Origin of the sequence: Roseovarius amoyensis, from assembly GCF_003260265.1 — a bacterium.
Taxonomy (GTDB): domain Bacteria; phylum Pseudomonadota; class Alphaproteobacteria; order Rhodobacterales; family Rhodobacteraceae; genus Roseovarius; species Roseovarius amoyensis.
Genome location: NZ_QITQ01000003.1, coordinates 1 through 56506, shown reverse-complemented (window position 1 = coordinate 56506; position 56506 = coordinate 1). Strand labels below are relative to the sequence as shown.

52 protein-coding genes (1 of these 52 cut by a window edge) are annotated in these 56506 nt (G+C 65.3%); 15 read left to right on the top strand and 37 right to left on the bottom strand.

Annotated elements, in window-relative coordinates:
- The 16 genes from nuoF to DL899_RS04035 all read right to left on the bottom strand — a co-directional run.
- A protein-coding gene (gene nuoF, locus DL899_RS04110) for an NADH-quinone oxidoreductase subunit NuoF (protein WP_111732714.1) crosses the window boundary here: on the bottom strand, window positions 1-460 show its beginning. Its footprint begins 836 nt before the window's first position; only the first 460 of its 1296 coding nucleotides appear in the window; it begins with the start codon at window positions 458-460; the stop codon falls past the left edge of the window.
- Window positions 461-464: 4 nt separating this feature from the next.
- Complete coding sequence (locus DL899_RS04105; RefSeq protein WP_111732713.1) at window positions 465-683, bottom strand: DUF5337 domain-containing protein; 219 nt, start codon at window positions 681-683, stop codon at window positions 465-467.
- A 12-nt stretch (window positions 684-695) separates the two neighbouring features.
- Entirely contained in the window at window positions 696-1373 is a 678-nt protein-coding gene (locus tag DL899_RS04100; RefSeq protein ID WP_239494596.1) for an endonuclease, read from the bottom strand.
- Window positions 1374-1481: 108 nt separating this feature from the next.
- On the bottom strand, window positions 1482-2615 hold the full coding sequence (locus DL899_RS04095; RefSeq protein ID WP_111732711.1) for an NADH-quinone oxidoreductase subunit E: 1134 nt from the start codon (window positions 2613-2615) through the stop codon (window positions 1482-1484).
- Window positions 2616-2618: 3 nt separating this feature from the next.
- Complete coding sequence (locus DL899_RS04090) at window positions 2619-2900, bottom strand: hypothetical protein (protein WP_111732710.1); 282 nt, start codon at window positions 2898-2900, stop codon at window positions 2619-2621.
- Window positions 2900-4120 carry an NADH-quinone oxidoreductase subunit D gene (locus DL899_RS04085; protein WP_111732709.1) on the bottom strand — a complete coding sequence of 407 codons (1221 nt, stop codon included), beginning with the start codon at window positions 4118-4120 and terminating at the stop codon, window positions 2900-2902. Before DL899_RS04085 ends, DL899_RS04090 begins: the two co-directional genes overlap by 1 nt.
- Window positions 4120-4326 (bottom strand): hypothetical protein, encoded by a 207-nt coding sequence (locus DL899_RS04080; RefSeq protein WP_239494595.1) that lies wholly within the window; start codon window positions 4324-4326, stop codon window positions 4120-4122. Before DL899_RS04080 ends, DL899_RS04085 begins: the two co-directional genes overlap by 1 nt.
- Window positions 4327-4533: 207 nt before the next feature.
- Window positions 4534-5142 (bottom strand): NADH-quinone oxidoreductase subunit C, encoded by a 609-nt coding sequence (locus DL899_RS04075; RefSeq protein ID WP_111732708.1) that lies wholly within the window; start codon window positions 5140-5142, stop codon window positions 4534-4536.
- On the bottom strand, window positions 5139-5672 hold the full coding sequence (locus tag DL899_RS04070; protein WP_111732707.1) for a NuoB/complex I 20 kDa subunit family protein: 534 nt from the start codon (window positions 5670-5672) through the stop codon (window positions 5139-5141). Before DL899_RS04070 ends, DL899_RS04075 begins: the two co-directional genes overlap by 4 nt.
- Window positions 5663-6028 carry an NADH-quinone oxidoreductase subunit A gene (locus DL899_RS04065; RefSeq protein ID WP_111732706.1) on the bottom strand — a complete coding sequence of 122 codons (366 nt, stop codon included), beginning with the start codon at window positions 6026-6028 and terminating at the stop codon, window positions 5663-5665. Before DL899_RS04065 ends, DL899_RS04070 begins: the two co-directional genes overlap by 10 nt.
- A gap of 63 nt (window positions 6029-6091) precedes the next feature.
- Window positions 6092-6388 (bottom strand): hypothetical protein, encoded by a 297-nt coding sequence (locus DL899_RS04060; protein ID WP_111732705.1) that lies wholly within the window; start codon window positions 6386-6388, stop codon window positions 6092-6094.
- Window positions 6389-6440: 52 nt separating this feature from the next.
- Entirely contained in the window at window positions 6441-7307 is an 867-nt protein-coding gene (locus tag DL899_RS04055; protein ID WP_111732704.1) for a hydroxymethylglutaryl-CoA lyase, read from the bottom strand.
- The gene (locus DL899_RS04050) at window positions 7300-7968 is read right to left on the bottom strand and encodes a glutathione S-transferase family protein (protein WP_111732703.1); all 669 of its coding nucleotides are present in this window, start codon (window positions 7966-7968) and stop codon (window positions 7300-7302) included. Before DL899_RS04050 ends, DL899_RS04055 begins: the two co-directional genes overlap by 8 nt.
- A 4-nt stretch (window positions 7969-7972) precedes the next feature.
- A complete protein-coding gene (locus DL899_RS04045) occupies window positions 7973-9925 on the bottom strand; it encodes an acetyl/propionyl/methylcrotonyl-CoA carboxylase subunit alpha (protein WP_111732702.1) in 1953 nt (650 codons plus the stop codon).
- A 63-nt stretch (window positions 9926-9988) separates the two neighbouring features.
- Window positions 9989-10546, bottom strand: a complete 558-nt coding sequence (locus DL899_RS19320) for a thermonuclease family protein (protein WP_162685496.1) — start codon at window positions 10544-10546, stop codon at window positions 9989-9991.
- 27 nt (window positions 10547-10573) lie between these two features.
- Window positions 10574-12178, bottom strand: a complete 1605-nt coding sequence (locus tag DL899_RS04035; RefSeq protein ID WP_111732699.1) for a carboxyl transferase domain-containing protein — start codon at window positions 12176-12178, stop codon at window positions 10574-10576.
- A 158-nt stretch (window positions 12179-12336) separates the two neighbouring features.
- Here DL899_RS04035 and DL899_RS04030 point away from each other — a divergent pair, with 158 nt between their 5' ends.
- Window positions 12337-12951 (top strand): OmpW/AlkL family protein, encoded by a 615-nt coding sequence (locus DL899_RS04030; RefSeq protein ID WP_111732697.1) that lies wholly within the window; start codon window positions 12337-12339, stop codon window positions 12949-12951.
- Window positions 12952-13019: 68 nt separating this feature from the next.
- Here the strand turns inward: DL899_RS04030 and DL899_RS04025 are convergent, their stop codons facing one another.
- The 5 genes from DL899_RS04025 to DL899_RS04005 form a co-directional block, all read right to left on the bottom strand.
- Entirely contained in the window at window positions 13020-14570 is a 1551-nt protein-coding gene (locus tag DL899_RS04025; protein WP_111732695.1) for an AMP-binding protein, read from the bottom strand.
- A 9-nt stretch (window positions 14571-14579) separates the two neighbouring features.
- Entirely contained in the window at window positions 14580-15089 is a 510-nt protein-coding gene (locus tag DL899_RS04020) for a hypothetical protein (protein WP_111732693.1), read from the bottom strand.
- Window positions 15086-16249, bottom strand: a complete 1164-nt coding sequence (locus tag DL899_RS04015; RefSeq protein WP_111732691.1) for an acyl-CoA dehydrogenase family protein — start codon at window positions 16247-16249, stop codon at window positions 15086-15088. The genes DL899_RS04020 and DL899_RS04015 overlap by 4 nt, the downstream gene beginning before the upstream one ends.
- A gap of 173 nt (window positions 16250-16422) precedes the next feature.
- Window positions 16423-17622, bottom strand: a complete 1200-nt coding sequence (locus DL899_RS04010; protein WP_111732689.1) for a DegT/DnrJ/EryC1/StrS family aminotransferase — start codon at window positions 17620-17622, stop codon at window positions 16423-16425.
- A 97-nt stretch (window positions 17623-17719) separates the two neighbouring features.
- Complete coding sequence (locus DL899_RS04005) at window positions 17720-18391, bottom strand: HAD-IA family hydrolase (RefSeq protein WP_111732687.1); 672 nt, start codon at window positions 18389-18391, stop codon at window positions 17720-17722.
- 156 nt (window positions 18392-18547) lie between these two features.
- Between DL899_RS04005 and glmU the strand changes: the two genes are divergently transcribed.
- Window positions 18548-19885: a bifunctional UDP-N-acetylglucosamine diphosphorylase/glucosamine-1-phosphate N-acetyltransferase GlmU gene (gene glmU, locus DL899_RS04000; protein WP_111732685.1), complete on the top strand. Its 1338-nt coding sequence runs from the start codon at window positions 18548-18550 to the stop codon at window positions 19883-19885.
- A 17-nt stretch (window positions 19886-19902) separates the two neighbouring features.
- Window positions 19903-21726, top strand: coding sequence for a glutamine--fructose-6-phosphate transaminase (isomerizing) (glmS, locus tag DL899_RS03995; RefSeq protein WP_111732683.1), 1824 nt, complete (start codon window positions 19903-19905; stop codon window positions 21724-21726).
- Window positions 21727-21737: 11 nt separating this feature from the next.
- Here the strand turns inward: glmS and DL899_RS03990 are convergent, their stop codons facing one another.
- The gene (locus DL899_RS03990; RefSeq protein WP_111732681.1) at window positions 21738-22235 is read right to left on the bottom strand and encodes a hypothetical protein; all 498 of its coding nucleotides are present in this window, start codon (window positions 22233-22235) and stop codon (window positions 21738-21740) included.
- Between the two features lie 84 nt (window positions 22236-22319).
- Between DL899_RS03990 and moaA the strand changes: the two genes are divergently transcribed.
- The 3 genes from moaA to DL899_RS03975 are packed head-to-tail and all read left to right on the top strand — an operon-like array spanning window position 22320 to window position 25662.
- Window positions 22320-23327 carry a GTP 3',8-cyclase MoaA gene (moaA, locus tag DL899_RS03985; RefSeq protein ID WP_111732679.1) on the top strand — a complete coding sequence of 336 codons (1008 nt, stop codon included), beginning with the start codon at window positions 22320-22322 and terminating at the stop codon, window positions 23325-23327.
- An 8-nt stretch (window positions 23328-23335) separates the two neighbouring features.
- Window positions 23336-24640: a 3-deoxy-D-manno-octulosonic acid transferase gene (locus DL899_RS03980; RefSeq protein ID WP_239494594.1), complete on the top strand. Its 1305-nt coding sequence runs from the start codon at window positions 23336-23338 to the stop codon at window positions 24638-24640.
- Window positions 24628-25662: a glycosyltransferase family 4 protein gene (locus DL899_RS03975; RefSeq protein ID WP_111732675.1), complete on the top strand. Its 1035-nt coding sequence runs from the start codon at window positions 24628-24630 to the stop codon at window positions 25660-25662. Before DL899_RS03980 ends, DL899_RS03975 begins: the two co-directional genes overlap by 13 nt.
- Window positions 25663-25678: 16 nt before the next feature.
- Here DL899_RS03975 and DL899_RS03970 read toward each other — a convergent pair whose 3' ends face one another.
- Window positions 25679-26203 (bottom strand): hypothetical protein, encoded by a 525-nt coding sequence (locus DL899_RS03970; RefSeq protein ID WP_239494593.1) that lies wholly within the window; start codon window positions 26201-26203, stop codon window positions 25679-25681.
- Between the two features lie 115 nt (window positions 26204-26318).
- Here DL899_RS03970 and DL899_RS03965 point away from each other — a divergent pair, with 115 nt between their 5' ends.
- From DL899_RS03965 to DL899_RS03945, 5 genes are all read left to right on the top strand, one after another.
- Complete coding sequence (locus DL899_RS03965) at window positions 26319-27323, top strand: hypothetical protein (protein WP_111732672.1); 1005 nt, start codon at window positions 26319-26321, stop codon at window positions 27321-27323.
- Window positions 27324-27361: 38 nt separating this feature from the next.
- Complete coding sequence (locus DL899_RS03960) at window positions 27362-27907, top strand: DUF421 domain-containing protein (protein WP_111732911.1); 546 nt, start codon at window positions 27362-27364, stop codon at window positions 27905-27907.
- Window positions 27908-28029: 122 nt separating this feature from the next.
- Entirely contained in the window at window positions 28030-29325 is a 1296-nt protein-coding gene (locus DL899_RS03955; protein WP_111732670.1) for an O-acetylhomoserine aminocarboxypropyltransferase/cysteine synthase family protein, read from the top strand.
- 134 nt (window positions 29326-29459) lie between these two features.
- The gene (locus DL899_RS03950; protein WP_111732668.1) at window positions 29460-31958 is read left to right on the top strand and encodes a hypothetical protein; all 2499 of its coding nucleotides are present in this window, start codon (window positions 29460-29462) and stop codon (window positions 31956-31958) included.
- A 120-nt stretch (window positions 31959-32078) separates the two neighbouring features.
- On the top strand, window positions 32079-34019 hold the full coding sequence (locus DL899_RS03945) for a monovalent cation:proton antiporter-2 (CPA2) family protein (RefSeq protein WP_111732666.1): 1941 nt from the start codon (window positions 32079-32081) through the stop codon (window positions 34017-34019).
- Between the two features lie 6 nt (window positions 34020-34025).
- Here DL899_RS03945 and cobT read toward each other — a convergent pair whose 3' ends face one another.
- The gene (gene cobT, locus DL899_RS03940; protein WP_111732664.1) at window positions 34026-35042 is read right to left on the bottom strand and encodes a nicotinate-nucleotide--dimethylbenzimidazole phosphoribosyltransferase; all 1017 of its coding nucleotides are present in this window, start codon (window positions 35040-35042) and stop codon (window positions 34026-34028) included.
- Window positions 35043-35117: 75 nt separating this feature from the next.
- Between cobT and DL899_RS03935 the strand changes: the two genes are divergently transcribed.
- Window positions 35118-35879 carry an adenosylcobinamide-GDP ribazoletransferase gene (locus tag DL899_RS03935; RefSeq protein ID WP_111732662.1) on the top strand — a complete coding sequence of 254 codons (762 nt, stop codon included), beginning with the start codon at window positions 35118-35120 and terminating at the stop codon, window positions 35877-35879.
- A gap of 135 nt (window positions 35880-36014) precedes the next feature.
- Here the strand turns inward: DL899_RS03935 and DL899_RS03930 are convergent, their stop codons facing one another.
- The 5 genes from DL899_RS03930 to DL899_RS03910 form a co-directional block, all read right to left on the bottom strand.
- Window positions 36015-36524 carry a CarD family transcriptional regulator gene (locus DL899_RS03930; protein WP_111732660.1) on the bottom strand — a complete coding sequence of 170 codons (510 nt, stop codon included), beginning with the start codon at window positions 36522-36524 and terminating at the stop codon, window positions 36015-36017.
- 300 nt (window positions 36525-36824) lie between these two features.
- A complete protein-coding gene (gene fdxA, locus DL899_RS03925; protein WP_111732658.1) occupies window positions 36825-37163 on the bottom strand; it encodes a ferredoxin FdxA in 339 nt (112 codons plus the stop codon).
- Window positions 37164-37215: 52 nt separating this feature from the next.
- Window positions 37216-37596 (bottom strand): RNA-binding S4 domain-containing protein, encoded by a 381-nt coding sequence (locus DL899_RS03920; protein ID WP_111732656.1) that lies wholly within the window; start codon window positions 37594-37596, stop codon window positions 37216-37218.
- A gap of 5 nt (window positions 37597-37601) precedes the next feature.
- Window positions 37602-40478: a helicase-related protein gene (locus tag DL899_RS03915; RefSeq protein WP_111732654.1), complete on the bottom strand. Its 2877-nt coding sequence runs from the start codon at window positions 40476-40478 to the stop codon at window positions 37602-37604.
- Window positions 40479-40498: 20 nt separating this feature from the next.
- Window positions 40499-41062 carry a tetratricopeptide repeat protein gene (locus DL899_RS03910; protein ID WP_239494592.1) on the bottom strand — a complete coding sequence of 188 codons (564 nt, stop codon included), beginning with the start codon at window positions 41060-41062 and terminating at the stop codon, window positions 40499-40501.
- Window positions 41063-41132: 70 nt separating this feature from the next.
- Between DL899_RS03910 and DL899_RS03905 the strand changes: the two genes are divergently transcribed.
- The 3 genes from DL899_RS03905 (at window position 41133) to DL899_RS03895 (ending at window position 44302) form a co-directional block, all read left to right on the top strand.
- Complete coding sequence (locus tag DL899_RS03905) at window positions 41133-41423, top strand: SCP2 sterol-binding domain-containing protein (protein ID WP_111732652.1); 291 nt, start codon at window positions 41133-41135, stop codon at window positions 41421-41423.
- Window positions 41424-41449: 26 nt separating this feature from the next.
- On the top strand, window positions 41450-42388 hold the full coding sequence (locus DL899_RS03900; protein ID WP_111732650.1) for an alpha/beta fold hydrolase: 939 nt from the start codon (window positions 41450-41452) through the stop codon (window positions 42386-42388).
- An 84-nt stretch (window positions 42389-42472) separates the two neighbouring features.
- Window positions 42473-44302, top strand: coding sequence for a M3 family oligoendopeptidase (locus tag DL899_RS03895; protein WP_111732648.1), 1830 nt, complete (start codon window positions 42473-42475; stop codon window positions 44300-44302).
- A gap of 240 nt (window positions 44303-44542) precedes the next feature.
- On the opposite strand, the gene DL899_RS03890 is transcribed toward DL899_RS03895, so the two are convergent.
- From DL899_RS03890 to DL899_RS03855, 8 genes are all read right to left on the bottom strand, one after another.
- On the bottom strand, window positions 44543-47143 hold the full coding sequence (locus DL899_RS03890; protein WP_111732646.1) for a nitrate reductase: 2601 nt from the start codon (window positions 47141-47143) through the stop codon (window positions 44543-44545).
- On the bottom strand, window positions 47140-47472 hold the full coding sequence (gene nirD / locus DL899_RS03885) for a nitrite reductase small subunit NirD (RefSeq protein ID WP_111732644.1): 333 nt from the start codon (window positions 47470-47472) through the stop codon (window positions 47140-47142). Before nirD ends, DL899_RS03890 begins: the two co-directional genes overlap by 4 nt.
- Window positions 47469-49910, bottom strand: a complete 2442-nt coding sequence (gene nirB, locus DL899_RS03880) for a nitrite reductase large subunit NirB (protein WP_111732642.1) — start codon at window positions 49908-49910, stop codon at window positions 47469-47471. The genes nirD and nirB overlap by 4 nt, the downstream gene beginning before the upstream one ends.
- Complete coding sequence (locus tag DL899_RS03875) at window positions 49910-51568, bottom strand: ABC transporter ATP-binding protein (RefSeq protein WP_204355243.1); 1659 nt, start codon at window positions 51566-51568, stop codon at window positions 49910-49912. The genes nirB and DL899_RS03875 overlap by 1 nt, the downstream gene beginning before the upstream one ends.
- A 5-nt stretch (window positions 51569-51573) precedes the next feature.
- The gene (locus tag DL899_RS03870; protein WP_111732638.1) at window positions 51574-52644 is read right to left on the bottom strand and encodes an ABC transporter permease; all 1071 of its coding nucleotides are present in this window, start codon (window positions 52642-52644) and stop codon (window positions 51574-51576) included.
- 26 nt (window positions 52645-52670) lie between these two features.
- Window positions 52671-54032, bottom strand: a complete 1362-nt coding sequence (locus DL899_RS03865; protein ID WP_420820949.1) for a CmpA/NrtA family ABC transporter substrate-binding protein — start codon at window positions 54030-54032, stop codon at window positions 52671-52673.
- A 254-nt stretch (window positions 54033-54286) separates the two neighbouring features.
- Window positions 54287-55456, bottom strand: a complete 1170-nt coding sequence (locus DL899_RS03860; protein ID WP_111732636.1) for a CmpA/NrtA family ABC transporter substrate-binding protein — start codon at window positions 55454-55456, stop codon at window positions 54287-54289.
- Window positions 55453-56028, bottom strand: coding sequence for an ANTAR domain-containing response regulator (locus DL899_RS03855; RefSeq protein ID WP_111732908.1), 576 nt, complete (start codon window positions 56026-56028; stop codon window positions 55453-55455). The genes DL899_RS03860 and DL899_RS03855 overlap by 4 nt, the downstream gene beginning before the upstream one ends.
- Window positions 56029-56506: the final 478 nt, after the last annotated feature.

Sequence of the window (56506 nt, the reverse complement as noted above, 5' to 3'; positions counted from 1 at the left end):
AGGCATTACGCCCGATCAGCCCGGCGTCATAGGCCTCGTCTATGGCGGCCTGCAGCGCCTCGCGTTCGCGGATATATTCGCCGCGGATATAGATATAGGCGGCATGCGCACCCATGGCGAAGGACGCGATCAGGCACCCTTCGACCAGCGTGTGCGGGTCGTGGCGCATGATCTCGCGGTCCTTGCAGGTGCCCGGCTCTGATTCGTCGGCATTGACCACCAGGTAGGCCGGCCGCCCGTCGCTTTCCTTGGGCATGAAGGACCATTTCAGCCCGGTCGGAAAACCCGCACCGCCGCGCCCGCGCAGCCCTGACGCCTTGACCTGCTCGACGATCCAGTCGCGCCCGTTCTGCAGCAGCTTGCCGGTGCCGTCCCAGTGCCCGCGCGCCTGCGCGCCCTTTAGCGTGCGGTCGTGCATCCCGTAGAGATTGGTAAAGATACGGTCCTGATCCGTCAGCATGCCGCTACCCCTGATTGTCCTGGCGTGCCCGCCAGTATTGAAAGATGAGCCGGAAGGCAAAGACGAAGCCCGCCAGCGCCATGAGATCGAAGAAAAGCCTCAGCCCTTGGCTGAAACCCTCCTTTTGGCCGATGAGCGTGACCAGAATCCACAGCGCCCCGGTTCCGGCAATGACCAGCCCCGCCTGGCGCCCCTTGCGGGCGGCCTTGTCCCGCGTGCTCATGATTCATGCTCATCAGTAAACGTCACCGTCCTCGACCCGTTTGGAAAACTCGGTCTGCCCGCCCGCGGCCAGCGTTTTCGCCTGCTCGACCCAGCCATCGCGGCTGACCCGGCCCTTGAACCCCTTGAGGTTCTGATCGACCCAGGCCACCTCTTCACCGGTCCAGGCGGCGATCTGGTCGAAATGGAAATAGCCCATCGAGTTGAGCAGATGCTCCAGCTTGGGGCCGACGCCCTTGATCTGTTTCAGGTCGTCCGGCTTGCCGTCGCGCGCCTGGGTCAGCCCCTGGGGCCGCTGCCCCTCGCCGCCTGCGGCAACAGGCGTGGCGGGCGCTGGCGTCGGTGTCGGTGTCGGTGTCGCCGCAGCCGCGCCGCCCTGGTATTTCCATTCGCCCTTGCGCGATGCCAGTTCCTCTTGCCCCGGCAGTTGCGTGCCTGACTTGACCGCCGGCGCGGCGGCGGCCTTGGCCCCGGTTGTCGCCTTGGGCTCAGCTGTCGCCTTGGGCGCTGCTGCGGGTTCGGGCTTGGCGGCCGGCGCCGGGGTTTCGGCCCTTGCTGGCGCTGCTGCCGGCTGGCTGGCCGCCTCGTCCGAGCAAAAGAGCCGCGTCAGAACGAAATACAGGATGACACCCAACGCCACCCCGACCAGAATCGCAGCCACGGCACTGAGCGTGCCGAGGGTTACAAGCATGACAATCAGTCCGACCACTGCGGCAGCAGAGCAGCAGACGATCCTGCAAAGGGTCCAGTTCGAAGAGTTCTGCATCAGGTGACCTCTCGGTTGTCCGGCGTACCGGCGTTAATAGACGTCCCCCTTCTTAACACGTTTGGAGAATTCGGTCGTGCCGCCTTCGGCCAGCGTCTTGGCCTGCTTGACCCATTCGTCGCGGCTGACCCGGCCCTTGAAACCCACCAGGTTCTGATCGGCCCAGGCCACCTCGGCCTCGGTCCAGGCGGCGATCTGGTCGAAGTGGAAGAACCCCATCGAGTGCAGCAGTTTTTCCAGCTTGGGGCCCACACCCTTGATCTGTTTCAGATCGTCGGGCTTGCCGTCGCGCGCCGCCTCCAGCGTCTTGGGCGGGGTGCCTGGCCCCTCAGCGGTGGCTGCCTGCTTGGCCTTCGCGGGTTTGGCAGCGGGCTTTGCCGCCGGTTTCGGCGCGGGCGCGGGTTTTTCGGCGGGCTTTTCGGCGGCAGGCTTGGGCGTGCCGGGGGCGTGGTTGGCCCCCTTTTCGCGCCACGGCGCGATCAGCGGCACCTCGGTGCCGTCGATACGCTGAATGGTGTCGCCGATATCGGTGGCGCGCTGCACGCTGGCATTGTAGCGCGTGCGCCCGCTTTCGAATTCCTTGAGCGCGGTCAGCCCGCCCGCCGGTTCCGATGCATAGCGGCCGTTCTGCGGCCCCGGCACCGGCACCTTGCCGGCGGTCAGCTCGTCGATGATCTCGGCAAAGCGTTCGGCGGTCAGGTCCTCGTAGTAATCCTTGCCGATCTGGGCCATCGGCGCATTGGCGCAGGCACCCAGGCATTCGACCTCTTCCCAGCTGAGCTTGCCGTCGGCGCTCAGCTCATGCGGGTTGGGGGCGATCTTTTCACGGCAGACGCCGATCAGGTCCTCAGCCCCGCAGATCATGCAGGACGTGGTGCCGCAAATCTGGATATTCGCAACAGACCCAACGGGCTGCAGCTGAAACATGAAGTAGAACGAGGCCACTTCGAGCACACGGATGCGGGCCATGTCCAGCATGTCGGCGACGTATTCGATCGCCGGGCGGGTCAGCCAGCCCTCTTGTTCCTGCGCACGCCACAGCAGCGCGATGACCGCGCTGGCCTGCCGCCCCGGCGGGTACTTGGTGATCTGCGCCTCGGCCCAGGCCTGGTTGGCCGGCGTAAAGGCAAAGCTGTCGGGCTGGTCTTGGTGAAGGCGTCTCAGCATGGCTCAGGCACAAGCTCCCGTCGTCAGTTTCACGCCGCCATCGGGCTGGTTCACGGCCCGGTCGGTGGCGAGAAGATATGTGGTGATGTCGAGCGTTTGCTGCCGCGTCAGCCCGGCCTGCAGCTCGACCGGCAGATAGTCGGAATCGTATTTCATCTCGCAGCCGATGGTGGCGGCGGCGGTCACGTAATCGGCGATCATTTCCTCGCTCACCCCTTCGGGCGCACCGGCGCAGGCGGCCAGCAACAGCGCCGCCCCGGCCATGACAGACGCCGCCCGCACCATCAGCGGTCGATCTCCCCGAACACCACGTCCATGGTGCCGATGATCGCCGCGATATCGGCCAGCTGGTGGCCGCTTGCGACATAATCCATCGCCTGCAGGTGCAGGAACCCGGGCGCGCGCAGCTTGGCGCGGTAGGGTTTGTTGGTGCCGTCTGCAACGAGGTAGACGCCGAATTCGCCCTTGGGCGCCTCGACCGCGGCGTAAACCTCGCCCTCGGGGACGTGGAAGCCCTCGGTGTAAAGCTTGAAGTGATGGATCAGCGCCTCCATCGAGGTCTTCATCTCGCCGCGCTTGGGCGGGGTCACCTTGCCCCGCGCCAGGATGTCGCCCTGCCCCTCGGGCGCACGCAGCTTGTCGATGCACTGGTGCATGATCTTCAGCGACTGGAGCATTTCCTCCATTCGCACAAGGTAACGGTCGAAACAGTCGCCGTTCTTGCCCACGGGAATCTGGAAATCCATCTCGTTATAGCATTCATAGGGCTGGGCGCGGCGCAGATCCCAGGCCAGGCCCGAGCCGCGCACCATCACCCCCGAAAAGCCCCAGTCCTGGATATCCTGCTCGGTCACGACCCCGATATCGCAGTTGCGCTGCTTGAAAACGCGGTTTTCGGTCAGCAGCGTCTCGATGTCGTCAAGCACCCTGGGAAAGGCATGCGCCCAGGTCTCGATATCGTCGATCAGGTCGGGCGGCAGGTCCTGGTGCACCCCGCCGGGGCGGAAATAGGCGGCGTGCAGCCGCGCCCCGCAGGCGCGTTCATAGAACACCATCAGCTTTTCACGCTCTTCGAACCCCCACAGCGGCGGCGTCAGCGCGCCCACGTCCATCGCCTGCGTGGTGACGTTCAGCAGGTGGTTCAGGATGCGCCCGATCTCGGAATACAGCACCCGGATCAGGCTGGCGCGGCGCGGCACCTCGATCCCGCACAGCCGTTCGATCGCCAGGCACCAGGCATGTTCCTGGTTCATCGGCGCGACGTAATCCAGCCGGTCGAAATAGGGCAGGTTCTGCAGGTAGGTGCGGCTTTCCATCAGCTTTTCGGTGCCGCGGTGCAACAGCCCGATATGCGGGTCCGCGCGTTCGACGATTTCCCCGTCAAGTTCAAGCACCAGCCGCAAAACGCCGTGTGCCGCAGGGTGTTGCGGGCCAAAGTTGATGTTGAAATTGCGAATGCGCTGTTCGCCCGTCAGCGCGTTCTCGAAACCCTTGGAGCCGTCCATCATCGCTGGCCTTTCTCCATCATGCCCTTGACCGCCATCAGCCACAGCAGGATCACCGCGCCCAGCGGAATGATCGCCGCCACCGCCGCCCAGCTCGGCAAGTTGAAGCGGGGCAGGATAATCCAGAAGGGGATCACCAGAACCACCCCCAAAAGCAGGAACATCGGAAAGCTGATGCCCCCCATTCCGTACTGAAAGATGCTCATCACCGGCGGTCTCCTTGTCGCCCTGGCCCGAAGGCCATCAAGTAAAGCAGTATCAGCGCACAGAGTGGAAAGATGGCCGTCAGCCCCCACCAAGCGTTGATCCCGTAATCCGGCAGAAGCCTCCAGAAGGGCACCACGAACGCCACCGAGAGGAGAACCAGCCAGATCATGCCACTGCCCCCGTCGCAAGCGCGCCCCTCAAGCCAGCTACTTTGCCGGGTCCTTTTTTTCGTCCCCCGGCAGGATGTATTCCGCACCCTCCCACGGGGACATGAAATCGAACTGCCGGTATTCCTGCACCAGGTTTACCGGCTCGTAGACCACGCGCTTTTGCACCTCGTCATAGCGCACCTCGGTATAGCCCGTGGTCGGGAAATCCTTGCGCAGCGGATGACCGCGAAACCCGTAATCGGTCAGGATGCGCCGCAGGTCGGGATGCCCGGAAAACAGGATGCCGAACATGTCGAACACTTCACGCTCGAACCAGTTGGCGCTGGGATGCACGCTGGTGATCGAGGGCACGATATCCTCTTCGCGCACGGCCATCTTCAGGCGGATACGCTGGTTCTGGTACATGCTGAGAAAGTGATAGACCACGTCGAAACGGCGCGGCCGCTCGGGGTGGTCGACAGCGGTGATATCGACAAGCGTGCTGAAACGGCAGCTCGGGTCGGTTTTCAGGAATTCAACCAGCCCGACAATGTTGTTCAGCGCCACGTCGACGGTCAGTTCATCCAGGGCGACGTGCCAGTCAAGCACGCAGTCGGTGCGCCTGGCGGCGATGTGTTCGCCCAGTTCCTGCAAGGCTTGCGTCATCTCACGATCGTCCCCGTGCGGCGGATTTTGCGCTGCAGCGCCATGATGCCGTATACCAGCGCCTCTGCGGTCGGCGGGCAACCGGGCACGTAGACGTCGACCGGCACGATGCGGTCGCAGCCGCGCACCACCGAATAGCTGTAGTGATAATAGCCCCCGCCATTGGCGCAGGACCCCATCGAGATCACATAGCGCGGCTCGGGCATCTGGTCGTAGACCTTGCGCAGTGCCGGCGCCATCTTGTTGGTCAGCGTGCCCGCCACGATCATCAGGTCCGACTGGCGCGGGCTGGCGCGGGGCGCGGTGCCGAAACGTTCAAGGTCATAGCGCGGCATCGAGGAATGCATCATCTCGATCGCGCAGCAGGCCAGACCAAAGGTCATCCAGTGCAGCGACCCGGTGCGCGCCCAGTTGACGACATCCTCGACCGAGGTGACGAGAAACCCCTTGTCCTGCAACTCGCGGTTCAGCTCCTGGGTGGCGACCTCGCGGTCGGGCCCGGCGGTGTTGGCGCCGACACTTACTCCCATGTCATCGCCCCCTTCTTCCATTCATAGGCGAACCCGATGGTCAGCACCCCCAGGAACACCATCATCGACCAGAAGGCCGTCATCGACAGATCCTTGAACGCCACCGCCCAGGGAAACAGCATCGCGATTTCCAGGTCGAAGATGATGAACAGGATCGACACCAGGTAGAAACGCACGTCGAATTTCATCCGCGCGTCGTCAAAAGCGTTGAAGCCGCATTCATAGGCGCTCAGCTTTTCGGGGTCGGGGTGACGCACGGCCACGACGACTGCGGCGAGGATCAGGACAAGCCCCAGTCCGATGGCAACGGCCAGCAGGACGAGGATGGGAAGATATTCCCTCAGCATCTCTTCCACGTGGTGGCTCCTTTCATGCGCGCGTGGGCGCGCATCAAGATGGCTGCTTTGATTGCTCCGGGTTTACCCGCGCCCCATGACGGGGTCAACCGAGGCTGCACAATTTCGCATCCCCCCGGACAGGCGGCGGCGAAGCGGCCCGCGCGCCCCGAAATGCTGCGAAAATCCCGTGAAAATCGGGCCAATCCGCCCCCCGCCACTGTCGCGCCAAGGCGCGGGGGCAACAACACCCGGCCCGGCAATATTGCCGCAGGGTGGGTTCAGCCCGCTGTCCATGCCGGTTTGGGCCTGCGGCATGTGCGCCAGCTCGGCCGCCTCGGCGGCGGGGGCTTTTGGTTCGGCGTCGAACGGGTCGCGCATCCTGTTCCCTCGGTTCGCGGATTTCCTGAATAGAAACCCAACCGATATCATTTCAGGATTTCGGGCTCTCGCCCCGCATCGCCCGCGCCATGGCGGCGGCCTTTTCCAGCACGCCGCGGTCAAGGCCGGTCTCATACCCCAGCGCCAACAGCCGGTCATGCACTGCCTCGGTGGCGACATTGCCCGCCGCCCCCGGCGCATAGGGGCATCCGCCCAGGCCACCAACGGCGGCGTCGAAAACCCGCACCCCGCGGGCCAGCGACACCTCGATATTGTCCAGCGCCCGCCCGGCGGTGTCATGATAATGCCCGGCCAGTTGCGCCGCCGGCACCTGCGCGCAGACCGCCGCCAGCATGGCGTCGATGCGTTCGGGCGTGCCCTGGCCGATGGTGTCGCCAAGGCTGATTTCATAGCACCCCATGTCAAAAAGGCTTTTTGCCACCTTCGCCGCCTGCTCAGGCGCGACAGGCCCGTCATAGGGGCAATCCGTCACGCAGGAGACATATCCGCGCACCGGCAGGCCCGCGGCGCGCGCGGCCTCGGCCACCGGGGCGAATCGTTCCAGGCTTTCGGCGATGGTGGCGTTGATGTTGGCACGCGAGAACCCCTCCGACGCCGAGCCAAAGATCGCCACCTCGTCGGCCCTCGCGGCCATCGCCCCCTCAAGCCCGCGCATGTTGGGGGTAAGCGCCGCATAGCGCACCCCCGGCGCGCGCGTGATGCCCGCCAGAACCTCGGCCGAATCGGCCATCTGCGGCACCCATTTCGGGCTGACAAAGCTCGCCACCTCGATACGCCGGAATCCCGCGCCGCTCAGCACATCCACCAGTGCGACCTTTTCGGCGGTCGGGATCGGCCGCTTTTCGTTCTGCAGCCCGTCGCGGGGGCCGACCTCGAATATCTCGATCTGCTCAGCCATCTATTGCCTCGTAGAAATCCTGTTGAAAGATGCGCCCGCCCCCCGGTTGCGGCAGCGAAGCCTGAAACGCCGGGCGGGCGGTGATACGCGCATACCATGCGGAAAGTTCGGTGAAGTCTTCGATTCTGGCGAAATGGCGCGCCATGTAGACCGCCTGACCCACGCAGATATCGCAGGCGGAAAACCCGCTGGTCAGCAGGTAGTCGCGGTTTTCCACCGGGGTCGACAGCCGCGCCTCGATCGCCTCGTAGCATTTGCGCAGCCGCGCCGCCTCCAGCCGCATGATCACGGGGCTGCGCATCGAATCCTCATATAGCGCGACATGCTGCTGGGTCAGGCTGGCGGAATGCTGGCTGACGGTTTCGGCGAAATGGACCCAGACCAGCCAGGCCATGCGGTCCATGTCGCCGGGCAGCCGCCCCAGACCGGCCTCAGGGTAGCGTTCACAGAGGTATTCCACCATGGCGCCGGATTCGAACATCCGCTCGCCCTCGATCTCCAGCGCGGGGATGCGGCCCGCGGGCGACAGCGACAGGAATTCCGGCCGCCGCAACGATCTGTCGAACGGGTGTTCATTGACGTGAAAGTCCACACCCAGCTCGTTCAGAAGCCACAGCACCCGCATCGAGCGCGATTGCGGCACATGGTGCAGAACGATCATTCGCTTACCCTTCCCCGGTCTCTTCTTCGTCTTCCAGCCGGATCAGCGCGGCGCCGGCCTCGACCTGGGCGCCGGCCTCGGCCAGCACCTCGGCTACCACCCCGTCGCGCGGAGCCAGCAGGCTGTGTTCCATCTTCATCGCCTCCAGCACCGCCAGCCGGTCGCCCTTGGTCACCGCCTGCCCCGGCCTAGCGTCCAGCGCCTTGACCAGCCCGGGCATCGGCGCCTCGATCAGGTCGGCATCCCCTGCCCCCAGCCCGTCGCGCGCCAGCGGGTCGATGATGCGGAACGCCAGCCCGTATTGCGCAAAGACCGTCACCAGATCGCCCGTCAGCACCACGCGCGGCGCGCTTTGCCCGTCAAGCTGCCAGCGCCCGGCGTCGCGGCGGGCCTGCACCGTCTGCCCCTCGACCACCAGGTCATAGGCGTCCGGCCCCAGCGTCGTCAGCCGCACGGCAATGTCGGTGTCGCCATGGCGCAACTGCACGGTGCGCGTCAGCGGCGCCCACATGCTGAATCCGTCCACGAACCCCGTCCCGTCAAGCAGCCCCTCGGCCGCCAGCGCCGCCAGTGCGATGTCGCGCGGTCCCGGCGCGGGGGCCACCACCAGCGCGTCGATGTCGCGGTCGATCAGCCCGGTATCCACCTCGCCGCGCGCGAACCCCTCATGTGTCGCCAGCGCACCGAGAAAGGCCAGGTTGGTCACGCAGCCGGCCACCTCGCAATGTTCCAGCGCCGAAGACAACCGCCTCAGCGCCCCGGCGCGGGTGGTGCCGTGGGTGATGATCTTGGCGATCATCGGGTCGTAATGGGGGGAAATATCGTCCCCTGTGCGCACCCCGCTGTCGGCGCGCGCGCCCGCCGGAAAGGCCAGGTGCCGCAGCCGCCCGGTGGCGGGCAAAAAGCCCTTTGGGACGTCCTCGGCATAAAGGCGCGCCTCGAAAGAGTGGCCGTTGATCGACAGTTCGTCCTGCTGGCAGGGCAGCCCTTCGCCGCTGGCCACGCGCAACTGCCATTCGACCAGGTCAACGCCGGTGATGGCCTCGGTCACGGGATGTTCCACCTGCAGCCTCGTGTTCATTTCCATGAACCAGAAGCCCTCGGGCGACAGCCCGTCGGAGCCATCGACAATGAACTCCACCGTGCCGGCACCGCTATAGCCGATGGTCTCGGCCGCGCGCACCGCCGCCTGCCCCATCGCCGCGCGCATCTCTTCGGTCATGCCGGGCGCGGGGGCCTCTTCGATCACCTTCTGGTGGCGACGCTGGAGCGAACAGTCGCGTTCATAAAGATGCACCGCCCGGGTGCCGTCACCAAAGACCTGCACCTCGATATGGCGGGGCTTTTCGATCCACTTCTCGATCAGCACCGCGTCGTTGCCAAAGGCGGTGCGCGCCTCGCTGCACGCGCTTTCCAGCGCGGCGGCAAAGTCGGCGGGCCGTTCGACGCGTCGCATGCCCTTGCCCCCGCCCCCGGCCACGGCCTTGATCAGCACCGGATAGCCGATCGCGTCGGCCGCGCCGGACAGGTGGTCGGGCGACAGGTTGTCGCCGTGATAGCCCGGCACCACCGGCACACCGGCCTTTTCCATCAGCTTCTTGGCCGCGTCCTTGAGCCCCATCGCCCGGATCGCATCGGCCGAGGGGCCGATGAAGGTCAGGCCGGCGGCCTCGACCGCCTCGACGAAATCGGGGTTCTCGCTGAGAAAGCCGTAGCCGGGGTGAATGGCCTGCGCGCCGGTCTCGAGCGCCGCCGCGACGATACGCTCGGCCCGCAGATAGCTGTCGGCCGGGGCCGGGCCGCCGATATGCACCGCCCGGTCGGCCAGCGCGACATGTTTCGCCCCACGGTCGGCGTCGGAAAACACCGCCACCGTGCGCACACCCAGCCGGCGCGCGGTTTCGATCACGCGGCAGGCGATCTCGCCCCGGTTGGCGATCAGGATGGTGTCAAACATGGGCAGTTCTTCCTTCTGGGGCGGGCCATCTTAAGGCCCTCCGTTACAGCGTTCTGGTCCAATTCAAGCATCACTGCCGCACCAACCTCGGCGGTGGCCGCCTTCGTACCAGCGCGCCAACCCGGCCTGAACCATCGGTCGCGCGACGCCCATGCCATCGACCAAAAGCAACGTGAGTTTTCGACCGTACCGGTCGGTGCCCTCCGTCCGTGCGCTGACTTCTGCGGCAGTCCATATCATCCAGCGAAGGTAAAATGTTGCCGCGACAGCCTTGCCGAGTTCCGATAAACAGCGAGCTTTGAATTCGGGCGTATCGTAGGCCAGTATGCGCCCGGTCTGAAAGCCGCTGACCGGGCAGTACATCCGGACCGTGTCGCCATCCACAACCATCCAGATTTTGCAGCCGTCGTTCTCGCGCCATGCAAGACTGGCCGCATCCAATGTCGGCGGCCCCAGCAATACCAGAGCGATTGCCGCGATGAAGACCTTGCCCCATCCGCCTCGGCGCGCGGCCGGTCGGTACGAAGATATGCCCCGAGGATTTGGTGGTGCCTCCAAATCCCATTTGGAATGCCGGCGCGCACCACGCCAGAATCGGATAACGTTTCTCTTTCGCGACATGATCACCTCCCATGCCCTGACGCCCCCTCACATCCGGAAGACGCCAAAACGTGTCTCCTCGATGGGTGCGCAAAGCGCCGCGCGCAGGCTGAGCGCCAGCACTTCGCGGCTTTTGCGCGGGTCGATGATACCATCATCCCAAAGCCGCGCCGAGGCATAGAGCGGGTGGCTTTGCCGCTCGAACATCTCAATGGTGGGGCGTTTGAATTCTTCCTCTTCCTTGACCGGCCAGGTGCCGCCCTTGCGTTCGATCGCGTCGCGTCGCACCGTGGCCAGCACGGTGGCAGCCTGCTCGCCCCCCATCACAGAGATGCGCGAGTTCGGCCAGCTCCACATGAAGCGCGGGCTGTAGGCCCTGCCCGACATGCCGTAATTGCCCGCCCCGAACGAGCCCCCCACCAGCATGGTGACCTTAGGCACGTTGGTGGTGGCGACCGCCGTCACCATCTTGGCGCCGTGACGCGCGATGCCTTCGTTTTCGTATTTGCGCCCGACCATGAAGCCGGTGATGTTCTGGACAAAGACCAGCGGCACCTTGCGCTGGCTGCACAGTTCGACGAAATGCGCCCCCTTCTGGGCCGATTCCGAGAACAGCACGCCGTTGTTGGCGATGATTCCCACCGGGCAGCCCATAACATGGGCAAAGCCGCAGACCAGCGTCTCGCCAAAGCGTTCCTTGAATTCGTCAAAGCGCGAACCATCGACGACGCGGGCGATCACCTCGCGGATATCATAGGGCGTGCGCAGATCGGGCGGCACCACACCAAGAATTTCCTCGGGGTCATAGGCGGGCGGTTCGGGACTGGCCCAGACCACGCTGTTGGGCGGGCGGCGGTTCAGCCCCGCCACCGCGCGCCGCGCCAGCGCCAGCGCGTGTGCGTCATCCTCGGCCAGATAGTCGGCCACACCGGAAAGCCGGGTGTGCACGTCACCGCCGCCCAGATCCTCGGCGGTGACCACCTCGCCGGTGGCGGCCTTGACCAGCGGCGGACCACCCAGAAAAATCGTACCCTGTTCGCGCACGATGATCGACACGTCGGCCATAGCCGGCACATAGGCGCCCCCGGCGGTGCACGACCCCATCACCACGGCGATCTGGGGGATGCCGGCCGCGCTCATCCGCGCCTCGTTGTAAAAGATGCGCCCGAAATGGTCGCGGTCGGGAAAGACCTCGTCCTGGGCGGGCAGGTTGGCACCGCCCGAGTCGACCAGATAAATGCAGGGCAGATGGCATTCTGCGGCAATTTCCTGCGCGCGCAGGTGCTTTTTCACCGTCAGCGGGAAATAGCTGCCGCCCTTTACCGTGGCGTCGTTGCACACAACCATGCAGTCGAGCCCTTCGACCCGCCCGATCCCGGCGACAATGCCGGCGGCGGGGGCGGCACCGTCATACATGCCATGGGCGGCGGTGGCGCCGATTTCCAGGAACGGGCTGCCGGGGTCAAGCAGGTTCGCCACCCGTTCGCGCGGTGGCATCTTGCCGCGTTCGCGCTGGCGGTCGCGGGCAGCCTTGCCGCCGCCCTGGGCCGCGGCCTGCGCCGCCTCGGCAACCACGGCCAGCGCATCCAGGTGGCCCTGGCGATTTGCCTTGAACATCTCCGAACCTGGCGAGAGTTTCGATTGCAGTTTCATTGCATTCCCTTGCCTTGAGCTGTCACTGCCGGCGCACCGGCCGGGCATGTGACAAATTTGCTGCGTCGCAGCGTTATATGCATAGTTTGATATACATCAAATCCAGAATCGCCCCTGCGAAACCAAGGTGCGGCCATTGATTCACAATGGAGAGAAAGATGAAAACCATCTCCGCACTCATTTTCACGACAGCTCTCACCGCCGCCGCAGGGCCGGCCCTTGCCCAGTCCAAGGGTGACATGCTGTTGGGGTTCGGTGTGCATTCGGTCATGCCGACCGACAGCTACAGCGCCACGACCGCCGGCCCGATCCGCGTCGATGACAACATTCGCCCGACCGTAACCTTTGAATATTTCGTCGCCGACAATATCGGCCTCGAGGTTCTGGGCGCATGGCCCTTCGAGCACGATGCCCAGATTGCGGGCGTCGGCGACGTGATCAAGACCAAGCACCTGCCGCCGACCGTGTCGCTGCAGTACTACTTCCCCAACCAGTCCAAGGTCACGCCCTTCGTCGGCATCGGTGTGAACTACACCCATTTCTTTGACGAAAAGGGGCAAGGCGTTCTGGCCGGCGTGCCCGTCAGCCTTGACGACAGCTGGGGCGTGGCGCTGCATGCGGGGATCGACTTCGCGCTCAGCGACAGCTCGGCCCTGCGCGCCGATGTCCGCTGGATCGACATCGACACCAAGGCCAAGGTGGGTGGCGCCCCGATCGGCACCGTCAAGATCGACCCGATCATCATTGGCGCGGCCTATGTGATGAAGTTCTGATACGCCAGAGACGACAGACAGGTGCGGGCCGACCAATGCGCCGGCCCGTTTTTCCTTGCAAGCGCCCCTCATCCGGTGTTCTCCGCCGCCGCGCGGGCCTTAAGCTCCTTGCGGATCACCTTTCCGGTCACCGTCATCGGCAGCTTATCCAGAAACGCGATTTCCCTCGGATATGAATAGCTTGCGAGCCGTTTCTTGACGTAGTTCTGCAACTCTTCAGCCAGTGGGTCGGCGGGTTCCACGTCGGGTTTGAGCACGACATAGGCCTTGACCACCTCAGTGCGCAGCGGGTCGGGTTTGCCGACCACACCCACCGTGGCCACCGCCGGATGGGTAAGCAGGCAATCCTCGATCTCGGCCGGGCCGATACGAAAGCCGGCCGAGGTGATGACGTCGTCCTCACGCCCCATGAACCGGATGAAACCGGCCTCGATCACCCCGCGATCGCCGGTCAGAAGCCAGTCGCCAAGGAGCTTTTCCGCCGTCTGTTCGGGCCGGTTCCAGTATTCCAGCATCATCGAGGCCGATCCGCGGCGAATGGCGATATCGCCCTCACCCTCGACCGGACGGCCCTCGGTGTCGATCACCGCCACCTCGTGCCCTGGCACCGCACGGCCTATGGCGCCCGGACGGGGCTCGAACAAAGCGGCGCAGGAACTGGCGACCATGTTGCATTCGGTCTGGCCGTAGAATTCGTTGATGGTCAGGCCAAAGGCCCGCCGCCCCCAGTCAAGCATCTCGGCTCCCAGCGGCTCTCCCCCGCTGGCCACGGTCCGGAGCCCGGGCAGCGCCATATCGGCCGCCTTCAGCATCCGCAGGGCCGTGGGCGGAAAAAATATATTCCTGACAGAGGCTTCGGTGACGATTCTCTTGCATTCCTCGGGCGTGAACTTGGGCAACCGCGCGGCCACCACCGGCACCCCCAGCGCCAGCCCCGGCATCGCCACATCGAACAGACCGCCGATCCAGGCCCAGTCCGCCGGCGTCCACAGGCGGTCGCCCGGCTGGCCGAGAAAATCATGGCTCATCTCCACCCCGGGAAGATGCCCGGTCAGCACCCGGTGGGCGTGCAGTGCACCCTTGGGGCTGCCGGTGGTGCCGGACGTATAGATCAGCACCGCCGGGTCTTCGGCGCCGGTATCGGCGGTCTCGAACGTGCCGCCCGGCAGGGTTTCCTGCTCGGGCACCATCGCGGTGACGGCGTCGAGCGCGGCCACCATTTCGGCCCCCTCGGTATCGGCAATGATGATCCGCGCGCCTGCATCACCCACGCGCGACGCCAGCGCATCATGCTTGAAGAGCTTGAACAAGGGGATTGAAATCGCGCCGATTTTCCAGATCGCGATATGGGCCGCCGCACACCACGCGCCCTGCGACCTGAGCACGCCAACGCGGTCGCCCCGCGTCACGCCACGCGCCACCAGCGCATGGGCAAGGCTGTCGGCCATCTGCCGCAGGCGGGCATAGCTGATTTCGCCCGCCTCCATGTCGACAATGGCCACCCGGTCAGGCTCTGCCCCCGCCCAGGCGTCGCAGACCTGCACGGCCATGTTCAACCGGTCGGGCAGGTTCCAGCGAAAGCCATCGTACAGCTCATCGTATGGTAAAGGGTTCAGCATAGCCAAAGATCACGCAGAAACGCCGAGAGCGGAATACAGTTTACAAAAACCGTAGGCGACAGACAGCAGGAAAAGAATGGCCATGACGTGTGGCAGAATAAAGGTCATCCAAACGCTGCCGGAGAAGTACTGTTTCTGTTCAATCTGAAGATCCTCCTCAGGAACATCTTCAAGATACCATTTTCGCAGAAACTCGGCCTGAATCCCCCAATGTTTTCTCCAAGCTTCAGCGTGAAGCATCCAGTTTATGTGTACAATATACGCGCCAAGTATTGACAGAATTAGTGCGAACGAAAATGCAATGCCGGCCGCAATTGCATCAACCATATTTACTGGAACCTCTGAAGCAAGGCCAACAATTGTTGGAATTGCCAGCAGACCGCCACCTGAAATCAGAACCGCATTTCTGACGACTATGACACCATACTCAAATGCCTTGTTTTCGTAATTGGCAATCTGGCTCTGAAAGAATGCCTGAGACTTCTCGTACTCTTCTGCAAATGTTTTGTAATCCTTCATCCCATCGCCCCCATCAGCTCGCGCCCCACCAGCATCCGCCGGATTTCCGAGGTGCCGGCGCCGATTTCCATCAGCTTGGCGTCACGGAAGAGCCGCGCCACCGGCGCATCCGCCAGGAACCCGGCACCGCCCATCGCCTGCACCGCCTGGTGGGCCTGTTTCATCGCCTCTTCCGACGAATACAGGCAGCACGCGGCGGCGTCGGCGCGGGTCACCTCGCCCCGGTCGCAGACACCGGCGACGGCATAGACATAGGCACGGGCCGAATTCATCGCCGTATACATGTCGGCGATCTTGCCCTGCATCAACTGGAAATTCCCGATCCGCTGGCCGAACTGGCGGCGCTCAACCATGTAGGGCATGATCTCGTCCAGGCAGGCGGCCATGATGCCCAGCCCGATACCGGCCAGCACCACGCGCTCGTAATCCAGCCCCGACATCAGCACCCGCACACCGCGGCCTTCCTCGCCCAGAACGTTTTCGAACGGCACTTCGACGTCCTCGAATATCAGCTCGGCGGTGTTCGACCCGCGCATCCCCAGCTTGTCGAAATGCGGGCTGGTCGAAAACCCCTTCATGCTCTTTTCGATCAGGAAGGCGGTGATGCCCTTGGCGCCCGCCTCAGGGTCGGTCTTGGCGTAGACCACCAGCGTATCGGCGTCGGGGCCGTTGGTGATCCAGTACTTGTTGCCGTTCAGGCGATAGTGGTCGTTGCGCCGCTCGGCGCGCAGCTTCATCGACACCACGTCGCTGCCGGCGCCCGTCTCGGACATGGCCAGCGCGCCGACATGGGTGCCCGACACCAGCCCGGGCAGGTATTTCTGCCGCTGCTCGGGCGTGCCGTTCAGCCGGATCTGGTTGACGCAGAGGTTGGAATGCGCCCCATAGCTGAGCGACACGCTGGCCGAGGCGCGCGCCACCTCCTCGACCGCAACGACATGGGCCAGGTATCCCATCCCGGCGCCGCCATATTCCTCTTCCACGGTGATGCCCAGCAGGCCCAGCTCGCCCATCTCGGGCCACAGCTCGGGTGGAAAGACGTTGTCGCGGTCGACATCGGCCGCCATCGGTTTCAGCCGCTCCTGCGCCCAGCGATGCGCCATGTCGCGCAGCGCGTTCACGTCCTCACCAAGATCGAATCGCAGTCCCTTGTCGAACATTTCCCGGCTCCGGCATTTATTGAACACTTGTTCATTTATATGCCCGCACACCCCGACCGGTCAATGGGCGATACTCGCCCGTCCCTGCGCCACGCCCGGCAATTCATCTGGCCACAAATACCTGGTTGGCGCATCGGGGTCGCGCCATCGCCCGTGCCGGCAGGTGCGCCGAATCAGGCCGCGTGTTCCTGCCAGACTGCCCCCACCTCGGCCCGGATGATCCGGGCGATGAGCGCGCAATCCTCCAGATCAAAGGTCAGCGGCAGCCGCATGTCGACGATCCCGCGCAGCACACGGTCGCTGGCCGGCATCGGCTCGCTGGGCGCATAGCGCCAGCTGTCATAGCGGCTGGTAAAGCCCGCGGGCTCGGCCGCGCCGAACCATTTCAGCTCCACCCCCCGGGTCAGGCAACGCGCAAGCACCTCCTCGATGGCCTCACCGGGCCAGTCGAGCAGCAGGAACTGGATGGACGATCCGACATAGCGTTCCTTTTTTGCGCGTTCGATCACCTGCAGCCCCGGCGTGCCGCGCAGCCCCGCCTCGACGACGCGATAGCGTTCATTCCAGCGTTCACACTGTTCGTCCAGCCGCGCCAGTTGCGGGCGCAGGATGGCCGCGCGCAGGTTGTCCATCCGCCCCGATATGTTGGGCGTGTCGTATTTCACCGCTGCGAACACCTCTTCGGGCGGCACGGTGCCATGGCGACCATAGAGCATGTAGGAACCCGACAGCAGCACCGCGCGGGCCATCACCTCGTCATCATCCGTGACCAGCAACCCGCCCTCGCCGGAATTCATGTGCTTGTAGGTCTGGGTGGAGTAGCACCCCACCAACCCATGCCGCCCCGAGGGTATGCCGTTCCACGCTGCGCCCATGGTGTGGGCGCAATCCTCGATCACGGTGATGCCGGAGCCGGTGCAGATATCCATCAGCCGGTCCATGTCGCAGATATGTCCGCGCATGTGGCTGAGCATCAGCACATCCGCCTCGTCCACTTTGGCCGCCAGATCGTCCAGGTCGATGACAAGGCCCTCGGTCACGCCCACGAACACCGGCTGCGCGCCGACACTGGCGATGGCGCCCGGCACCGGCGCCAGGGTAAAGGCGTTGGTCAGCACCCTGTCGCCCGGCCCCACCCCGACCGCGCGCAGCGCCGTTGCCATCGCATACCCGCCAGAGGCCACTGCCAGCGCGTGCCGCGCGCCGGTGAGGGCGGCGAATTCGCGCTCCAGCGCCGCTGCCTCGCCCTCTTCGCCGAGGGCCAGGTTGTAGCGGTGCAGCCGCCCGCTGCGCATGACCTCAAGCGCCGCGGCGATCCCGTCGTCGGGGATCGGTTCCTGCTGGGTGAAGGACCCTTTGAATATCTCGTTCATGGGCCATTTGTGCGGGGCATTCCCGCCCGGGTCAATGGCGCGGCGGCCACCGCGCGCCCGTGTTTCACGAAATCCGAAATCGCCCTGCAGGCAGCCTTCAGGCCGGGCCCAGCAGCCGCTCGACCACGCCGGGCAGTTCGCCGTAATCGCCGATCAACGCCTCTGGCGCCAGCTCTGCCACGCCCATGCCATCGGGGCCGAATGTCACCAGTACCGAGGGCACGCCGGCGGCGCGGCTGGTTTCGCGGTCGGTGACGGTGTCGCCCACCAGCAGCGCGCGTTCCGGCGCGCCACCTGCGCGGCGCACGGCCTCGCGCAGGGGTTCGGGGTCGGGCTTGCGCACCGGCAGGGTATCCGCCCCCACCACCGCGCCAAAGGCGTCGAGCACCCCCAGCCGCTCCAGCAGGATCAGCGCCAGGCGTTCGGGCTTGTTGGTGCAGATCGCCACGCGATAGCCCGTCGCCGCCAGCACGCCCACCGCGTCCATCGCCCCGGGGTAAAGCACCGTATGGGTGTCAATGGCGGCTTCGTAGGCATCAAGCAGCACGGGATAGTGGTCATCGACCCAGTCGGTGTCGCCGGGGCGTTTCATCCGCTCCAACCCCAGCGCCAGCATCGCGCGCCCGCCGCGAAAGGCGGTCGAGGCATCGCGCACCGGGTCCAGCAGGTCGCCCGCGCCCATGGCCCGGAAACAGGCATTCGCCGCCGCGATCAGGTCGCCGCTCGTATCCGCCAGCGTGCCGTCCAGATCGAACACAACCGTGCGCATGAATGTTCCCCTTCGCCCTGTTTCAGCCATATCTGGCAGCACTGGCGGCAATCCGCCAATGGCTGTTACATGGCGCAATCATCTTTGAAGCGTCCGGCCTTGCACCAGCTTGCCAACCGGATAAAACGGGCGCAACCGAAAGGAAAGGGTCATCTCATGGCGACGGCGCTAGTCATCCTCGCGGCCGGCAAGGGCACGCGGATGAAATCGGATTTGCCCAAGGTGCTGCATCCGCTGGCCGGTGTGCCGATCCTGGCCCATGCGATGCAGGCCGGCGCGGCGCTGGCGCCCGAACGCACGGTCATCATTGCCGGCCACGGCGCCGAACAGGTGGAAAAGGCCGCGCACGCCATTGATCCGGACCTGTCCGTTGCGCTGCAAACCGAACAGCTGGGCACCGCCCATGCCGTCGCGCAGGCGGCGCCGGCGCTGGGGGGATTTTCGGGTGATGTCTTTGTTCTTTATGGCGACACGCCTTTTATCGGGGCCGACACGCTGCGACGGATGGCCGAGGCGCGGGCGCGCCATGACGTCGTGGTGCTGGGGTTCGAGGCCGCCGATCCGGGCCGTTACGGCCGGCTGGTCATGGCTGGCGAGCAGCTGGAACGGATCCTCGAATTCAAGGACGCGACGGATGCAGAAAAGGCTATAACCCTTTGCAATTCCGGCGTGGTTTGCGCCGATGCCGAAACGCTGTTCAGCCTGATCGACGCCGTGGATTGCGACAATGCCGCCGGCGAATACTACCTGACCGATATCGTCGGGCTGGCTCAGGCGCGGGGGCTGTCGGCTACCGCCGTATCCTGCGACGAGGCCGAAACGCTGGGCATCAATTCCCGCGCCGACCTGGCCGCGGCCGAGGCCGCCTTTCAGGCCCGCGCCCGCACGGCAGCGCTGGATGGCGGTGTCACGCTCAGCGCGCCCGAAACAGTGCATTTCGCGCTCGATACCGTACTTGGCCCCGACACGGTGGTGGAGCCCTACGTGGTCTTCGGCGCCGGCGTGACGGTCGAGGGTGGCGCGCAGATCCGCGCCTTTTCGCATCTCGAAGGCTGTCGCGTGGCCGCCGGCGCGGTTGTCGGCCCCTATGCCCGGCTGCGCCCCGGCGCCGATCTGGATCAGGGCGCGCGCGTCGGCAATTTCGTCGAGATCAAGAACGCCCGCCTTGGCGTCGGCGCCAAGGTCAACCACCTCAGCTATGTCGGCGACGCCGATGTGGGCGCCGGCAGCAATATCGGCGCCGGCACCATCACCTGCAATTACGATGGGGTGATGAAGCACCGCACCGAGATAGGCGAGAACGTATTTGTCGGCTCCAGCACCATGCTGGTGGCTCCGGTTCGCCTGGGCGACGGGTCGATGACCGGCTCTGGCTCGGTCATCACCGAGAACGTGCCGGACGGTGCGCTGGCGATTGGCCGCGCACGGCAGGTGACAAAGCCGGGACTGGCAATGAAATTGTTCGATATGTTAAAACTTAAGGCCAGAAAATAGCCTTTGGAGACCAATAAATGTGCGGAATTGTAGGCATCTTGGGGACACATGAGGTTGCCCCGACGCTGGTCGAGGCATTGCGCCGGCTGGAATACCGCGGCTATGACAGCGCCGGCATTGCCACCATCAATGACGGCCGCCTTGACCGCCGCCGCGCCGTTGGCAAACTCGACAACCTGTCCGACCTGCTGGTGCATGAACCGCTGACGGGCAAGTCCGGCATCGGGCACACCCGCTGGGCCACCCACGGCGCGCCCTCGGTCGCCAACGCCCACCCGCACTGCGCCGGGCCGGTGGCGGTTGTGCATAACGGCATCATCGAGAATTACCGCGACCTGCGCGCTGAGCTGACCGCCGCCGGGCTGGGCTTTGACACCGAAACCGACAGCGAAACCGTGGCGCTGCTGACGCGCCACCTGATGGAACAGGGCGCCGGGCCGGTAGATGCGGCGAAAGAAACGCTCTCACGGCTCGAAGGCGCTTATGCGCTGGCCTTTCTCTTTGACGGCGAATCCGACCTGATCGTTGCCGCGCGCAAGGGCAGCCCGCTGGCGGTGGGCCACGGCGATGGCGAGATGTATGTCGGCTCCGACGCGATCGCGCTGGCGCCGATGACCGACCGCATCACCTATCTGGAAGAGGGCGATTGCGCGGTTCTCACCCGTGCGGGCGTCACCATCACCGATGCCAACGGCGCGCTGGCCAACCGCGAGGTGCGGCGCATCGACGTCGACAGCAAGCGCGTCGACAAGGGCGGACACCGCCATTTCATGATGAAGGAAATCGCCGAACAGCCGGTGGTGCTGGGCGACGCGCTGAAACATTACCTGACGGCAGATGGCCGCGGCATCGACCTTGACGCCGATCTGCCCGATTTCAAGAGCATCGACCGCATCTCGCTGGTGGCCTGCGGCACCGCCTATTACGCCGGTCTGACCGCAAAATACTGGTTCGAACAGCTGGCCGGGCTGCCGACGGATGCCGACATCGCATCTGAATTCCGTTATCGGGAGCCACCGATCCCGGCCCGGACCGCCGCGATCTTTGTCAGCCAGTCGGGCGAGACCGCCGACACCCTTGCGGCGCTGCGCTATTGCGAGGGTCGCGCCGCGCGGCGGCTGGCGGTGGTCAATGTCCCTGAAAGCTCGATCGCGCGGGAATGCGACATCGCCCTGCCGATCCTTGCCGGGGCCGAGATCGGCGTCGCCTCGACCAAGGCGTTCACCTGTCAGTTGGCGGTTCTGCTGCTGCTGGCGCTCAAGGCCGCGCATGACCGTGGCCGGCTGGATGACGACGAGCTGGCAGACCGGCTGTCGACACTGCGCTCGCTGCCGGCGCTGATCGGGCTGACGCTGGAACAGGACGAGGCGTTCCACATGGCCGCCAACCGCCTGGCCGAGTTCGATCATGCGCTGTTCCTGGGCCGGGGGACACTGTTCCCCCTGGCGCTGGAAGGTGCGCTGAAACTAAAGGAAATCAGCTATATACACGCCGAAGGTTATGCATCTGGCGAGCTAAAACACGGCCCCATCGCGCTGATCGACCAGTCCATGCCGGTGGTGGTGATGGCGCCCAGTGACGCGCTTTTCGACAAGACCGTATCGAACATGCAAGAGGTGATGGCGCGCGATGGCAAGGTGATGCTGATCACCGACCGCACCGGCGCGACCGCGGCACAGGATGGCGTCTGGCGCCAGTTGGTTCTGCCCGATTGCGACCCGCTTGTGGCGCCGATTCTTTACGCGGTGCCGGCGCAGCTGCTGGCCTATCACACGGCGGTGGCCAAAGGCACCGACGTGGACCAGCCGCGCAACCTGGCCAAGTCGGTTACGGTGGAATAGCGCGTAATAGCTCAGTCCACGCGAAACACGCGCAGTTCCGGCAGGGCGGTCAGGTCGGCCTCGATCAGCCGCATCGCGGCCAGGGAAATCTGGCTGCCCGCCCCCGGCGCGGCGTCAAGCGGGACCAGGTCGACCGCCACCGCCGTACCCTTTTCGGGGTATTCCACCCGCCCCGTTGCCGGGGCATCCACCAACGGCGTCTTGAGCCAGATACCCGGCTCGCCCACCGCGCCCAGTGACGCGATCGTTATCCCCAGCGCGGTCTCGCCCCCACTGCCTGTGGCCTCGGCCACGGCGCGCTGGCGCTCCTCGGCACTGGTGGTGTCGAATTCATCGGCGGTACGGGCATCGGCGGGCGTATCGCCCGGCCGGGTGCGGGGGTGGATCTGGCCATTACCGTCGGCCACCTGTGGCGCCCTCTCGGACTGGCCCATGCCCAACAGCCCGCCCGGGCCGGCCGCACAGCCCCCGAGCACAACGGAAATAAACAGCATCTTAACCGGTTTCATGCCCGCACCTTAGGCGCTGCCCGCCAGCCAATCAAACGCATATCGCGCTTGTGTCCTGCCGCGCCGCGCCCTAGGTTTTCCGGCATGACAAACCCGCTTGTCGATCCCTTCCACCGCGCGATTTCCTATCTGCGTGTATCGGTCACAGACCGCTGCGATTTTCGCTGTGTCTACTGCATGGCCGAGAACATGACCTTTCTGCCCAAGAAAGAGCTGCTGACGCTCGAAGAACTCGACCGGATGTGCAGCACCTTCATCGGGCTCGGGGTCGAAAAGCTGCGGATCACGGGCGGTGAACCATTGGTGCGCAAGGGGATCATGACGTTCTTCAACGCCATGACGCGGCACCTGGACAGTGGCGCGCTAAAGGAGTTGACGCTGACCACCAATGGCAGCCAGCTGTCGCGCTTTGCCGATCAGCTATATGCCGCCGGCGTGCGGCGGGTGAATATCTCGCTCGATACGCTGGACGAGGAAAAGTTCGCCAGCATCACCCGCTGGGGCCGCCTGCGCCAGGTGATGGACGGCATCGATGCGGCGCAACGCGCGGGCCTGCGCGTCAAGATCAACACCGTGGCGCTGAAGGGCGTGAACGAGGACGAGCTGTTCACCCTTGTCGACTGGTGCGCCGAACGCGGCCTCGACCTGACCTTTATCGAGGTCATGCCGATGGGCGATATCGGCAACGAGAACCGGCTCGACCAGTATTGGAAGCTGACCGACCTGCGCGAACGCCTGGCCGAGCGCCACACCCTGACCGACCTGGCCGAGCGCACAGGCGGGCCAGCGCGCTATGTCCGTATTGAAGAGACCGGTCAGAAAATCGGGTTCATCACCCCGCTCAGCCACAATTTCTGCGAAAGCTGCAACCGCGTGCGGCTGACCTGCACCGGCGAGCTGTACATGTGCCTGGGGCAAGAAGACATGGCCGACCTGCGCGCGCCCCTGCGTGACAACCCCGGCACTGATGCCCCGCTGGAGGCAGCGATCCGCGCCGCCATCGCGCGCAAGCCCAAGGGCCACGATTTCGACTATTCGCGCCAGACCGTCGCGGGGCAGATGACCCGGCACATGAGCCACACCGGCGGCTGATGCCCGGCATGCCTCTGACCGTGCGGCTTTATCGCGTTGCGGCGGGGCTGCTGGCGCCGGTCGCCTATCGGCGGGTCTCGGCCCGGCTGGCGGAACAGGGCGTTTCCCCCGCGCGCCGGCGCGAACGCATGGGCCACGCCACCGCCGCCCGCCCCGCCGGGCGGCGGGTCTGGTTTCACGCCGCCTCGGTCGGGGAAAGCGTGTCGGTCCTGCGGCTGATCGAACGGCTGGGCGCGCGGCTGCCCGATGCGGGGTTCCTGATCACCTCTGGCACGGCGACCTCGGCCCGGGTCGTGGCCGAGCGCCTGCCGCCACGCACCACCCACCAGTTCGCGCCGCTCGACACCGGCCCGGCGCTGCGCCGGTTTCTGTCCCATTGGCGCCCCGACGCCGCAGTGTTTGTCGAAAGCGAACTCTGGCCGCAGATGCTGATCGAAACCCGCGCCACCGGCGTTCCGATCGCTCTGGTCAACGCCCGCCTGTCAGATAGATCCGCGCGCAGGTGGAAACGCTTTGGAGCCACGGCGCGTTACATCCTGAACCATTTCACGCTGATCCATTGTCAAGACGCCCGGACCGAGACGCATCTGCGCGCGCTGGGGCTGGCGCAGGCGCAAAAGGGCGCGAACCTCAAGGCGCTGGCGGGACCGCTGCCATTCGAGACGCAGGCGTTGCAGCGCATGCGCGCACAGATCGGCGACCGGGCGTTGTGGCTGGCCTCCTCGACCCATCCGGGCGAGGACCAGATCGTGATCAAGGCGCATGGCGCGGTGCTGAAAGGCGATCCCCGTGCGCTGCTGATCCTCGTGCCGCGCCACCCTGAGCGCGCCGATGCCATCGAAACGCTGATCCGGGGCGCGGGGCTGACCTGTGCCCGCCGCAGCCGGGGCGACGAGATCGGCAATGAATCACAGGTCTATCTGGCTGATACGCTGGGCGAAACCGGGCTGTGGTACGCGCTGGCGCCGCTGACATGCCTGTGCGGGTCGTTCACGCCCGTGGGCGGGCATAACCCCTATGAGCCCGCGCATGCCGGTTCGGCCGTCCTGCACGGGCCGCTTTACGCCAATTTCGCCGAAACCTACGCCGAGATGGACGCCAATGGCGCGGCGCGCGAGGTCCCGGACGAGGCGTCACTGGCGCGCGCGGTGCCTGAGCTGCTGGCCGATGCGCAGGCGCTGACGGCCATGCGCGACGCCGCCCGCGCCTTTGCCGCGCACCAACAGGACGTTCTGGACGATCTGACCGATACACTTTGCGCGGCACTGGCGCTTGGGCCGCCGCAAGAGGCACCCGCCCCATGCCCGAGCTGATCGTCACCAATTTCAATGCCAACTTCACCGGGGTTTCGGCCACGGCGGCGGCTGTGGTGCGGCGGCAGGTCGACCGCTTTGACCTGGCGCTGGCGGGGCATCCCCTGCCCGGCTGCCCTGCCCCGATCACCCGCGCGCAGGCGATCAGCGCCTCGCGCACCCCACCGCCGGGCCGGCCCTTTACCATCTGGCATGTGCGCCGCAATCCCGAGATGCGCACCGCGATCTATGCCCGCGATGTGCTGCGGATGCCGGTGCGCGCGGTCTTTACCTCGGCCGCGATCCGGCGGCATTCGGCCTTTCCGCGCTGGCTGATTTCGCGCATGGACGCGGTGATTGCCACCACCGAAGAGGCAGCGAGATATGTGCCCAACGTGCGCGCGGTGGTCCCGCATGGGGTCGACACCGACCGGTTCACCCCTGCCGCCAGCCGCGCCGCCAGTTGGGCTGCGACCGGCTATCCGGGCAAACACGGCATCGCCACCATCGGGCGTATTCGCCGCGAAAAGGGCACCGACCGCTTTGTCGATGCGATGATCGCGCTCTTGCCCGGCCACCCCGACCTGACGGCGCTGGTGATCGGGCGCGCGGCTAGGGCGGATGCCGCATTCCTTGCCCGGCTCAAGGCCCGAATTGAAGAGGCAGGGTTGAGCGACCGCATCCTTTTCCCGGGTGAAATTGCGCCGGATGCGCTGCCGGGGCTGATGCGCGCTCTGTCCTGCGTGGTGCAACTGCCCCGGTACGAGGGTTACGGCATGGCCCCGCTCGAAGGGATGGCCAGCGGCGTGCCTTTCGTCGCCACCGACCAGGGCTATTACCGCAGCTTTGCCAGCCAGGGCCGCTGCGGCATCATAACCGAGGCAGGCGACGCCGCCGGGGCGCTGGCGGCGCTGCTGTCTGACCCAGACCGCCATGCCGCCATGTCCCGCGCCGCGCGCGATGCCGCCGAGACCCGTTTCAGCATCGGGCAAGAGGCCGAAGGCATCGCCGCCGTCTACGAAGACCTCTGGGCCGGGCGATAGACGCAAGCATGTCCCGTCACGGCATCAAGACCTGCGCACGCTCGAACCGCACGCTGTCGGTTCCCAGGTCATCGTAAAGGATTTCCACCAGCAGGCTTTGCACATGGCCCAGCGGGAATTCCCAATAGGGCAACCCGTCATCGTCGGTGATGGCGTTGGGTTGGGCGGTCCCGGTATGGCAGGGCGGCAGCGGCCAGTCCTGCGCCGGGCCGCCATTGACCGAGATGCGCAGCCCATAGAGCCCGCAGCGCCAACTGAAGAGATGCGTGACATAGACCAGGTCGCGCCCGTCATATTCGCGCACCGCTACCCAGTTGGCGCGCGTCGCATCCAGGATCGGGCGCACCTCGGTCGCGGTGGTGAACTGGCCGGTGGGCGTTTGCGGCTCGGCCGTCAGGCCGGTTGCCGGGGCAGTCGTTTGGGCAGACGTCGGGGCGGCCGCGCTATCGCCGGCATTATCGGCATTTTTGGCACCACCCGCGCCACCGCCGCCGGCCCCCGAAACCGCCATTGCAAGCGCCAGGAACATCCAGTCGATCATCTTGCACCTCTCCCCTTGGCGGATATCGCCAACTGCCCCCTTCTGCCCGGCGACATTGCCACCTATAGTGGCGGCGGGTAACGCGCATCGGGCAGTTTCGCAGGGTCTCTTCACTATGGCCGCAAAGGCAAGGGAAAACCAACCCTTCAACATCGTCGTCATCGGACAAGGCGGGCGGCTGCAGTTCGAAGCGGTGCTTTTCGCCGCCTCGCTCAGGCGCAATTCGCCGCTCTTTTCAGGCCGGCTGTTCGTGGCCGAGCCGCAGCCGGGGCGGCTGTGGTCATCCAAGCCCGACATCCGCGGTCGCGACACGCGCGACCTTCTGGCCGATCTGGGCGCCGAGATCCTGCCGTTCGAAAGCCGCCATTTCGGTGAAAGCTACGCTTATGGCAACAAGATCGAGGCGCTGATGGCCTTGCCCGAGGGCGAGCCGTTCGTCTTTTTCGACACCGACACGCTGGTACTGGGCGACATCACGTCGGTACCGTTCGATTTCGACCGCCCAACCGCGTCTATGCGGCGAGAGGGCACCTGGCCGCAGATCGAGCTTTACGGCCCCGGCTACAACGAAACTTGGAAATCGCTTTACGACAGGTTCGGTCTGGATTTCGAAAGCTCTCTCGACACCTCATGGCCCGACGAATTCTGGCGCCGCTACCTCTATTTCAACGCCGGTTTCTTTTTTTACCGCTGTCCGCGCGTCTTTGGCCGGCGGTTCCTGGACTATGCGCTGGAGATACGCGACGACCCGCCGCCCGAACTGGTCTGCCAGTCGCTTGATCCCTGGCTTGACCAGGTGGCGTTGCCGCTGGTCATCCACAGCCTGGGCGGCGGGCGCGACACCCTGCCCGAGGGGCTGCTCGATGGCGAGGTAACCTGCCATTACCGCCTGCTGCCGCTGCTTTATGCCCGCGAATCCGACCGCGCGGTCGAGGTGCTGGAACAGGTCGCTGCCCCCAACCGCGTCAAGAAGGTGCTCAAGGAATACGACGCGATGAAATTCATGATCTACCACGGCCGCGGGCACAAGGTGCGCGCGCTTTTCGACCGAAACGACCTGCCCCGCAAGGAACAGGCGATCCGCAACACCATCAAGCGAAACGGATTCTGGATGCGCTGAAAGGGGAACCCAACGGGCTCTTGGCGGTTGGGAACCAGATGCTTGAGATCGAGAACATGCTATTCGACAACTGGGCCGACCTTCTGCGCGTCGTGCTGGTGGGGACGATGGCTTATGGCGCGCTGGTGGCCATGCTGCGGGTTTCAGGCAAGCGCACATTGGCCAAGCTAAATGCCTTCGATCTGGTGGTGACCGTGGCGCTTGGCTCCACCCTCGCGACCATTCTTCTGTCCAAGACCGTGCCCCTTGCCGAAGGGCTGGTGGCGCTGTTTATGCTCATCGGCCTGCAATGGGTGGTCGCCGCCGGTTCCGTCCGCTCGCGCCGGGTCGCGCGTTTGGTACGATCCGAGCCGCAGCTTCTGGTTTACCGGGGCGAGGTCTGTCACGACACGCTACACCGCGAGCGGGTGACAGAGGCCGAACTGGACGCGATCCTGCGCTCGGGCGGGCTTGCCTCGGCGGCGGCTGCACAAACTGTGGTGCTCGAAAGCGACGGCTCGTTCTCGATAACCGCCCGGCACGATGCCGCAAGCACCCGGAAGTTGCCCGCCGGGGCCGAGCGCATGGGCCCGGTCGACAGCTGAAATCCTCGCTGTATGGCGCGGCATCGCGTGCGGTGCCGGGAGCGGCGCAATGCAACAACCCGGTTGTCGGCTCAGCCAACATCGCATACCCCTGTCTGCAACGCAGTCACAGAGGTATCCCAATGTCCGACCAACCGCACAAATTCGGCTTCGACACGCTGCAAATCCATGCAGGCGCCCGCCCCGATCCGGCCACCGGCGCGCGGCAGACGCCGATCTATCAGACCACCGCCTATGTGTTCCGCGACGCCGAGCACGCGGCCGCGCTCTTTAACCTGCAGGAAGTGGGCTATATCTATTCGCGCCTGACCAACCCCACGGTGGCGGTGCTGCAGGAACGCGTCGCCACGCTGGAAGGCGGCGCCGGCGCGGTCTGCTGTTCCTCGGGCCACGCGGCGCAGATCATGGCGCTCTTTCCGCTGATGGGACCGGGATTGAACGTGGTGGTCTCGACGCGGCTTTATGGCGGCTCGATCACCCAGTTCAGTCAGACCATCCGCCGTTTCGGCTGGCAGGCGCGGTTCGTCGACTTCGACGACATGGATGCCGTCGCCGCCGCGATCGACGACGATACGCGCGCGATCTTTTGTGAATCCATCGCCAATCCGGGCGGTTATATCACCGACCTCGACGCCGCCGCAAAGGTGGCCGACAAGGCCGGCATCCCGCTGATCGTCGACAACACCTCGGCCACGCCGTACCTGTGCCGCCCGATCGAACACGGCGCCACGCTGGTGGTGCATTCGATGACCAAGTTCCTGACCGGCAACGGCACCGTCACCGGCGGCGTGGTTGTCGATTCGGGCACGTTCGACTGGTCCGCCTCGGACAAGTTCCCCTCGCTCAGCCAGCCCGAACCGGCCTATCACGGGCTCAAGTTCCACGAAACATTCGGCCCGCTGGCGTTCACCTTTCACGGTATCGCCATCGGCCTGCGCGACCTGGGCATGACCCTGAACCCGCAGGCAGCGCATTACACGCTGATGGGGATCGAGACGCTGTCATTGCGCATGCAGCGCCACTGCGAGAATGCCGAAAAGGTGGCCGCCTGGCTGGAACAGCAGCCGGCCGTGGCCGGCGTCACCTATGCCGGGCTCAAATCCTCGCCCTATCACGAGCGCATGACCCGGATCTGCCCCAAGGGCGCGGGCGGGCTGTTCACCGTGACGCTGAAGGGCGGCTATGACGCCTGCGTCAAGTTCGTCGAGAGCCTGGAATTGTTCAGCCATGTCGCCAACCTCGGCGACACCCGCTCGCTGGTGATCCACCCGGCATCGACCACGCACCGCCAGCTCGAACCCGATCAGCTGGTCGCGGCGGGTGCCGCGCCCGAGACGGTGCGCATCTCGATCGGGATCGAGGATACCGCGGACATCATCGCCGATCTCGACCAGGCGCTGCAAAAGGCCGCCGGCTGATCAGAACGCCGCGCGCGCCATCTGCCGGCATCCGGCAGATTCGCGCGCGGTTTTCCTTTCACCGCTGCCGCACTGGACTCGTTCCATTGCTGACCGGTATACAGTCATGAACTTCTTGGGCTAAAGTCCTAGCGATGAAACCTAATTTCGCCCTGACACTCTCGTTCGACGGGATCGGCCTGCTGCACCGTGTCCAGGGCGGCTGGCACCTTGTGGGCGAGGTCCGGCTGGATGCCGCGGACCTGACCGCCGACCTGGCGGAACTATCCGCGAAGGCACGCGCGCTCAACCCCACCGGGCTGCGCACCAAACTGGTCATCCCCGACGAGCAGATCAAGTACATGGCGTTCGAGACCGCCGAACGCGGCGTCTCGAGGATCGAGGCGCTGGTGCGCGAGGCGCTCGACGGGGCCACGCCCTATGCGCTCAGGGAACTGTCATGGGACTGGTCCGTGCGCGGCAACGTGGTACATGTGGCGGCGGTGGCGCGCGAAACCCTGGCCGAGGCCGAGGAATTCGCCACCGAGCACAAGTTCAACCCGCTGTGTTTCGTCGCCATGCCGGACGAGGCCGCATTCGCCGCCGAGCCGTTCTTTGGCGAGACGAAATATGCCGCCCGCGTGCTTGGCCCCGACGAGGTGATCGACCGCGAGACCGAGATCATCCGCGTCATCGGCGCCGCCCGCCTGCCCGAGCCCGAGCCGGTACCGCCCGAGGCGGCGCCGGGGCCGGTTGCCGGCATGGCAGCCGACGCTGTGGCCGCCCCGGCGCCGCCGCCTGCGCCGGCCCCGACCGGGCCCGCGGCGGAAACGCCAGAGAAGGCCAGCACACCGCCCCCGCCCGCCGATACCCCTGCCGACACAGCGAACGCACCGGAACGCGAAACCGCCCCCGACGCGGGCGCGCCCGGCGCCGGCGGCAAGCGTGGGCGTGGCGGCAAGAAGAAACGCAAGGCAAAACCCGATGCAGCCGCCGGGGCCGGCAGCGTCGACAAGGCGGCCGCCTTTGCCACCAGCCGGGACCACCGCGCGCCGCCGCCGCTCGATGGGGCCAGCCGCGAAGTTCCACTGCCCAAGGCGCGCTTTTCCGCGCCCCCGGCGGTCAAGGAGCCGAATTCGGACACCCAGCCCAAGCTGTCTGTCCCCAAGGCGCCGCCACCAGCGACACCCGCCGCCGCGCCAGTATCCGAGCCAGTATCCGAGCCAGCGTCCGAGTCAGTCAGGCCCCCTGCCCCCGCCGCTTCCACGCCGCCCGGCGACAAGCCCGGCAAATCCGCCGGGGCCGCGATCGGCGCCTTCCTGTCGCGGCGCGGACCTGCCCGGACCAAGGCGCCGGACACCACCGCGCCCCGACCGCCCGCCAGCCAGGTAACCACCCCGGAGCCCCAGCCGCTGGCCAGTTCCGGTACGCTGAACGAAGCGCAGCGCATGACCGTCTTTGGCGCACGGCGCAGCGACGATACCCCCGCCCGCCCGCCGCGCTATATGGCGCTGATCCTGACGGCGCTGCTGCTGCTCTTTCTGGTGGCCGTGGCGGCATGGTCGGCGCTGGTGCTCGATGACGGCGTTTCCGGGTTGTTCCGCAGCAGCGAGCCGGTGCAGACCGCAGCCGACGAAAAACCACCCGCCGACGAACCCGTTGCCGCCCTGCCGGCAGAGGAAAGCAGCGCGCCCGCGGCCACGCGGCCCCAGCCACGCCCCCGCGCCGAAGCGGTAACCGATGAACTGCCCGCCGACGAGGTGCGCGCGCGCTATGCCGCAACCGGCATCTGGCAACTGGCGCCCGACCCGCCCGAGGCCCCCGGCACCACCTCGCGCCGCGACCTCTATCGCACCCAGCCTGACGACCAGCCGCGCTTTGCAGCGCTTTCGGCCGTGCCCGGGGCCGACGCGCTGACGCCCTCACCCCTGCCGCCCTCACCCGGCACACCGCCGCCGGCGCAGGCGCGGTTCGACCTTGACGAACGCGGCTTCATCGCCGCCACGCCCGATGGCGTTGTCACCCCCGACGGCATCACCGTCATTGCCGGCGCACCGCCGATCACGCCGCCGCCGACCCCGCCGCGCGCCAGCGCGGTGGTTCTGGACGATCCTGCCACCGCCGCACCCGAAGCCCCCGAAATCCGGCCCCGGCTGCGCCCCGCATCGCTGGCCGCGCGCGAAGATGACGCCGAAACCGCGGCCGAGACCGAAGCCAATGACGAGGCAACGCCCCCCGATCCGCAGGACGATATAGAACGCGCCCTGCGCGAGGCGACCGAGGAATCCTCGGCCACGTCGCTGCGCCCGCGTCTGCGCCCGGCAAACTTTGCCGCCCGTGTCGAGCAGGTCCGCCAGGCCACGGCAGAGCCCGTGCATGCCGATCAACAGATGTCGGTCCCCATTCCCAGCACGGCCTCGGTCGCCCGTGCCGCAACCGAGACCAACCAGATCTCGCTGCGCAAGGTCAACCTGATCGGCGTCTATGGCAGCCCTGGCGACCGCCGCGCACTGGTGCGGATGGCCAATGGCCGCTATCGCAAGGTCGAGGTCGGCGACCGGCTAGACGGCGGCCAGGTAGCGGCGATCGGCGATGACGAACTGCACTATGTCAAGCGCGGCCGCACCGTGGTGCTGAAGATGCCCAGGGGCTGACGCCTCGCTGCAGGGCAAGCTGACACGGACCCGGGAAAAAACGGCACATCAAGCCGTGCAAATGCCCCACCGCCCTGCCATTATATCGCCACGACAACAGCAATCGAGGTCCGCCATCGCATGGACGGTTTCCTGTTCCAGGCCACCATATTTCTCGCCGCCGCCGTCATATCGGTGCCGCTGGCGGCAAGGCTTGGGCTGGGGTCAGTGCTGGGGTATCTGGCCGCGGGGCTGCTGATCGGGCCGATATTCGGCTTTATCGGCGGGCATGAAACCGAAGAGCTGCAGCATTTCGCCGAATTCGGCGTGGTGATGATGCTGTTCATCATCGGGCTGGAGCTGGAACCCCGCGCGCTGTGGGACATGCGCCACCGCCTGCTGGGGCTGGGCGGGCTGCAGATATCGCTGACCACGGCCGCGGTGATGGCCGGCGGCATGGCGCTGGGCCTGGGTTGGAGCGTGGCCTTGGCCATCGGCATGGTCTTTGCGCTCTCTTCCACCGCGATCGTGCTGCAAACGCTGACGGAAAAGGGGCTGATGCAGACACCCGGCGGGCGGTCGTCCTTTTCCGTGCTGCTGACACAGGACATCGCGGTCATCCCGATGCTGGCGTTCCTGCCGCTGCTGGCGCTGCCCAAGACGCCCGACATGATTTTGGGCGAGACCATCAAGCGCGTCAGCGAAGGCGGCGCGCCGGAACCCGAAGGCGCGCACCAAGCGGCGGTGTCATTCATCCAGAGCCTGCCGGGCTGGGGCGTCACACTGGTGACCGTTGGCTCGGTCGGGGCGATCATCCTGGCCGGTATCTATCTGACAAACCCGGTCTTTCGCTTTATCCACGCCGCCCGGCTGAACGAGTTGTTCACCGCGCTGGCGCTGCTGATCGTGATCGGCATCGCGTTCCTGATGAACCTGGTCGGGTTGTCGCCGGCGCTGGGGGCCTTCCTGGCCGGGGTGGTGCTGGCCTCTTCCGAGTTCCGCCACCAGCTGGAAAGCGATATCGCCCCGTTCAAGGGGCTGCTGCTGGGGCTGTTCTTTATCACCGTGGGCGCGGGGATCGACCTGAACGCGCTGCTGGGTCAGTTCTTTACCGTCATGGGGCTGGCGCTGGCGGTGATCGTGCTCAAGGGCGCGATCCTATATCTGCTGGGCCGCGCCTTTGGCCTGCGGCGGCGCAGCCTGTGGCTTTTTACCCTGTCGCTGGCGCAGGCGGGGGAATTCGGCTTTGTCCTGATCTCGTTTTCCGGCCAGCAGAACGTGATCCCGCCGTCGATGACCGGGCTGTTGCTGTTGGTGGTGGCAATCTCGATGCTGATCACGCCGCTGCTCTTTATCCTCTACGACTGGCTGTCGCGCCGGATGGACGACGGCGCCGAGATCCGCGAACCCGACGAAATAAAGGCCCAGGGCCCGGTCATCATCGCCGGGATCGGGCGTTTCGGGCAGATCGTCAACCGGCTGGTGCGTTCGAGCGGATACAAGACCGTCGTGCTGGACAACGACCTTGGCGCGATCCAGCGGATGCGCCGCTTTGGCATCAAGGGGTTCTTCGGCGACCCGACCCGCCCCGACCTGCTGCACGCCGCCGGGCTGGCCAGCGCGCAGGTGTTGGTGGTGGCGCTGGACGATCCCGACGCAGCCACAAGGCTGGTTGCGTTCGCCCGCCGCAAACGGCCCGACCTGCACATCGTCGCGCGCGCCCACGACCGCACCCATGTGTTCCGCCTGTTCAAGGCCGGGGCCAACGACATCGTGCGCGAACTCTTTGACAGCTCGCTCAGGGCCGGGCGCTATGTGCTGGAAAACATGGGGCTTTCCGAATTCGAAGCGGCCGAGATGGAAAAGATGTTCTACCAGCACGACCGCAAATCTGTGCGCGAGCTGGCAGGACTGTGGGATCCGACCGTTCCGACAGTGAACAACCCCGCCTACATCACCCGCGCCAAGGAGCTGGAGCAGGAATTGCAGACCATGCTATTGTCGCAGCTGGAAGAGCGCGCCGCCGCTTCCGCAGCCCAAACCGACCGTATCGAAGGAATGGCGAAACCGGGCGACACCTGACCCGGCTCAGCCGCCCGCAACGCCCGCTTCGGCAAAGGTCGCCATACCCGAATGGCACGCCAGCGCCCCCTTGAGGATGTTGATCGCCAGCGCCGCGCCCGACCCTTCGCCCAGCCGCATGCCCAGCGACAAAAGCGGCTCTTTCCCCAGGTTTTCCAGCATCCTGGGATGCGCAAACTCGGCGCTCACATGGCCCGCGACGGCGTGATCGAGCGCGCCTTTCTGCGCCCTCTCAAGGCAGGCGGCGGCGGCGGTGCAGATGAACCCGTCCAGGATCAGCGGAATGCGCAGCATCCGCGCACGCACCATCGCCCCGGCCATCGCCGCAATCTCGCGCCCGCCGAGGCAGCGCAGCACCTCCAGCCCGTCGCCCCGACAGGCGGCATTGGCCGCCACCGCGCGCGTCACCACCTGCGCCTTGTGGCTCAGCCCCTCGTCCGAAAGCCCGGTCCCACGGCCGACCCAATCACCCGCCTCGCCGCCATATAGCGCCAGCGCAATCGCGGCAGCGGCGGTAGTGTTGCCGATCCCCATTTCGCCCACAACCAGCAAATCCGTTTTTTCATCAACGGCTTGCCAGCCAATATTCAACGCCTGCACGAACTCCGCCCCGGTCATGGCGGCGCCCTGGGTGAAATCTGCGGTCGGGCGGTCCAGGTCGAGCGCATGCACATCCATGCGCGCGCCGGCCAGCTCTGCCAGCTGGTTGATGGCCGCGCCAACGGCCCGGAAATTGGCCACCATCTGACCCGTCACCTCGCCCGGAAAGGCCGAGATACCCTGCGCCGTGACGCCGTGATTGCCGGCAAAGACAATGACCTGCGGCGTGCGGATCACCGGGCGCGGATCGCCGCGCCAGGCGGCGTACCAGGCGGCCAGGTCCTCCAACCGGCCCAGTGACCCTGGCGGCTTGGTCAACTCGCCGTTGCGCGCCGAGGCGGCACTGCGCGCTGCGCCATCTTCCTGCGGCAGGTCGTGCAAGAGCTGTGAAAACGCCTCGACTGTCCCGATATCCTGTAGCATCCTGTCCCCCGCGGTCTTTCTGACGCTCTCTTACCCCACAGAAACCCGGATTACAGACCGAAAAGAGACTTCGCCATGCCAGGAACCGACCGGCCCGACCTCGACCCCGCCCATATCCGCCAGGCATTGGCGCTGCTCTCGCGCCTGCCGGTGACATCCGGCGGGGCACCGCACGATGCGGCCAGGGCCGCATGGGCCTATCCGGTGGCCGGGCTGATCCTGGGGGGGCTGGCGGCGCTGGCGGGGCTGGTGGCGCACTGGCTGGGCATGGCGCCGGCGCTGACGGCGGTGCTGGTTCTGGGCGTGATGATCCTGTCGACCGGTGCGATGCACGAAGACGGGCTGGCCGACACCGCCGATGGGCTGGGCGGTGGCTGGACCCGCGAACGCCGGCTGGAAATCATGAAGGACAGCCACATCGGCACCTATGGCGTGCTGGCGCTGATCCTGGCTTTTGCTGCGCGGTGGGCGGCGTTGTGGATGCTGTTTCAGGCCGGCCCCGGCCCGGCGGCGGCGGCGATCATGGTGGCGGCGACGGTATCGCGGGGGATGATGCCGGCGCTGATGGCAACCCTGCCCCCGGCGCGCAGCAGCGGGCTGTCGCATGGTGTGGGACAGGTAACACCGGCCACGGCATGGGTTGCCGCCGGCATCGGCATCGCCGCTGCACTGATCCTGACCGGGCTGCAGGCGCCCTGGGCGCTGATCTGGGCCGGCGGGGCCATGCTGGTGATGCGCTGGCTGGCGCAGGCCACCATCGGCGGGCAGACGGGTGATATCCTGGGCGCGACCCAGCAGGTGGCCGAGGTGGCGGTGCTGGCAAGCCTGGCGACATAAAGCATGTCGCATTCAATCAGAAACACCCGGGGCGGGCGTCAAACCGATCTGGTGCGATAGGCAATAACCCCGCGTCCAGGCACGAAAAAGGCCGCACCCACCGGCGCGGCCTTCAATCGTTTCACGGTCCGGCGCTCAGGCGGCGCGCGACACCAGTACCTCGTCGACCTGCTTGGCCGCTTCAACCTCACCCTCGCCGCTGACGGCGGCCACTTCGCGCGTCAGCCGTTCCAGCGCCGCCTCGTAAAGCTGACGTTCGGAATAGCTTTGCTCGCGCTGTTCGTCGGTGCGGTGCAGGTCGCGCACCACCTCGGCAATCGCGATCAGGTCGCCCGAGTTGATCTTTTGCTCGTATTCCTGCGCCCGGCGCGACCACATCGCGCGCTTGACCCGCGCCTTGCCCTTGAGCGTGGTCATCGCCCTGGACACCACGTCGGGGCTGGACAGGCCGCGCATTCCGATCTCGGTCGCCTTGTGGGTGGGCACCCGCAGCGTCATCTTGTCCTTTTCAAAGGAGATCACGAACAATTCCAGTTCGATTCCGGCGATTTCCTGTTTCTCGATCGACACGATCTGACCCACGCCATGGGCGGGATAGACAACATAATCATCGGGCCGGAACTCGGACTTTTTCGATTTGCTCATTCAGTTCTTCCTCACTCATCAGGGGCCGTCGACAACGGAACACGCCTTTCCCCCCACAGGATGAGATCATCCAATGAGCCAACATGTCGGACGCAAAAAGCGTCATCCCCAGTTTGTTGCTCGGGCAGACGGGTCCAGGCGGTTATCTTCAGCTATTTACTGACCATACCACAAATTTCGACATTTCGAAAGCGCAATCACCGCGCCATGCATGCCATGCACCCGCGATCATGGACTGCGTTACGCAGCGTCGTGCCTATGGGCGGCCATTGGGGCCTTGCCGACGCGCACCGGGAGAGTTCAGTTGCCCTCGCCCGGTTTTTCCGAAAAGTACTTTTCCAGCTTGCCTTCTTCGCCGTCGCGTTCCTCGGCTTCGGGCAGCTGATCTTTTTTCGAAACGATGACCGGCCACTTTTCCGAATACTCGCGGTTGAACTCGACCCATTTATCCATGTCGGGCTCGGTATCCGGGCGGATGGCGTCGGCGGGGCATTCGGGTTCGCACACGCCGCAGTCGATGCATTCGTCGGGATGGATGACCAGCATGTTCTCGCCCTCGTAGAAACAATCCACCGGGCACACCTCGACACAGTCGGTGTATTTGCAGGCAATGCAGTTGTCGGTAACCACGTAGGTCATCTTGTACTCTCATCCCATGACTTGTGGCGGTGACCTAATCCAGCCGCGCCGATCATTCAAGCGTGTCGGAACGTCTCAGGTTCAGTTTGCGGCGGTCGCGCTTGGACGGCCTGCCGCCGCCGTCATAGCGCGGCGCGGGCGGCGCGCGGTCATCCGGCAGATCGGGCAAGAGATCGTCATAAAGCGTCTGCGCCTCGGTGGCCGGTCCGCGCCGGGTGGCCAGGGCAAGAATGCGCACCACCCGCACCCGCCGCCCCTGTGGAAAGGTCAGCACATCGCCCAGACCCACGGCCTGTGCGGGCTTCGAAACCTTGCGGCTGTTGACGCGCACATGCCCGCCCGTGACCACCCCCGCCGACAGGCTGCGCGTCTTGAAGAACCGCGCCTGCCAGAGCCATTTGTCCAGCCGGGCCTTTTGCGGCAGTTCGTTCACCGGCGTCAGGTCTTATCCCTGAGCCCCATCAGCGCCGCGGCAAAGGGGTTGTCGGGGTCGATGCGGTCTTTCTTCTCGGGCCGGGCCGAATAGGTGCGTGCGCCCTTATGCTCGGGCTTGCCACCCGGCTTGCCCCTGGGCTTGCCGCCGGGTTTGTTGCCCGGCTTGCCACCCTTGCGGCCGCGCGGGGCCTTGTCATCCCTGCCCTGCGCCTGGCCAGGCCGGGCGTTTCGGGCGCGGCCCGCCCAGGTGAAGGTATAGAACACTTCCTGCTCGGGCTCTGCGGTTTCGGCCGGGGTGGCCCCCGGCGGCAGTTCATCATCGGGGGTGGCGGCGATATCGGGCGCAACCTCGGCCGGTTCGGTCGGTTCGGCGGCCAGCGGCGCTTCGCCCTGATCAGCGATTTCCTCGACAACCTGTTTGGCTGTCTGGGTCTCCGCAGCCTCGGCCTCTGCCCCGGCTGCGGCATCAGCGGGCGCGTCCACAATCGCCTGATCCACCGGTTTCACCTTTTCGCGTTCACCACGCTCGGCGCGGTAGCCAAGGCCGGTCATCAGACCGGCGAACTGTTCCAGCGTCATGCCGGTGATCGACAGCATGTCGGCGGTCGCCTCGAACCCGGCGCGGCTGTCCTGGGCACGCAGCATGTCAGCCAGCCGTTCCAGCATGTCGATACGGATCGCCCGCTCGCCGGCGGCACGATAACCGGCCATGGCGAAATAGCCCTCGGGCTGGCCGGTGCCGGCGGGTACGGTCACCAGACCCGGCGGCGGCGCCTCGGGGAACTCGTCCAGCCCCTTTTGCAGGCCCCACAGCACCAGCCGCAGCCGCGTCGGCCCGGGTTTCAGCAGCAAGGGCATGAAGATCGTAAACTGGCCAAAGCGCACGCCATGCTTGCGCAGCTGGCCGCGCGCCTCCTGGTCCAGCGCCTTGACCTCTGCTGCCACCGCGCCGCGCGGGATGATGCCGAAATTCTCGATCAGACGGAACCCGAAACCGCGGGCCAGACCCGACAGCGTTTCGTCCTTGCTGATCGCGTTCAGCGGCTCGAACAGCGTGGCAATCTTGCGGTCGATGAAATGCTGCAGCCGGCGTTCGACCTTGGCGGTCACGTCCGGGCCTGCGGCCTCGTCGACAAAACCCACGGCGCGCGGCGTCAGCGGATCGCTGCCCTGCACCAGCTTGCCCACCGCCGAGCTGCCCCACATCAGGCCGCCTTGTTCGGTGAAATCTATCTCGGTATCGGGGGCGTTATAGAACCGATCCGCGCGCAGATGGAAATGCGGCGCAAGCGCCTGCAGCCCGGCCTGTTCGACGGTCTTGGCCTCCTGCCCCGCTGCGGTCTTGTCGCGGACGAAACGGAAACCTTCGAGACGGCCAACAAATTCGCCCTCGACGGTGACTTCGCCGGTATCGTTCACTTCGGCCACGATGGCCTCCTTCTGTTTGAGCCGCCGCATAAGCACCGAGGTGCGCCGGTCCACGAATCTCTGGGTCAGTGCGCCGTGAAGCGCATCCGACAGCCGGTCTTCTACCGCGCGAGTCGCCTCGCGCCAATGGCTTTCGTCATCAACCCAGCCCTTGCGTTGCGCGACATAGGTCCATGTTCGGATATAGGCCAGCCTCTTTGATAACGCGTCAATACCGCCATCGGTTCTGTCGATACGGCGAATTTGCTCGGCGAACCAGTCGCGCCGGATGCGGCCATGCTGGTGCAGGTCGCAAAATATGGTACCCAGCAACCCGGCATGTTCGGCGTGGCTGATGCCGCGAAAATCGGGGATGCGGCAGACATCCCACAACAACCGCACCGAGGGCGCATCGGATGCGCGCGCGCGGGTTTCCGCCTGCGCCGCCAGCGTGCGCAGTGCCGCCATGTCGTCGGCCTCTCGCGCGCGGGTCAGGCGCTCGTCCTCGGGGCGCTCTTCGAGCGAGGCAATCAGCGCATCGACATTGCCGAAGACCAGCCGCCGGTTGCGCCATTCCAGCTTGCGGACAGGGGCAAAGCGGTGATCGACGATCGCCTGCGCCACCTCGCCATCAAGATCGGGGGCCTCGCCGGTCACGCCGAAGGTGCCGTCGCGCATCCCCCGGCCCGCACGCCCAGCGATCTGGGCCAGCTCGTTGGGTGCCAGCGTCCGCATCCGGCGGCCGTCGAATTTCGTCAGCGCCGAAAACGCGACGTGGTCGATATCCAGGTTCAACCCCATGCCGATGGCGTCGGTCGCAACCAGGTAATCGACATCGCCGTTCTGATAAAGCTCGACCTGGGCGTTGCGCGTGCGCGGGCTGAGCGCGCCCATCACCACCGCCGCGCCACCCTTTTGCCTGCGGATCAATTCGGCGATGGCATAGACGTTTTCGACCGAAAACCCGACGATGGCGCTGCGCGGCGGCATCCGCGAAATCTTGCGCGGGCCGGTATAGGAGAGCTGCGACATGCGTTCGCGGTGCAGAAATTCCACCCCCGGCACCAGCGCCGCGATGGCCCCGCGCATCGTTTCGGCACCCAGGAACTGGGTTTCGTGCTGCCCGCGCATCTGCAACAGCCGGTCGGTGAAGACGTGGCCGCGCTCGGGGTCGGCGCAAAGCTGGATCTCGTCGATGGCGACGAAATCGGTGCCCAGCCCCTCTGGCATCGCCTCGACCGTACAGACCCAGTACCGCGCGCGGTCGGGCACGATGCGTTCCTCGCCGGTGACCAGCGCCACCACCGAAGGGCCGCGCACCGCCTTGATGCGTTCATAGACCTCGCGCGCCAGCAGCCGCAACGGCAGGCCGATCACGCCGGTGCGATAGCCCAGCATGCGTTCGATGGCGTAGTGGGTCTTGCCCGTGTTGGTCGGGCCCAGCACCGCCAGGACCCGGGATCGTTCGGCCATTCGATGGCTCCGCCTGTTTGTCAGATATCCTTGCCGGGGCTTTCGGCATCCAGCCGGGCCAGCCCCTCGGTCGCCCGCGGATGGTTGGGGTAGATCTGCAACGCCGCCTCATAGGCCCGCCGCGCCAGCCCCTCGCGCCCGGTGCGCTCGGCAATGGCGCCGATGCTGGCGATGGCATCGAAATGCCGCCCCTCAAGCGCCAGCGCGTGTTGCAGGTCGGCCATCGCCGGGCCATCCAGATCGGCCATCGCATAGGCCAGCGCACGGCGGTACCAGCCTTCGGCGAAATCCGGCGCGTGATCGGTCAGGGCAGTGAAATGCTCGATCGCGGCCAGGGCGTCGCCGGCCTCTATCGCGTCGTTGCCGCGCCTGAGCAGCAGGTCCATCGCGGCAGAGCCGGATCTGGACCATTCCAGCTCGATCTCGCGGGCCAGGCGCAGCGCATCGGTCGGATCGGCCTCGTGCAACTGGGTGAACAAACGCTCCAACCGGGGCGAATCATCCGCCCGGACCGGGCCACAGATCGCCCCTATCGCCAGGAACGACGCGACGGTAAGATTGAGAAAGCGGTTTTGAACGGCCATATCAAAACTGAATTTAACGCCCATCGCCGCGAATCAAAGCCCCGGCGTGGCAATTTCGGAGGAATTGAGCATGAGCGACGTCATCAAGGCAGCCGTGGACGCGCTGAAATCCCGCATCGGCGACGGTTTCGACGCCGGCACCGCCAAGTTCGTCATCGACGGCGAAGGCGCAATCCTGATCGACGAAACAGGCGTGCGCGCCGGCGACGAAGAGACGGACGTGACGTTGACCGCATCGGCCGACACGTTCGAAGCGATCCTTTCGGGCGATCTGAACCCGACTTCGGCCTTCATGTCCGGCAAGCTCAGCGTCGATGGCGATATGGGGCTGGCGATGAAACTGGGCAGCGCCCTGGCGTGAGGGAAGACGCCCCGCTATTCGCCGATATGGCCGAGGGGCCGCCGGGCGGGCGAGCCTGGTGGCTGAAAACGGATGACGGGGTGCGCATCCGCGCCGGGTTGTGGCCGGCGCCCGACGCGCGGGGCACGGTTCTGCTGTTCCCCGGACGCACCGAGTATATCGAGAAATACGGCCGCGCCGCGGATGATTTTGCCCGCCGGGGGCTGGCAACGTTGTGCGTCGACTGGCGCGGACAGGGGCTGGCCGACCGGCTGATGGATGACCCGATGACGGGGCATGTGAACCTGTTCAGCGACTATCAGCGCGATGTCGCGGCGCTGCTCGATCTGGCGCACGACCTGGACCTGCCCCGCCCCTGGCACCTGCTGGGCCATTCCATGGGCGGTGGCATCGCCCTGCGCGCGGCGATGGCGGGGCTTGATGTGGTGTCCTGCGTCTTTTCCGGGCCGATGTGGGGCATCCAGATCGCCGACCCGCTACGCCCGCTGGCCTGGTCGCTGGCCTGGGGCAGCCGGCAGCTGGGCGTCGGTCATCACTATGCCCCGGGCACCGATGGCCGCACCTATGTGCTGTACGAACCCTTCGAGACCAACAAGCTGACGCGCGACCGCGAGATGTACGACTACATGATCGGTCATCTGCGCGCACACCCCGAACTGGCACTGGGCGGGCCCAGCCTGCACTGGCTGCACGAGGCGCTGGTGGAAACGCGTGAGCTGTCTGTCCTTCCCTCACCCGACCTGCCTTGCCTGACGCTGATGGGATCGGAAGAGGACATCGTCGATACCACCCGCATCGAAGAGCGCATGGCAGACTGGCCCGGTGGGCGGCTGGAGGTCGTCCCCGGCGCGCGCCACGAGGTGCTGATGGAGGATGCCGCGACACGTGCGCGCCTCTTCGACATGATCGCCGAATTCTGTCACGCGGCGGGCGGCACCGCCGATGGCACCCCGACCCACGCCTGACCCCTGCCCCACATCCCTGCTTGAGCCTGCCGGCACACCACCCTATCTGTCAGCCTGACACACCAGACCCAGGAGAATTCGCGCATGACCCGCCTGCCCCGGCCCACCCGAGACGCCAACGCAGCCTCCGGCCCCAAAGGCCCTGACAGCGCGGGCGACCTGCCGGAATGGGATCTGAGCGATCTCTACACTGCCGAGGACGCGCCGGAACTGGCCCGTGACCTGGAATGGCTGGAAACCGAATGCGCCGCCTTCGCCCAGGATTACGAGGGCCGCCTCGCCGAGCTTGACGCCGAGGGCCTGCTGGCCTGCATCCGCCGTGACGAACGCATAAGCACCGTTGCCGGGCGGGTGATGTCCTTTGCCGGGCTGCGCTATCACCAGCTGACCACCGATGGCGGGCGCGCCAAGTTCCTGTCCGACTGCCAGGAAAAGATCACTCGTTTCACCACCCCGCTGGTGTTCTTCACGCTGGAGCTGAACCGCCTCGACGATGCCGCGCTGCAAGGCATGTACGACGAAAACCCCGAACTTGCGCGCTATGCCCCGGTGCTGCGCCGCATCCGGGCGATGAAGCCCTATCAGCTTTCGGACGAACTGGAACGCTTTCTGCATGACCTCAGCGTTGTCGGCGACGCGTGGGAACGCCTGTTCGACGAAACCATCGCCGGGCTGACCTTCAACGTCGATGGCGAAGAAATGGGCCTTGAGGCAACGCTCAACCTGCTGACCGACCAGGACCGTTCCCGGCGCAAGGCCGCGGCGTATGAACTGGCCCGCGTATTCGGCGCCAACATCCGCACCTTTGCCCGCGTCCACAACACCTGTGCCAAGGAAAAAGAGGTCGTCGACCGCTGGCGCAAGATGCCCGCGCCGCAGACCGCGCGCCACCTGTCCAACGATGTCGAACCCGAGGTGGTGCAGGCGCTGCGCGACGCGGTGGTGGCCGCCTATCCGCGCCTCAGCCACCGCTATTACGAGCTAAAGCGCAAATGGCTGGGCCTCGACAATCTGCAGGTCTGGGACCGCAACGCCCCCCTGCCGATGGAGGAAACCCGCGAAATCGGCTGGTCCGAGGCGCGCGAAACCGTGATGGGGGCCTACAGCGCGTTTGACCCGCGCATGGGCGAATTGGCCGAACCGTTTTTTGACCGCGGATGGATCGACGCCGGCGTGAAGCCCGGCAAGGCGCCCGGCGCCTTTGCCCACCCGACCGTGACCGAGGTGCACCCCTATGTGATGCTCAACTATCTGGGCAAGCCGCGCGACGTGATGACACTGGCGCACGAGCTGGGCCACGGCGTGCATCAACGCCTTGCCGCCGGACAGGGCGAGTTGCTGTCATCGACCCCGCTCACCCTGGCCGAAACCGCCAGCGTATTCGGCGAGATGCTGACCTTTCGCCGGCTGCTGGAAACCGCCGAAACGCAGGACGAACGCAAGGTTCTGCTGGCGGGCAAGGTCGAGGACATGATCAACACCGTGGTGCGCCAGATCGCGTTCTACGATTTCGAATGCAAGCTGCACGACGCCCGCCGCGAGGGCGAACTGACGCCCGAGGATATCGGCGCGCTGTGGATGAGCGTGCAGGCGACCAGCCTCGGCCCGGCGTTCGAATTCATGGACGGCTACGAGCATTTCTGGGCCTATGTGCCCCATTTCGTGCACTCGCCCTTTTACGTCTATGCCTATGCCTTTGGCGACGGGCTGGTGAACGCGCTCTACGCCGTCTACGAAGAGGCGCCGGAGGGCTTTCAGGATAAGTATTTCGAGATGCTGCGCGCTGGCGGGTCGAAACACCACAAGGAACTGCTGGCCCCCTTCGGGCTCGATGCCTCCGACCCGGCGTTTTGGGACAAGGGCCTTTCGATGATCTCGCGCTTCATCGACGAATTGGAGGCAATGGAAGGCTGAACGCAGTTGAAGTTGAACCGAAGTCACATGCCCTGACCTGGTGGTTGGCCTGGATGAGACTGTTTGGTTCCGTTTTCCTGCTCGCGCTCTGTTCGCCGCAGGCTGCTATTGATGCGTCGGATGGCCCGGATACACCTTGGATCGGTCGCTGAGATGTCCGGAAAACCGGGACCACTTCACCTCGATGGTGTTGGTGGGGCACGTCGCCGCGCGCCAGGGAGTGGACGCAGGTGACAACGGTCATTCCGCTGCCGCGAGCCGTGGCGTCAGAAGCGCCGCCAGTTCCGGGCGGCACGATCCGCAGCTTGTGCCCGCTTGCAGGGCCGCGCCGATCTCTTCGACCGTGGTCAGGTTTTGCGCGGCAATTGCTGCCGTGATCGTGTTCAGACCCACATTCAGACAGGCGCAAATCGTGGGGCCTGGATCGACCACGCCTGCACCGGGGCGCCCGGCCAGCAATTCCCCCCCCGCCTGTCCCACCTGCGCCGCAATATGCCCGCGCGCCAGGTGCACAGGGTCCGGCGCGGCAAAGAGCGCGGCCAGCGTGCGCCCATCCTCCATCAGCGCGATGCGGTGCGTACCACGGATGCGGTCCTCGACGCTCAGGCAGGTCGCATCGGGCAGGTTAAAGAGCGCGCGAGCATATGCCTCCCAATCCGAAGGGGCCTCGGCCCCGGCGAGTTCGCTGCGCCACCCCCCCGCGTGACGCGCGCGCGCCCAATAGGTGGCATCGGGCACCTGTGGTCCGACCGATACCGCAAAGCCATACCATGCCGGGTTCAAGGCCGTGATCGCCACGACTGATGCCTTGCTTTCGGGCTGCCCCGATACAGGATCGGTAACCGCCGCAACAAGCGCATCCACCCGGCCCGTGGGGGCGGTATTGCCGGTCCAGTGCATCGGCGCAAATACCTGCCCGCGCTGCACCCGGTCGGTGATTGATACCCGCAGGATGGCCGCCCCTTGCGGACTGGTGACGCGCGCCAGCGTTGCCGGGGCTAGGCCAAGGGCCGTGGCATCGTCAGGGTGAATTTCGACGAACGGCTCTGCGATGTGCTGGTTCAGGCGTGGGGAAAGGTCGGTGCGCGTCATCGTGTGCCAGTGGTCGCGCACACGGCCCGTGTTCAGGCGAAACGGATAGCGCGGGACGGTCCTGGCAGCTGGGAGGCGCGGGATGATTGGCAACATCCGCGCCCGTTTGTCGGGGGTAAAGAACCCGCCATCGCCAAAGAACCGCCCGCCCTCTTGCCGCGCGCTGACCGGCCAGCGGGTGGGGGTCAGCGCGTCGTAATCGGCCAGCGCCAGCCCGGATATGTCGAAATCCCGCCCCAGATCGCCCGCGATGCCCGACAGGGCGGCATGTTCGGCAAAGACCTCGGCCGCGCTCGACCAGTCAAAGGCATCCCCCCAACCCATGCGCGCAGCCAGATCAGCCATCATGCGCCAGTCATCGCGGGCCTGACCGGGGGCGGGCAGAAAGGCGCGCTGACGGCTGATGGTGCGGTCGGAATTGGTGACGGTACCCGACTTTTCGCCCCAGGGGGTCGCGGGCAGGATCACATCGGCAAGCCGCGTGGTGTCGGTCTGTGTCACATCGCTGACCACCACGAAATCACAGCCCTTGATGGCGCGCGCCACGGCATCGGCATCGGGCATCGACACCGCCGGGTTGGTGTGGATGATACAGAGCGCCTTGATCTCGCCGCGCGCCACGGCCTCAAACATCTCAACCGCTTTCAGGCCGGGTTTCTCGGGCATTCGCGGGCTGTTCCAGAAGCCTTGCACAGCAGCGCGGTGTTCCGCGTTCTCGATATCGAGATGGCAGGCCAGCATATTGGCAAGCCCTCCCACTTCGCGTCCGCCCATGGCGTTGGGCTGGCCCGTGACAGAAAAAGGCCCCATGCCGGGGCGGCCGATGCGCCCGCTGGCAAGGTGGCAGTTGATCACCGCATTGACCTTGTCCGTGCCGCTTGTCGATTGGTTGATCCCCTGGGAATAGATCGTGACGACTCGTTCGGTCGCGGTGAACCAGTCGAGGAAGGTGGCCAGATCGCCCTCGGCCAACCCGGTCATGGCGGGGCGCGATTGCCGCGCGGCGGCGAGGGCTTCGTCAAACCCGCTTACATGCCGGGCGATGTAGTCACGATCCACCGCGCCGCGATCCGCCAGCGCCACCAGAGCCGCGTTGAACAGGGCCGCATCACTGCCGGGGGTCAGGGCCAGGTGCAGATCAGCCAGATCACAGGTCGCGGTGCGGCGCGGGTCGACGACGACAACCTTTGTCCCGCGTGTCTTTTTTGCCGTGGCCAGCCGCTGATAGAGCACCGGATGGCACCACGCCAGATTGCTGCCCACCAGCACGACAAGATCAGCCTGATCAAGGTCTTCATAGGTGCCGGGCACGGTATCGGTGCCAAAGGCGCGCTTGTGCCCGGCGACGCTTGACGCCATGCACAGCCGCGAATTGGTATCCACATTCGCCGTTCCGATGTAGCCCTTGATCAGCTTGTTGGCGGCATAATAATCTTCGGTCAGCATCTGGCCCGAAAGGTAGAAGGCGACAGAGTCGGGGCCGTGGTCGCGGATGGCCGCCTGAAATCGGTCTGCCACCAGATCAAGTGCTGCGTCCCAACCTGTCTCATGGCCCGCGACGCGTGGCGCAAGAATACGCCCCTCAAGCCCCAGTGTTTCGCCAAGCGCCGTGCCCTTGGAACAGAGCCGCCCAAGGTTTGCCGGATGCTCGGGGTCGCCCTTGACGGTGGCGCCACCCGCCCCGTCAGGTGAAATGAGCACGCCGCAACCCACGCCGCAATAGGGGCAGGTGGTGCGGATTGCGGTCATGCCGCCGCCCCCCTGAGGAGGCGCGCGACATCAAGGAGGATGCGCCCGTCCTTCACCTCTGCGGGACAGGTTGCGACCGCGCCCTCATCCGCGCCCTGCGCCAGCCCGCTTTCCAGCGAGATGACCCAATTATGCAGCGGGCAGGTCACGGCATGGCCATGCACGATCCCTTCGGACAGGGGCCCGCCCTTGTGCGGGCAGCGGTCGTCGATGGCAAAGACCCGATCATCGCCGGTGCGAAACACCGCCACACAGCCATGAACGGTTTTCACCACGCGCGCGCCGCGCGGGGGGATTTCAGTCAGCGCGCCAATATCAAGCCAGGTCATTCCGCGGCCTCCCGTGTCAGATCGGCGAGCGGAGCGAAATCCGCCTGCGCCTGTGGTGTCGCACGATCCGCCCAGGGGTCGCGCTGATAGATGGTTTGCGACAGGTCGAACCGTTCGATCAGGGCAGCGCGGTTGTCCATATCCTCGACAATCTGCGCCTGCACCCATTCCAAGCCCACCTTGGCCAGCCATTTATAGGGCCGGTCCAGGTATTTGGCGTGTTCGCGGTAGAGCTGGACAAAGGCCACGGTCAGGTCGATGGCCTCGGCTTCTTTCGCGACCTTGGCCAGGTGCTGAACCTCTTTGAGGTCCATCCCCGCCGCCCCGCCGACGCCGATCTCGAACCCGGACTCGACACAGATGACGCCGATATCCTTGCAGGTCGCCTCGGCGCAGTTGCGCGGGCAGCCGGACACGGCAAGTTTGACCTTGTGCGGCGTCCACGACCCCCATAGGCGCTTTTCCAGCTTGATCCCGAGACCGGTGGAATCCTGTGTGCCAAAGCGGCAGAAATCCGTGCCGACGCAGGTCTTGACCGTGCGCAGCCCCTTGGAATAGGCATGCCCGCTGACCAGCCCCGCCGCATTCAGATCGCCCCAGATATGGGGCAGATGCTCCTTTTGCACGCCCAGCAGGTCGATCCGCTGCCCGCCCGTGACCTTGACCGCCGGAATGGCGTATTTATCGACGGCATCGGCGATCGCGCGCAACTCGGTGGGATTGGTCATGCCGCCCCACATGCGCGGCACCACCGAATAGGTGCCGTCCTTCTGGATATTGGCGTGGTTGCGTTCATTGACAAAGCGGCTTTGCGCGTCGTCGGTGTAATCCAGCGGCCAATCGGCCAGCAGGTAAAAGTTCAGCGCGGGCCGACAGACATGGCATCCGCAGGATGTTTTCCAGCCCAGTTCCTGCATGACCGCCGCCATGGACTTGAGCGCGCGCGCCTTGATCAGGCGGCGGGTGTCCTCATGCGTCAGATCGGTGCAGTCGCAGACCGGTTGCGCCGCGGGCATATGAAAGGCGTCGCCCAGGGTGCTGGCCAGAACCTGTTCCACCAGCCCGGTGCAGGTGCCGCAAGACGCGCTGGCCTTGGTTTGCGCCTTGATGTCGGCCAGGGTGGTGGCCCCCCCTTCGATCGCCGCAACGATGGTGCCTTTGCATATGCCGTTGCAGCCACAGATTTCCGCCTCAGGCGGCAAGGCTGCAACGGCTGCCAGAGGGTCCGCGCTGGTCCCTCCCTGATAGGCGGGGCCAAAGATCAGCGTGTCGCGCATCGCCGAGATGTCCGCGCCATCCTTGATCAGGCCGAAAAACCAGGACCCGTCGGCGGTGTCGCCATACATGACCGCGCCGATCAGCCGATCACTCTCGATCACAAGCCGCTTGTAGACACCGCGCGCAGGATCGCGAAACACGATATCCTCGCGCCCCGGCTCATCGGCAAAATCGCCCGCGCTGAACAGGTCCACGCCCGTGACCTTGAGCTTGGTCGCGGTCTGGACCGGCTGGAATGCCGCATCCGTGCCCAACAAGGTCTCGGCGACCACCTTGGCCTGATCGTAAAGCGGCGCGACAAGGCCAAAGAGCTGGCTGTCATGCTCCACGCATTCGCCCACGGCCAGAATATCCGGGTCCGACGTGACCATCTGGTCGGTCACGACAATCCCGCGCCCGACTTCCAGCGCGGCATCCGTGGCCAGCCGGGTTTCGGGCCGGATCCCCACGGCCATGCAGACCAGATCGGCGTCATAGATCGTGCCGTCCTCCAGCAAGACCGCCTCGACCCGGTCCTTGCCCAGAATGGCCTTGGTCGCGCCCTTGCAATGCACGGTGATCCCGCGCGTCTCGAGGTCCTTTTGCAGCAGATAGCCTGCGGTGGGGTCCAGCTGACGCTCCATCAGATGGTCCATCAGGTGAATGACCGTCACCGCCATCCCGCGCAGCCTCAGACCTGCCGCGGCCTCAAGCCCGAGCAGGCCACCACCGATCACCACCGCTTTCGCGCCGGGTTGGCCAGAGGCGTCGATCATCGCCTGCGTGTCGTCCATGTCGCGATAGGTGATGACGCCGGGCAGTTCCCTGCCCGCCACCGGAATGATGAACGGGGCAGATCCCGTGGCGATCAGCAGCTTGTCATAGGGCGCGCTGCCCTGACTGGCATGGACAACCTTGTTTTCACGGTCGATCCGCACCACGGAGTCGCCAAACCGGCAGGTGATCCTGTGCTGTGCATACCAGTCATCGTCATGGGTGACGATTTCGGCATAGGTCTTTTCGCCCGACAGGACCGGCGACAGCATGATGCGGTTGTAATTCCCGCGCGGCTCGGCATTGAGAAGCGTGACATCCCAGCCATCCGGGTCAGCCGCCAGCAGATGTTCCAGCGCGCGGCCCGAGGCCATACCCGCGCCGATGACAACAAGTTTGCGTTTCATCACGCGGCATCCTTCTTGCTTGCGCCGTGTTCGTAATCCTCAAGGAATTGCAGAATCTCGGCGCGGTATGTGTAGTAATCGGGGTGTTCCAGCAGGGCCTTTCGGGTGCGCGGGCGCGGCAGGTTCACATCGACGATCTTGCCGATGCGCGCACGCGGGCCGTTGGTCATCATCACCACGCGGTCGGCCAGCAGGATTGCCTCATCCACGTCATGGGTGACGCAGACTGCGGTGACCTTGGTGCGCGACCAGACCTCCATCAACACCTCCTGCAATTCCCAGCGGGTCAGGCTGTCCAGCATCCCGAAGGGTTCATCGAGCAGCAGCAGTTTCGGCGAGAGCGCAAAGGCGCGCGCGATGCCGACACGCTGTTTCATGCCGTTGGACATGTCCGCCGCCATGCGTTCCATCGCGTCGCCCAATCCCACGCGTTCGAGATAGTATTCCACCACCTCCTGCCGTTCGGCACGGGACGCGCGGGGATAGACGCGGTCCACCCCGATGGCCACGTTTTCCTTGGCACTCAGCCAGGGAAACAGGCTGGGCGACTGGAACACCACCGCGCGCTCGGGATCGGCCCCTTCCACCGCGCGGCCATCAAGCATGATCGCGCCGCCCGAGATTTCGTTCAATCCCGCCGCCATGGTCAGGACGGTGGATTTGCCACAGCCCGAATGGCCGATCAGGCTGATAAATTCGCCCTTCTTCACCTTCAGGTCGAACCGGTCCACCACGGTCAACGGCCCCTCGGGCGTTGGATAGACCTTGGAGAGTTGCGAAAATTCCAGATACTTGTTCTGAATCCTGCTTTTCGCAGCCTCGGCATAAGCCTTGGGCGCATCGTGAATGGGCGTGACCTGCGGCAAATGCCGCGTTTCCTCGAGCTTGGCAGCGATGCCCACATCCATCAGGTATTTCGTGACTTCGGCGCGCAGCCGCTTGAACGTCGGGTCATTGTTCATCGCGGTGCGCACCCGGGGGCGCGGGACCGACACCTTGAACGGAGTCCCCAGCGTGCCGTCGGGGTTCAGCGGCACGATGCGGTCCGCAAGCAGCAGCGCCTCATCCACATCATTGGTGATCAGGACCACGGTTTTCCGGTCGGCCTGCCAGATGCGGGTGATCTCGTCCTGCAGATTGGCGCGCGTCAGCGCGTCGAGCGCCGAAAGCGGCTCATCAAGCAGCAGCACCTGCGGATTCATCGCCAGCGCCCGCGCCACCGACACCCGTTGCCGCATCCCGCCCGACAGTTCGGCGGGCCGCCGCCCCTTGGCGTGGCTCAGCCCCACCATGGCGATGAACCTGTCGACCATCGCGGCGCGTTCCGCGCGGCTGGCGGATTTGTGCACCGCATCCACCGCCAGCGCCACATTGCCCGCGACCGTCAGCCACGGCATCAGCGAATAGGACTGGAACACCAGCCCCCGTTCCGGCCCCGGCCCGGTGATTGGCTGGCCCTTGAACAGGACCTGCCCGCTGTCGGGTTGGGCCAGGCCCGCGATCTGGTTTATCAGCGTGGTCTTGCCGGTGCCGGAAAACCCCAGGATCGCCAGAAATTCGCCCTCCTCGACCGAGAGGGTGATGTTTCTCAGCACCTCCTCGCGGTCCAGCCCCGTGCCGAAGCCTTTGCAAACGTTCTTGAATTCTACAATGCTCATGGTGATCACCGGTTATTCGAGAAGGTGAAAAGTGATTGCAGCGCGAACATCAGCCGGTCCAGCAAGAAGCCGATGATCCCGATGGTGAACACCGCCACCATGATCTGCGCGAGGCTGGCGGAAGACCCGTTCTGGAACTGATCCCAGACGAATTTGCCAAGGCCGGGGTTCTGCGCCAGCATTTCAGCGGCAATCAGCACCATCCAGCCCACCCCAAGCGACAGCCGCAACCCGGTAAAGATCAGCGGCAAGGCCGAGGGCAGCACCAGCCGGGTGATCTTGGTCCATGTGTTGAGCTTGAGCACCCGGCTGACCGAGATCAGGTCGCGGTCGATGCTGGCCACGCCAAGGGCCGTGTTGATGAGCGTCGGCCAGAGCGAACAAAGCGTCACCGTGATCGCCGAGGTCAGGAAGGCGCGTGAAAACAGGCCATCCTGCGTGACATAGACGGCTGAGACGACCATCGTGACGATCGGCAGCCACGCCAGCGGACTCACTGGTTTGAATATCTGGATCAGAGGGTTCAGCGCGGCATTCGTCGTGGGCGAGAGGCCCGCCGCAATGCCAAGCGGCACGGCAATTGCGGTGGCTATGACAAAGCCAAAGAATACGGTCTGCACCGACGTCCATATCTGGTCATAATAGGTGGGCGATCCGGTATAGGGCCGTTCGCGCACGCGGTCGGCCTGCCCGGCGGCGATCAGTTCTGCGTTGCGCACTGCCTGACGATCCATGAAATCCGCGCGGCGGGCGCGTTCGGCCACATGATTGGCATGAAGCACGCCAACCTGTTCCCAGACCTTCGCCGGGCCGGGAATGGCGCCCAGCGAGGTTTCGACCTTTGGCGCCAAAGTGCCCCAAAGCAGCAGAAACCCGAGGATCGCCAGAACAGGCACGCCCAGCAGTTGCCAGATCTGTTTTGCCTGCGCCTTTGGGTTATCCCCGGCGGCGGCGCGCAGCAGCGGCGTCATGAAGGACAGGCCAAGCACCTTGAACCAGCCGTCGAACTTGTTGATCCGGGTGAACAGGCGTGCGCGGCGCTCTGCGAGGACTTCGGCAGGGTCGATTGCAGTCATCTCATACACTCCTTTTGCGCCGGGCCTCAGCCCTGCACCTCTGTGCCCACGATGATCTGCGTGCCCTTCAGGCCAATCGGCAGGCTGTCGATATAGGCATTCGGCTGACGGGCATCGAAAGGCACACCATCGATGGCGTGATCCACCACGTCGCGGAACCCATCGCTGCCAAAGGGGAACATCCCGGCCGGGGCCAGCCCGTCATCGACCAGCGATTGCGCGGCAGCCTCGAACAGGTCAGACAGGAACACGCTTTGCGCGGTCTCGATGAACCATTCATCGCTTTGCGCTTGCGTGATCTGGCCCCAGCGGCGCATCTGGGTCAGATACCAGACCGCATCCGACGTATAGGGATAGTTGGCGTAATAGCGCGAGAAGACGTTGAAATCCGGTACCGGGCGTACATCGCCCGCCTCGAATTCGAACGTCCCTGTCATGGAATTGCGCAGCACCTCCGCGTCGGCCCCGACATAGTTCGGGCGGCTGATGATCTGCACGGCCTCTTCGCGGTTGGCGTTGTCGTCCTCATCCAGCCAGATCGTGGCACGGATCAGGGCGCGGGTCAGCGCGCGCACCGTGTTGGGGTTTTCCTCGACGAAATCCGCGCGCAGGCCGAGTACCTTTTCGGCGCGCATCGGAAAGATATCGAGATCGGTCGCAACCGGCACGCCGATTCCCATGGCGACCGCCTGCTGGTTCCACGGCTCGCCCACGGTATAGCCCGATATGGTGCCCGCCTCCAATGTCGCGGGCATCTGCGGTGGCGGGGTGACGGACAACAACGCCTCTGCCCCGATCTGGCTGGAGATGTTGTCCGCGCTGTAGAAACCGGGGTGCACGCCGCCCGCCGCCAGCCAGTAGCGCAGTTCGAAATTATGGGTCGAGACCGGGAACACCATGCCCATGTTGAACGGTCGGCCCTGGCTTGCGAATGCCTCCAGCGCGGGGCGCAGGGCCGCGGCGGAAATCGGATGGACGGGCTTGCCCTCGGCATCGGACGGGATGGCCGGGCGCATCAGCTCCCAGACCTCGTTGGAAACGGTCGTGGCGTTGCCGTTCAGGTCCATCACGAAGGGCGTGACGATATGCGCCGAGGTGCCAAAACCGATGGTCGCGGCCAGCGGCTGACCCGCGAGCATGTGCGCGCCGTGCAGGTTTCCGTCGATCACGCCGTCCAGCAGCACCTTCCAGTTGGCCTGCGCCTCCAGCGTCACGAACAGGCCCTCATCCTCGAAAAAGCCCTTTTCATAGGCGATGGCCAGAGGGGCCATGTCAGTCAGCTTGATAAAGCCGAGGGTCAGATCCTCGACTTCGGGAAATGTATCGGCCTGCGACACTGTTCCGCCCAGGGCGGCGATCAGGACGGTTGTTGTGAAAAGCTTGCGGATCATGGGGATATCCTCTGGCTGTGGCCCGATTGTTTGGGCATGAAACGAAAAAACCGCCGACCAATCCTGCGCGGGAATGCGCAATCTGGTCAGGCGGCTGTGCCTATGAGGGTTCGGCATTGAACCCCTATGTTCCAACCCGACAACATTGCCGGATCGCTTAGGCTAACCATCCATAGCGGCGGTCACGAAGACAAGAAAAACCCGGCAGGAAACGATCATTTTGCAGTTGCAGCATTTTGATGCACAAAATTTCAGCGCAAATCGGTGGTGGCGTCAAAAATCTGACCATCAAAGAAAGCATCCGGCGCAAGAATCATCTGCCCCTGCTCCGACGCAACAGCCGTTGGATGATGCAGACTGCCCTCCAGCTTTTCCGATGCACCGGGCAGGTCCGCCCCGGCGGCGCGCAGGTTTTGCCGATACAGATCGGTCCGGCAGATCACCTTAGCCGCCGCCATGCTGCGAACGGCATCAAGCCCCTGACGCCTGGCGAGTTGCGCAGCGAACCATGCCACCTGTGACCGCCACGGAAAAGTAGCCGCACCGTCAAAGAAACGGATCATGTCCGGCACCTGCCGCATTTCGCCCCTTGCAGAGATCACCATTTCACCACGCAGGGCGCGGTCCAGCATCTCGACCGGCGCGTTGACATATTCGGGCCGCGCCAGAATTTCCGACGCAATCAGGCGGTTTTCGGGCACGCTCAGCCATTTGGCCGCGCGCCAGACGGCGCGCATCAGGCGACCGGTCAGCGCGGGGTTTGCATCCGCCCGGTCATGGCGCACGGCCAGCACCTTTTCGGGCGCAACCGCCCAGATAGCGCGGCCCGGCAACAGCAGCGTGCCCGCCCCCAACTCTACCGCAACCGAGCCCCAGGGCTCGCCCACGCAGAACGCGTCCACCTCACCCGCTGCCAGCGCCTCGGCCATGCGCGGGGGCGGGATCGTGCATAGCTCATAGGTCAGGCCGGTATTGCGCAGCCAATAGGTGACCAGTTCAACATGGGTGGAATAGGGAAAGGGCACACCAATCCGCAACGGCGCGTCAACCGCCCGCCCAAGATCATCCGCGGCGCGGCGCGCATCGGTAAAGGCAAAGTCATGGCCCAGGACTCGTAATCTGTCGGCAAGCGCCTGCGACACGCCGATGACATCGCCATTGATCGACAGAACCTGCAGAATATCCAGCCGCGCCACGGCACCGCCAAGACCAAGCGCCATGGCCACGGGAACGGGGGCCAGCATCTGCGCCGCGTCAACCTTGCCCCACAGCAGCATGTCCCGCAGGCTCGACCAGGACGGTGCGCGCTGTAACTCCAGCCCCAGCCCCTCGGCCTGCGCAAACCCCATTTCACGGGCGATGACGATGGGGGCCACATCCAGAAGCGGCACAAAGCCCACGCGCAGGGATGTCAGATTCATGACAACAACCCCGCCGCCGTGACCAGTGCGCCCGCCACCTCGGCCACCTTGCGCCCCTGATCCATCGCCGTCTTGCGCAAGAGCGCATAGGCATCTTCCTCGCCAATCCCGCGCGCCTTCATCAGGATGCCCTTGGCGCGGTCGATCAGCTTGCGTTCTTCCAGCGCGCGGCGGGTGGTTTCCAGTTCCACCCGCATCCGCCGGAACATCTGGAACCGCGCAATCGCGGCATCCATCACCGATGCCACGCGGTCGGGCTGCAATCCGTCAACCACATAGGCGGACACACCCGCCTCGATTGCCTGCTGGGTCAGGTCGCGGTCGGTACGATCCACGAAAAACGCGACGGGCCGTTCCTTGGGACCAGAGGCAAGCGCCATTTCCTCCAACGTGTCGCGTGACGGATTTGACATGTCGATCAGCACGATATCGGGCACGATATCACAGACCCGCCGCGCGAGGCCCGAGGCTTCACCTATAACCGTCACCTGATGGCCAAGTGGCAGCAAGCAGTCGATGACCAGCTTTGCCCGGGCTTCATCCGGTTCGACAATGACGATGTGGAGTTTCATGATGCTCTGATGTTCTGCGCCTTTCTCAATCCATGCAGAAACATGCATCGCAAGGGGGAACCGTCTTTTGCCGCAGCCACACAGGTTGATGATCAAAAAAATTGCACCGAACGTGCGGGTGCTTGCTTTTTGTGCGGTGGGTTGACCAACCAGGAAAGCGAGGCACCGCAGGTAGTGCCCCACCGGGTGGTGTAAGAGGCCGCGCGCGGAGCCTTTTGGCGTAGCGCAGCGCGCGGCCGGGGCTGGCGGCCACCGCGCATCTTCGTAGTCTGAGGTTGTTCAACGACCGATGACAACGATGGAGAGCACGATGACCGGGACCATGATTGACCTTCCGGGCGTGATCGCCAGGAGCGATGATGCGGATTTCCTGCGGGAACTGGTCCGAGGTGCCGCGCAGCAGCTGATGGATATCGAGGTGGCCGCCGTCTGCGGTGCAGGACACGGCGAGCGCAGCCCGGACCGGGAGAACCAGCGC

What these genes read in the sequence shown, in the direction of transcription:
- moaA (WP_111732679.1), top strand. Translation starts at nt 22,320, where the DNA reads ATGACAAACCCGCTTGTCGATCCCTTCCACCGCGCGATTTCCTATCTG.
- DL899_RS04095 (WP_111732711.1), bottom strand. Translation starts at nt 2,615, where the DNA reads ATGCTGAGACGCCTTCACCAAGACCAGCCCGACAGCTTTGCCTTTACG.
- DL899_RS03955 (WP_111732670.1), top strand. Translation starts at nt 28,030, where the DNA reads ATGTCCGACCAACCGCACAAATTCGGCTTCGACACGCTGCAAATCCAT.
- DL899_RS03945 (WP_111732666.1), top strand. Translation starts at nt 32,079, where the DNA reads ATGGACGGTTTCCTGTTCCAGGCCACCATATTTCTCGCCGCCGCCGTC.
- nirB (WP_111732642.1), bottom strand. Translation starts at nt 49,910, where the DNA reads ATGAAACGCAAACTTGTTGTCATCGGCGCGGGTATGGCCTCGGGCCGC.
- DL899_RS03870 (WP_111732638.1), bottom strand. Translation starts at nt 52,644, where the DNA reads ATGACTGCAATCGACCCTGCCGAAGTCCTCGCAGAGCGCCGCGCACGC.
- DL899_RS03965 (WP_111732672.1), top strand. Translation starts at nt 26,319, where the DNA reads ATGGCCGCAAAGGCAAGGGAAAACCAACCCTTCAACATCGTCGTCATC.
- DL899_RS04015 (WP_111732691.1), bottom strand. Translation starts at nt 16,249, where the DNA reads ATGTTCGACAAGGGACTGCGATTCGATCTTGGTGAGGACGTGAACGCG.
- DL899_RS03980 (WP_239494594.1), top strand. Translation starts at nt 23,336, where the DNA reads ATGCCTCTGACCGTGCGGCTTTATCGCGTTGCGGCGGGGCTGCTGGCG.
- DL899_RS04060 (WP_111732705.1), bottom strand. Translation starts at nt 6,388, where the DNA reads ATGCGCGACCCGTTCGACGCCGAACCAAAAGCCCCCGCCGCCGAGGCG.
- DL899_RS03910 (WP_239494592.1), bottom strand. Translation starts at nt 41,062, where the DNA reads ATGGCCGTTCAAAACCGCTTTCTCAATCTTACCGTCGCGTCGTTCCTG.
- DL899_RS04050 (WP_111732703.1), bottom strand. Translation starts at nt 7,968, where the DNA reads ATGATCGTTCTGCACCATGTGCCGCAATCGCGCTCGATGCGGGTGCTG.
- DL899_RS04005 (WP_111732687.1), bottom strand. Translation starts at nt 18,391, where the DNA reads ATGCGCACGGTTGTGTTCGATCTGGACGGCACGCTGGCGGATACGAGC.
- DL899_RS04045 (WP_111732702.1), bottom strand. Translation starts at nt 9,925, where the DNA reads ATGTTTGACACCATCCTGATCGCCAACCGGGGCGAGATCGCCTGCCGC.
- DL899_RS03990 (WP_111732681.1), bottom strand. Translation starts at nt 22,235, where the DNA reads ATGAAACCGGTTAAGATGCTGTTTATTTCCGTTGTGCTCGGGGGCTGT.
- DL899_RS19320 (WP_162685496.1), bottom strand. Translation starts at nt 10,546, where the DNA reads ATGTCGCGAAAGAGAAACGTTATCCGATTCTGGCGTGGTGCGCGCCGG.
- DL899_RS03890 (WP_111732646.1), bottom strand. Translation starts at nt 47,143, where the DNA reads ATGACCGCAATCCGCACCACCTGCCCCTATTGCGGCGTGGGTTGCGGC.
- glmS (WP_111732683.1), top strand. Translation starts at nt 19,903, where the DNA reads ATGTGCGGAATTGTAGGCATCTTGGGGACACATGAGGTTGCCCCGACG.
- nirD (WP_111732644.1), bottom strand. Translation starts at nt 47,472, where the DNA reads ATGACCTGGCTTGATATTGGCGCGCTGACTGAAATCCCCCCGCGCGGC.
- DL899_RS03915 (WP_111732654.1), bottom strand. Translation starts at nt 40,478, where the DNA reads ATGGCCGAACGATCCCGGGTCCTGGCGGTGCTGGGCCCGACCAACACG.
- DL899_RS03960 (WP_111732911.1), top strand. Translation starts at nt 27,362, where the DNA reads ATGCTTGAGATCGAGAACATGCTATTCGACAACTGGGCCGACCTTCTG.
- DL899_RS04090 (WP_111732710.1), bottom strand. Translation starts at nt 2,900, where the DNA reads ATGGTGCGGGCGGCGTCTGTCATGGCCGGGGCGGCGCTGTTGCTGGCC.
- DL899_RS03875 (WP_204355243.1), bottom strand. Translation starts at nt 51,568, where the DNA reads ATGAGCATTGTAGAATTCAAGAACGTTTGCAAAGGCTTCGGCACGGGG.
- DL899_RS03970 (WP_239494593.1), bottom strand. Translation starts at nt 26,203, where the DNA reads ATGATCGACTGGATGTTCCTGGCGCTTGCAATGGCGGTTTCGGGGGCC.
- DL899_RS04035 (WP_111732699.1), bottom strand. Translation starts at nt 12,178, where the DNA reads ATGAAACTGCAATCGAAACTCTCGCCAGGTTCGGAGATGTTCAAGGCA.
- cobT (WP_111732664.1), bottom strand. Translation starts at nt 35,042, where the DNA reads ATGCTACAGGATATCGGGACAGTCGAGGCGTTTTCACAGCTCTTGCAC.
- DL899_RS03935 (WP_111732662.1), top strand. Translation starts at nt 35,118, where the DNA reads ATGCCAGGAACCGACCGGCCCGACCTCGACCCCGCCCATATCCGCCAG.
- DL899_RS04080 (WP_239494595.1), bottom strand. Translation starts at nt 4,326, where the DNA reads ATGAGCATCTTTCAGTACGGAATGGGGGGCATCAGCTTTCCGATGTTC.
- DL899_RS04025 (WP_111732695.1), bottom strand. Translation starts at nt 14,570, where the DNA reads ATGCTGAACCCTTTACCATACGATGAGCTGTACGATGGCTTTCGCTGG.
- DL899_RS04075 (WP_111732708.1), bottom strand. Translation starts at nt 5,142, where the DNA reads ATGACGCAAGCCTTGCAGGAACTGGGCGAACACATCGCCGCCAGGCGC.
- DL899_RS04010 (WP_111732689.1), bottom strand. Translation starts at nt 17,622, where the DNA reads ATGAACGAGATATTCAAAGGGTCCTTCACCCAGCAGGAACCGATCCCC.
- DL899_RS03905 (WP_111732652.1), top strand. Translation starts at nt 41,133, where the DNA reads ATGAGCGACGTCATCAAGGCAGCCGTGGACGCGCTGAAATCCCGCATC.
- glmU (WP_111732685.1), top strand. Translation starts at nt 18,548, where the DNA reads ATGGCGACGGCGCTAGTCATCCTCGCGGCCGGCAAGGGCACGCGGATG.
- DL899_RS03860 (WP_111732636.1), bottom strand. Translation starts at nt 55,456, where the DNA reads ATGAATCTGACATCCCTGCGCGTGGGCTTTGTGCCGCTTCTGGATGTG.
- DL899_RS04085 (WP_111732709.1), bottom strand. Translation starts at nt 4,120, where the DNA reads ATGGACGGCTCCAAGGGTTTCGAGAACGCGCTGACGGGCGAACAGCGC.
- DL899_RS04105 (WP_111732713.1), bottom strand. Translation starts at nt 683, where the DNA reads ATGAGCACGCGGGACAAGGCCGCCCGCAAGGGGCGCCAGGCGGGGCTG.
- DL899_RS03900 (WP_111732650.1), top strand. Translation starts at nt 41,450, where the DNA reads ATGGCCGAGGGGCCGCCGGGCGGGCGAGCCTGGTGGCTGAAAACGGAT.
- DL899_RS03930 (WP_111732660.1), bottom strand. Translation starts at nt 36,524, where the DNA reads ATGAGCAAATCGAAAAAGTCCGAGTTCCGGCCCGATGATTATGTTGTC.
- DL899_RS04070 (WP_111732707.1), bottom strand. Translation starts at nt 5,672, where the DNA reads ATGGGAGTAAGTGTCGGCGCCAACACCGCCGGGCCCGACCGCGAGGTC.
- fdxA (WP_111732658.1), bottom strand. Translation starts at nt 37,163, where the DNA reads ATGACCTACGTGGTTACCGACAACTGCATTGCCTGCAAATACACCGAC.
- DL899_RS03895 (WP_111732648.1), top strand. Translation starts at nt 42,473, where the DNA reads ATGACCCGCCTGCCCCGGCCCACCCGAGACGCCAACGCAGCCTCCGGC.
- DL899_RS03975 (WP_111732675.1), top strand. Translation starts at nt 24,628, where the DNA reads ATGCCCGAGCTGATCGTCACCAATTTCAATGCCAACTTCACCGGGGTT.
- DL899_RS04030 (WP_111732697.1), top strand. Translation starts at nt 12,337, where the DNA reads ATGAAAACCATCTCCGCACTCATTTTCACGACAGCTCTCACCGCCGCC.
- DL899_RS04020 (WP_111732693.1), bottom strand. Translation starts at nt 15,089, where the DNA reads ATGAAGGATTACAAAACATTTGCAGAAGAGTACGAGAAGTCTCAGGCA.
- DL899_RS03855 (WP_111732908.1), bottom strand. Translation starts at nt 56,028, where the DNA reads ATGAAACTCCACATCGTCATTGTCGAACCGGATGAAGCCCGGGCAAAG.
- DL899_RS04100 (WP_239494596.1), bottom strand. Translation starts at nt 1,373, where the DNA reads ATGCTTGTAACCCTCGGCACGCTCAGTGCCGTGGCTGCGATTCTGGTC.
- DL899_RS03950 (WP_111732668.1), top strand. Translation starts at nt 29,460, where the DNA reads ATGAAACCTAATTTCGCCCTGACACTCTCGTTCGACGGGATCGGCCTG.
- DL899_RS04055 (WP_111732704.1), bottom strand. Translation starts at nt 7,307, where the DNA reads ATGGCTGAGCAGATCGAGATATTCGAGGTCGGCCCCCGCGACGGGCTG.